Origin of the sequence: Psychrobacter sp. LV10R520-6 (assembly GCF_900182925.1) — a bacterium.
Lineage (GTDB): Bacteria > Pseudomonadota > Gammaproteobacteria > Pseudomonadales > Moraxellaceae > Psychrobacter.
Map to the genome: position 1 here is coordinate 2709391 of NZ_LT900024.1, position 57671 is coordinate 2767061.

Below are 57671 nucleotides of genomic sequence, written 5' to 3' on the forward strand. Positions count from 1 at the left end.
ACGGGCGTTGAAAGAAGCCTATGCTTCTAGAAAACGCCGCCGTGAAGGTAATCTACTTAGTCTATGGGATGGTATCCCTATCGCATGGAAAGACCTTTTTGATATAGAAGGTCGAGTCACCACCGCAGGATCTACTGTATTCAGATCTAACACGCCTGCTACTCATGATGCCGATATGGTTGCAAATGCCACTCGAGCTGGCCTTATATCGATAGGCTGTCTTAATATGACTGAATTTGCCTATTCTGGTCTAGGTCTTAATCCGCATTTTGGTACTCCTCAAAACCCACATGGCACAGGCCCTGCTCGTATTCCTGGTGGCTCGTCATCAGGTTGCGGTGTCGCTATCGCCCGCGGACTAGTACCACTTTCTGTCGGCAGTGATACTGGGGGCTCGATACGTATTCCTGCTGGATTAAATGGCATAGTCGGCTATAAAGGTTCTAGTAGAGCGTTTCCAAAAGGTGGTACGTTTCCACTCTCACCGACATTGGATACCTTTGGTCCACTTGCTGCTGACTTAAAAAGCTGCATCGGTGCGGCAGAAATTCTCAACGGGCGAGCCGTCGCAATGCCCAAACCAACACCTATCAGTCAACTCAAATTCTTTATTCCTATTAATGTTGTCTTTGAAGACGCACAAGATGCTGTGATAGAGAATTTTGAAGCCAGTGTTCGCGCTTTAGAGAGCGAAGGGGTAATGGTCACTCGGGGAGTGAGCAGCGAATTTGAAGAAATAGATACCCTTGCTGCTAACCACGGTTACTTGGTTGGCCCAGAAGCGTTGGAATTGCACTGGGATCTTGTTCATTCTGAGCACGTGACCCAGATGGATCGGTAATCCCCCCTAAAAACAAGAACACTTAGAAGTAGAGATTAACTGCTAAACTACCAGCAGGAGAAACTCATGAAAAAGTCACGCTTTACCGACAACCAAATCGTCAACATCCTCAAACAAGCAGAACAGGGTGTGCCCATTACTGAGCTCTGCCGTGAGCACAATGTAGGCCAAAGCACGTTCTATAACTGGCGATCTAAGTATGGTGGCATGGATGCCGCGCTTATCACCCGTCTCAAAGAGCTTGAAGTTGAGAATGCCCGATTAAAGAAGATGTATGCCGATGAATGTCTTAAATCAGACATATTACAGGATGCCATGTCAAAAAAGTGGTAGCGCCAGTAAGGCGCAAAGCGTTGGCTTGTTACTACATTGAAGATCGTGGCATAAGCATCCGCAGGGCGTGCTCAATCTTTAATATCAGCGTGACGGTCTACTACCCTAAGTCAGTTGCCTCTGATGAGAACCGCCAAATAGCCAATTTGTTGATAGATTTGACCAACCAGAATAAGAACTGGGGCTTTGGTTTATGCTTTTTAAGCTTACGAAACGTGCTAGGACTGCCATACAACCATAAGCGGGTGTATCGTATCTACTGTGAGCTTGAATTGAACCTTAGAATCAAACCTAAGCGCCGCATTAAGCGTGCCAAACCAATACCACTTGCTGTACCTGTAGAGCCGAATCAAAGCTGGAGTATGGATTTCATGCATGACGCCCTAACTGATGGCAGAGCCTTTAGACTGTTTAATGTGATTGATGATTACAACCGAGAAGCCTTGACGGTCGAGATTGACTTCTCGCTACCCGCTCAAAGAGTCATACGCAGTCTGAATCAGCTGATTGAATGTCGAGGTAAACCTGCTCAAGTAAGATGTGATAACGGTCCTGAGTACATTAGTAATGCACTCAAAGAATGGGCGATAGAACAAGGTATCACGATCAGTTATATTGAGCCTGGCAATCCACAGCAAAATGCCTATGTTGAACGTTACAACAGAACCATGCGCTATGACTGGTTAAACCAAGCGTTGTTTACTGATTTAGATCAAGTACGTCAGCAAGCTGAAGCTTGGTTATATCACTACAATCACGAGCGCCCTAATATGGGCAATGGCGGCTTTACGCCGATACAGAAACTAAACCACGCCGCTTAATTCTATTTATTTGGTGTCTTATGGTTGGGATGATTACCATGCAAGCAAGAATTTTCCTCTACAGCCCATATATTACAGCCAAAAAAAAGCCCCAATCGTGAGATTGGGGCTTTCTAAATTTGGTAGGCATAAGCAGACTCGAACTGCTGACCTCTACCATGTCAAGGTAGCGCTCTAACCAACTGAGCTATACGCCTATTTAGGTTGAGTATTCAATCAAGTTTCTATTACTTTGCAAGTCTTTTTTCTAGCTAAACTGCCTTATTATTGAAATACTTACGATTCAGCTTTATATTAACTATTAAATAAGGTTGTTTGTGTAGTTTTAATGGTTAATATATAATGATGGTTTAGTTTTGATTGTTAATAGAGGGGCGTCGCTTGATATTGGCAATCTAGTAATACTGTTGCAGATATGAAAAAAACGATTCTTATGATAATTGAATAGTATCTAATAAAATTAAGTTAACAGTAAAAGGATTAGGAGTATCAAATGGGCTTATTGGTTGATGGGCAGTGGCAGGATAATTGGTACGACACAGAATCTAGCGGTGGACGCTTTGAGCGTGAAGATGCAGGCTTCAGAAATTGGGTAACCGTAGATGGTAGTGCTGGTTCGTCGGGTCGGGGTGGCTTTCAAGCCGAAGCCAATCGTTATCATTTATATGTCTCTTTGGCGTGTCCATGGGCAAACCGCACGACCATTTTTCGTCAGCTAAAAGGCTTAGAAGATATTATTTCGATGTCTGTGGTTCATCCTTTTATGGGTAATAAAGGTTGGACGTTTGCAGAGGGCACAGGTGTTATCGTTGACCCTATTATCCATGCAAGTTATCTGTATGAGGTTTATATCGCGGCAAAACCAAATTATACGGGGCGGGTGACAATACCGATATTATGGGATAAAAAGACCAATACCATCGTCAGCAATGAATCCGCTGAGATTATTCGTATGTTTAACTCAGCTTTTAATGGCGTTGGGGCAGTAGCTGGTGATTTTCTACCTGCCGATGCGATAGTAGAAATTGATGAGATAAATGCGTTTATTTATGATGCTATCAATAATGGCGTCTATAAAGCTGGTTTTGCGAGCACGCAAGCCGCTTATACAGAAGCAGTAGTGGCGCTATTTGATGCCTTAGATACTTTAGAGGCACGTTTGGCAGACCAACGTTACTTAATAGGTAGCACGATAACTGAGGCGGATTGGCGTTTATTTACGACATTAGTACGTTTTGATGCGGTTTATGTCGGACACTTTAAATGTAATATTCGCCGCATCATTGACTATCCCAATCTTTGGGGTTATCTGCGTGATTTGTATCAAGTACCGGGTATTAAAGATACCGTAGATATGGATCATATTAAAGCGCATTATTACACTAGCCATGCCACTATCAACCCTACAGCTATCGTACCCGTTGGTCCTTTGATTGACTTTGATGAGCCGCATGAGCGGGCGCATTTATAGAGTGCTATTTGATAAAGTGCTGTTTGAGTTTTAGGGTAAGGCAATACAAACAAACCGTACCCGCTGCTTGATAGTAGCGGGTACGGTTTTTTTAATAAGCAAAAATATGTTGAAATTAAGCGTTATTTAGCTGTCTTGCTGCTTCTAATGCAAAATAGGTCAAAATACCATCAGCGCCAGCACGGCGGAAGCCAATGAGTGATTCTAAAATAACGGCATCAGTCAGCCAGCCGTTTTGAATCGCCGCCATATGCATGGCATACTCGCCAGAGACTTGGTATGCAAATGTGGGTACGCCAAAGGTGTTTTTGACTTCACGGATTAAGTCCAAATACGGCTGACCTGGTTTAATCATGACCATGTCAGCACCTTCATTAATGTCCATAGCGACTTCATGTAGCGCTTCAGCGCGATTACCAAAGTCCATCTGATATTGCTTTTTATGACCACCTTTTAAGTTGCCCGCACTACCGACGGCATCACGGAATGGACCATAGTAAGCGGAGGCATATTTTGCTGAATAAGCCATAATAGCCGTATTGAAAAAACCTTCTGCTTCCAAAGCATCACGCATGGCTTTGATACGACCATCCATCATATCACTAGGGGAGATGATATCAGCGCCAGCACGCGCATGGACGAGCGCTTGCTTAACTAATACTTCAACCGTTTCATCATTAATAACATAGCCTGTGTCATCCAGCAAGCCATCTTGACCGTGTGAGGTATAAGGGTCCAACGCCACATCGGTCATGACGACCATCTCTGGTACGGCGTCTTTGACCGCTTTTACTGCACGTGCAGTGAGAGCGTTTTCATCATAAGCAGACCTACCGTCAGGGGTTTTGAGTGAATTATCAATCACTGGAAAAATATCGATGGTCGTGACGCCTTCGCTCAACAAGTCTTTGGCGTGCTTAATGAGCAGGTCTATCGACAAGCGCTCAACGCCCGGCATGCTAGCGATTTGTTGGCGCTCGTTAGTGCCTTCTAATACAAAAACCGGCGCAATAAAATGCTTAGGATGTAGCTCAACTTCACGAATCATCGCGCGTATATTGTCGTTATAACGCAGGCGACGTAGACGAGTTTCGGGAAATTGGCGGTTAAAGGTATAAGTCATAATAGGTCCTTATTATATTTTCATTGGGTCATTGGGTCATTTGGTTGTTGTTTATAATATTATTATTTATTAGATAGCCGTTTAAAAGTAGCGCGAAATGTTGTGAGACTACTATAACCAAAAGCGGCGCTCAAAAGCAATCAGCCCCACCGAAGCGGCAGGGCTGATTGTGCGATATTTATCTATCATTACTTGTTTATCACTTACCTAGCAGGCGCTTAAGGTTCAATAATCTGCGTGACTGGTACTTGTTCAACAGGAGTTTCTTCAATCAAAACACCGACTGCTGCATCAGCATCGTTATCATTATCGATATCGACAATCGCAGTTGGTTCAAAGACAGCTGTCGTTGGCGAATTTGACTGCTTAATGGCAATGGCTTCTTGCACAGAAATTACCCGCGCTGAACTGGCGGCATCGATAGCGTAAGCGGCTTTTGCTTCAGCACTATTGCCAGGCGCTCTACCTAATTGTGCCACGTTGGTATATTGTGGTACTGGAATAATGGTTGGCACACCAAAATTAGCACCGCCACCAAGGGCCTGGTACAATTCAACTTGGCTAATAATTTTTTGTAGCTCTAAATCTAAAATCCCTTGCTGAGTTGAGAACAATGAGCGTTGAGCATCGAGTACGTCTAGGTAGTTGGATATACCGGCTTTAAAACGAGCGTCCGCAATTTGATAGGTTTGCTCGAAGTTATCTTGTAGACGGTACTGTGACTCAAGCTGCTCACCTAATGTTGCCCGCGTTGCAAGAACATCTGATACTTCACGAAACGCCGTTTGAATAGATCTCTCGTAACTGGCAAGCGTTTGTTCACGTTCGATTTTAGCCACATCATAGTTGGCATCCAAGAGTCCGGCATCAAAGAGGGGCACGCTGATACTTGGGCCAAATGACCAACCTACTGCGCCACTGCTAAATAAATCATTTAAACTATCACTACTCACGCCCACACTACTGGCAAGGCTAATTGAAGGGTAATAAGACGCGCGTGCCACTTCAATATTAGCACCAGCGGCTTTAAGATTATATTCCGCTTGTAATACATCAGGGCGATAGCGTAGTAGCTCGCTTGGTAGACCGGCACTAAAGATTTCTTGTGTGGTCACATTACTAACAGCAGGCGTTGGAATAAGACCGCCTGGAATGGGAGCACCTACTAAAAACTGTAGCGCATTACGTGAGGTTAAGATGCTGCTTTGCGCCCGTAGTACCGCAAGTTTAGCATTCTCAAGCGATGCACTTGACTGTAACGAGGGCAGTTTAGGATCGATACCGGCTTCAAAGCGCTTACTGGCAATGAATAGCGATCTTTCACGGCTCTCAACCGTCGCTTCTGCCAGTTTTAGCTGCGCTAAGCTATAGCTTAAATTAGCATAGCTTTGGGCAATATTACTAATTAAGCTAATTTGGGTGGCATCTTTTGCCGCAGTCGTTGCTAAGAAATTTTGCAATGCCTGCTCTTTTAGACTGGCAATTTTGCCCCAAAAGTCGAGCTCGTAGTTGGCTAAGCCCAATTGCACATTGTAACTATCGCCAGTTTGACTGCCGCCTATTGGACTGCTTTGACGCCGGCGAGAGTAGCCGGCGCTACCATCAATGGTGGGCAGATCACGAATATCAGTAATTCGATATTGAGCGCGTGCTTTTTCAATAGCCAAGCTGGCACTTTCAAAGTCTTTATTATTCTCAAGACCCAATGCAATAAGACCCTTCAGACGCTCATCACTATAAAAGTTCTGCCAGCGTTGACTGGCGAGACTGGCTTGCTGAGCATTACTGACCGTTTCCTTATCAAACGCACCATAGGTTTGTTCGATTGGAATGTTAGGTACCGCCAGCACAGGACGCATATCAGCTTTTGGGATAGTATTACAAGCTGCCATGCTCATCGCTAAGGCCGTTAGACCTAGTAGGCGACTGCTACCTTTGCGCAAGCGTGATAGAGCCGGTTGCGCAAAGGTAGCAGAGACCGCCACCGCTGCTGGGTTATTGGTAAACATTTTTTGAGTACTCATTATGTATTGCCTCCAAGGTTTGCAGGTTGATAATTATCAGAAGGCATTGGGTTGTGCGAGTCAGGCGTACCGTTGCTATCATCTTTATCGTTTGGTTTGTTGTTCTCGTATTTGTGCGGGAACGCACTACGTACCCAGATGTAAAACATCGGAATAAAGAAGATGCCTAAGAGTGTGGCGGTTATCACACCACCGACAACACTGGTACCGATAGCATTTTGACTGCCTGAACCTGGACCGTTTGCTAAGAATAATGGCACAACACCTAGTCCAAAGGCAAGCGAGGTCATAATAATAGGACGTAAGCGTTGACGCGCTGCTGTCATGACGGCCTCTGTGAGACTATAACCTGCCTCTTGGTGATCCCTCGCAAACTCGATAATCAAGATGGCGTTTTTGGCTGATAGCCCGACCACCGTGAGTAGACCGACTTGTAAGTAAATGTCATTGGAGAAGTCACGGAACCAAGTAAATAGCACCGCCCCCAATACCCCAAGTGGAATGACCAATAGTACTGAGAATGGAACTGACCAGCTCTCATACAGAGCAGCAAGACATAAGAATACCACTAAGATTGAGATAGCGTACAGCATCGGTGCTTGAGCACCTGACTTTTGCTCCTCTAATGATAGACCAGTCCATTCGTAACTGATGCCTTCTGGTAGCTGTTCAACCATGGCTTCCATGGCATCCATCGCTTCACCAGTACTAAGACCAGGGGCGGCGCTACCTTGGATATTCATTGACGCTAAACTGTTATAGCGCGTGAGACCCGGTGAACCGGTTTCCCATTTACTACTAGAGAAAGCATCAAATGAGATCATCTCGTTGCTGTCATTACGGACATACCATTTACCGATATCATCAGGATTGGTACGGCTACTAGGCTCACCTTGTACAAACACGCGTTTGACACGACCACGGTCAACGAAGTCATTGATATAACTTGACCCCCATGCGGTTGAAATCACGCTATTGATGTTTGCCATCGACAAACCATAAGCAGCAGCTTGTTCTTGGTTGATATCAATTTTAAGCTGCGGCGCATCTTCTTGTCCGTTTGGACGTACGCCGGCTACTTTATCGTTTTGAGCGGCCATACCGAGCAGCATATTGCGTGCCTCTAACAGACCTTCGTGCCCGACGTTACCGGAATCTTGGAGCATCAAGTCAAAGCCACTAGAGTTACCAAGCCCACTAATCGCTGGCGGTATAATATTAAAAACAGTCGCTTCGTTGATTTGGGTAAAGAAGTAACCCTGTGCACGATCAGAGACTGCCCGCGCTGTATTTTCTTCACCTTTACGATCTGCCCAGTCATTTAATTTTACGAAGGCAATACCGACGTTTTGTCCTTGTCCAACAAAACTAAAGCCCGCGATGGTAAACGCTGAAGCTACATTATCTGGTTCTTGACCACTATAATAAGCGCTCACTTTATCCAGTACCGCTTGCGTTTCATTCAGTGTCGAACCAGCAGGCAGTTGTACCGCGGTAAACATAATGCCCTGATCTTCTTCTGGTAAAAATGAGCCAGGAATACGCAAGAATACCACTGCCATAATACCGATAATCGCGGCATAAACAATCAGATACAGCCATTTAAAACGGAAACTTTTACCGACAAACTTTTCATAAGATTGACTGGTTTTGGTAAAAGAGCGGTTAAACCAACCAAAGAAGCCTTTTTGATTTTCGCTATTGCCTTTTTCATGGCTTTTACTACGTTTTAGCAAGGTCACACATAGAGCAGGGGTAAAGATAAGCGCAACTAGCGCCGACAGCACCATACTGGTAATCAAGGTAATGGCGAACTGACGATAGATTACCCCAGTTGAGCCGCCGAAGAATGCCATCGGGACGAATACCGCTGATAGGATAAGGGCGATACCCACAACGATTTTACTAATCTCACCCATCGATTGTATCGTAGCGTCTTTGATAGAGATATCTTGGTCTTCTTCCAATAACCGCTCGACATTTTCTACCACGACAATGGCATCATCAACCAACAGACCGATGGAGAGTACCATGGCAAACATAGTCAGTACGTTAATACTAAACCCTGCGATATACAGTACTGCAAAAGTACCCAGTAGTACCACAGGTACGGCAAGCGTTGGAATAATAGTCGCACGCCAGTTCTGTAAAAAGACGAACTTGTCTACTAAGTCAGGTGCGACTTTAACATCGTGGGTTGTACCATCTGATAAAATAAAAGTGAGTGGATTACCATGAGCATCGACTGCTAAGTGAATCTTGGTCGCGCGTCCTGCGACACTTTTACTGATGGCTTGCGCAGTCTCATTACGACCATTGCTATGCTGGTGTGCTTTGATATGAGTACCATCTATAAACACCCATTCAAGGTCTGAGTCTTTGATTAATAAAGCAAACAGTTGAATCAACTTATTACTGCGAAACCAACGCTGATATGCCTTATAGACAGTGTTGGGCTTACCAAAATAAGCTGGCAGATCACGCCAAGGACAGCCCACACGCATACGATAAAGCACACCTTCAACGGTTAGTCTAAGATTTCCTTTGTCATAGATATTAAGTTCTAGTAAGATAGGTCTTAGTCTTGTCCAGTGTTCATCTTTGAGCATTGTGCGAGGCATAGCGAACGTGATCTTTTGGTGTGAGAACTTAAAGATTACTTGTTCGCTATTTTTTTGTCATCAATTTATTCCCAATGTTCAACACGCCCTAATATAAAGCCTATAAAATTTGCTACAAACTTTACGGGCTGAAGCTTGCAGTAATTTAACAAATCTATAGTCTTTCTTAGGTGAATATGAGGAACTTGGGGTTTGTTGCAGCTGCTTACGCAGCGACTAATCAAGTTTTCGCAAGCCGTCTTGCAGGGCAATGCTTACGGTAGGTCATAAAACACTTTTATAGTTCAATCGTTCTCTTATTCGAAACCTCTTCCTTCACCAACTTCCTCGTGGGTGACACCGTCACGGATGTGGTAAATACGCTTGAAAGTGGGAATGATTTTTTCATCATGCGTGACTACGATGATGGCAGTCTCGAACTGCCGAGCCATGTCGTTGATGATGCGAATGACGGCCATAGCGCGCACACCATCAAGAGCAGCGGTTGGTTCATCCGTCAGAATCACCGGTGGCTGGTTGACTAATCCACGCGCAATGGCAACCCGTTGCTGCTCGCCACCGGAGAGTTGTGAGGGCATGGCTTGAGCTCGGTGATGCACATCAAGTGCCGTGAGTAACTCCAATGCCCTCGCTCGTGCCTTTGTATTTGAGATACCTGCGAGCATCGGTAGCAGGGCTACATTGTCAGTGACATCGAGAAATGGAATCAGGTAAGGGGATTGAAAGACAAAACCAATTTTGTCACGGCGCAAAGCGCGTAGATCACGAACTTTCCAACCATCGTCGTAGATGACTTCATCGCCTAACGTCATACGACCGGCGCTTGGAGCAATCACCGCGCCCAGACACTTTAACAGCGTGCTCTTGCCTGAACCAGAAGGGCCGATCAAGCCGACAACCTCACCTGGCGCAACCTGCATATTCACATCCTTTAAGGCGTAAACCGCCGTGTCACCTTTGCCAAAGCGCTTGCTTAGGTTTTCGATGAGTATTCCTTTTTTAGTCATTGGGTTATCCTATCGCTTCGGCCGGATCGACCTTGAGTGCCATACGAATGGCGATAATACTGGCAAGTATGCAAATTACAAGCACGGCAAAAAAACCAATCACGGAATCCATTGGCGTGAGCAGCACATACTTGGGAAACAGCGGTGCGGCGAAAGTGGCCGTGATCTTGCCAACCACGAAGCCAATCACACCTAGTGCAAGCGCCTGCTGCATGATCATCGCAGCGATAGTTCGGTTACGGGTGCCGATGAGCTTCAATACCGCGATTTCGCGGATTTTGTCCATGGTCAGCGAATAGATGATGAAAGCAACAATAGCCGCGCTAACAATGGCTAAAATTACTAGAAACATGCCGATCTGCTTAGCCGAGGTAGCGATTAGCTTGCCGACGAGGATGCCTTCCATCTGTGCCCGCGTGTAGACCGTTAAAAGCTTCCAGCGCTGGATGGATTCAGCTACTTCGTTCTGTGCATAGCCAGATTTCAGTGTGACCAGTACGGCATTGACGGACGAGTTGGTGCTCTGTGAAGCAATCACAGCATCTAGCAAACCCGGAACACCGGGACGATTAAAGGCTTGATTGGCTTCAGTGCGCCGCCGGCTTTGCCAAATGGCGTAGTTACTTTTGAGAAACTGGGCTTCTTGGGCATCCTTGAGCGGAATAAATACCATCGGGTCACCACTAGACGATACCATGCGCCGTGTTAGCCCCACAACAGTGTAATGATTGCGACGAATAGCTAGAGAATCTCCCAATTTAAAGCCGGTAGCGATGTCGGCCACCGCCTCGTAGTGACTGCGCGTGATTTGGCGGCCAGCAACGAGATAAGGAGGCCATCCAGGTGTGGCTCCCAACTCGCCAGGCGCAATGCCAACTACCATGGCACGTACATCACTCTCGCCCTTATGTACTTGTGTGGTTAGGTAGGTCACGTTCGCTGCTTCGGCGACGCCCGGCATGGCAAGGATGGTTCGATACACGTCATCGTTGATGCTAGACGACTCCGCATAGGGACCCAGTGTATCCTTTTGCACCACCCAAAGATCAGCGCCACTGTTATCGAGTAAGGCTTTGCCATCGTCCACCATGCCCCGGTAAACTCCGGCCATAACGAGGGTGACGCCGATCAGCAGACCCAGACCAATACCGGTAAAGACGAACTTTCCCCAAGCATGAAGAATATCGCGACCAGCTAAGCTGATCATGGTGACACTCCTGAAATGCGATCGACTACATGGATACGACTGCCCACCTTCAATGCCTCTTCGCTATAGGTTACGACTTGGTCACCTTTGTTGAGCCCTTCGAGCACCTGCACATAGCCATTGAGGTCGAATGCACCGAGCTTGATTGGGGAAAAATGCAGATCACCATTCACTATCTGCCAGACACCGACCTTGTCCCCCTCACGCTGGACGGCAGCGTTGGAGATAAGAGGAACGACCGGGAGCGCCGGTAAGTCAACTGTGACTTCTGCCAGTTCGCCTATTGACGGCAAAGGGTCCGGTTGATTATCGAAGGTCACCTTGGCGAGCATCTCCTCGGTTACCGCGTCGGCCTTGAGCTCCACACGCAGCACGCTACCTTTCAAGGTTTGGCCGCTGCGCGAGCGCAGGACGATACGAGTCGGTAAGCCTGCAGCTAACCCCGATGCATTGATTTGGTCGAAACGCGCATTGATCCATAAACTTTTGGGGTCTATTACCTCTACCACTGCCTGCCCTGCGACGATCGTGGTGCCGGGATCAGCATCGCGCACGGCAACCACCCCATCGACCGGCGCGACTAGGCGTAGATTACTTCTCTGCGCGATGAATCCTTCGAGGTCGGAGTGTGCTCGAGCAAGGTCTGCCTGAGCGACGGATAGGTCAGCATTAGCGATCTGTAGTTCCTGTTTTTTTGTGGCGACGCTCTCCTCACTGACCGCTTGCACAACCAATAATTGCTCATAGCGATTTAACTGTGTTTGCGCGTAGGCTTGCTGAGCTCTTGACTCTTGTAACACCGCTTCTGCTCGCTTGAGCACAGATTCTTGCGAGCGCACCTGATCATCGAGATCGACTGTCTCCATCCCACCAAGTATTTGTCCCGCTTTTACTTGATCTCCCACTTGCACATCCAAGCTCTTAACGCGACCTGCAAATGTCGGTCCAATCTTATAGGTATAACGTGACTCTACTGTGCCAATGCCGAACAGTGCTGGTCTGATTGCGCCTGACTTCACACTTTCTACTGTCACCGCGACAGGGGCGAGCGGCCCTGATCGTAGACCGACATAAATGAAGAGTGCTAGCAACGGAATGATGACGGCAAGTAGCGCCAAAGTTCGTCCTTGTATGGGCAACTTCTTCATTGAGCACCCCTTATGCCACGCATGTAAATCGCAAAAACTCGCGGTGCATCGCGTTGCATACGGCGGACATCACCTACCAACATCGATTGCATCACCAAACCTTGGATGGTACCAATAAATAGTGTTGCCGCCGCTTCACTATCAAGGGATGATGAAAGCTCGCCGCTGGTCTTACCTTTGTCGATAAGATGATGCAAGCGTTCGCCGTAACGCTGAATCAAGGTTTGCACCATACACTTGGCTGGTGTCGATTCGGCACGCTGAAGTTCTCCAAAAATCATTCTCGGTACACCGGGATGCTCGACCACGAACTCGATATGACTCATGAACATCGCTTTCATAGCCAACAAAGGCGACTCAATTCCTTCTGTAGATTTATCAATTCTAGCCAGTAGGCGCTCTGCTACCCATTCCATGACCGCTTGCCAAATTGCTTCCTTGTTCGGGAAATGCCGAAACAGCGCCCCTTGAGTCAAGTTCATGTGTTTAGCGATAGCTGCAGTAGTAATCTTGCTTGGGTTTTGTGTACCGGCGAGCTCCACGACAGATTCGATAGTTACGGCACGGCGTTTATCGGCCGGTAGATTTTTTGAATGGGAATCCATGAGCACTCCTGATAAGATAGTAATCAATTACTATCTTATCAGGAGTGCTTTATTAAAGCAAGGAATAAGTCCATATCCAACACACTCGTCAACATCAGGCGTCAGCAATGGGTTCAATATTTTTATTTCCTATTTTTTGATAAGGCTTTTGATAATCTCTTAGAGTCACGCAAAGCTGTAATGGATTCGCTAGCTAAGAATTTCAAAGCTTAGTCCGCAAAGGTTTTTTTAATATTTCAAGCAGTCAGCTGTAACAACACCTCTAGTAATTCAGTTGTAATACAAGGGCGTGTTGAACATTCATAATTTCAGCCAGATATAAGCGCAAGCGAGAGCTACTGTATTCTCATAACTCTGCTTGAGCTTATCAAATCTGGTGGCAACCGCCCTATACTGTTTTAGCTTAGCAAAGGCGTTTTCTACTAGATGCCGTGCTTTATACAAATCCCAGTCCATATGGTCGTTAGAGGACTTAGTGTTTCGTTTTCGAGGGATATTATCCCAGCTCCCTGCTTGCTTGATGTATTCTCGTAGCGTCTCAGAATCATAGCCTTTATCGGCGCATAGAATGTCTGTATCGCTTAAATCTATCTTATCAATTAAGTCTGGTGCTAACTTAACGTCATGGGTAGTGCCATCCGATAGAATAAAGGTGATGGGGTTACCATGAGCATCGACTGCTAAGTGAATTTTGGTGGCGCGACCTGCCACACTCTTACTGATGGCTTGCGCCACTTCATTACCCCCGCTACTGTGCTGATGCGCTTTAATATGAGTACCATCTATAAACACCCATTCAAGGTCTGAGTCTTTGATTAATAAAGCAAACAGAGCAATCAACTTATTGCTGCGAAACCAACGCTGATATGCCTTATAGACAGTATTGGGCTTGCCAAAGTAAGCGGGTAAGTCGCGCCAAGGACAGCCAACACGCATACGATACAACACGCCTTCAACGGTTAGTCTAAGATTTCCTTTGTCATAGATATTAAGTTCTAGTAAGATAGGTCTTAATCTTGTCCAGTGTTCATCTTTGAGCATATAGTAAAACCTTTCTAAAAATGTTATAAATTAAATCAACCAAACCATTATCATCACAAATAACCATGACTTATTCACTAGATTTTCGCAAACAAGTTCTCAAAAGCTTAGATGACGGCATGACCTATGCTCAAGCGGTTGAGTTTTACGATCTTAGCCCAACCACCATACAGAACTGGAAGAGACGTATCCACAGTAAAGCAACAAGACAAACCAAGCCTCATAAAATAATAGATGACGTTTTACTCAATGATGTTAAAGAATATCCTGATGATTACCAATATGAGCGAGCCCGTCGACTAAACTGTAGCTCAACAGGCATTCACAGCGCCTTAAAAAGGCTGAAGATTAGCAAAAAAAAAGACCTTAGAGCATCCCAAAGCCTGTCCAATCAAGCGAGCAATCTATCAGAGTAAGCTTACGTCCTACATCAAAGATGGGTTTCCCATTGTATACATGGACGAGAGTGGCTTTGAGCATGAAACCATGCGTCCTTATGGTTACGCGCCTATTGGCAGTCCTTGCATCGACAGCTACAATTGGCAAGCCAAAGCTAGAACCAATGTCATTGGTGCTTTATATGGCAAAGTGCTGTTTGCACTTGATTGCCTTAAGACTAACATCAATGGAGACATATTTTATGGCTGGTGCAAAAACATACTAATTCCAAGTCTTAAAACTAAGTGCGTGATCGTTATGGATAACGCGAGCTTTCACAAACGAGTAAAAAAACTGCTTAATAGGCACGGTCATCGATTATTATTTCTACCACCATACAGCCCTGATTTAAATCCTATTGAGAAGAAGTGGGCTCAAGTAAAGTTTCTACGGCAAGGATGGATGGAAAACGACTTATCTAAATTGTTTTATGATATTCATCCAAGGCATAACTCTTTTGTAGTGAATTGACTATAGTACGAGGCATAGCAAACGAAGTCTTTTTTGTGTGAGAACTTAAAGATTACCCGTTCGCTATTTTTTTGTCATCAATTTATTCCCAATGTTCAACACGCCCTAACTTAGAGTAGACCTATTACTTAATAAAGACTTAGTTTCACGTGAAACAATCCTTTTAGTGTCAGAACAGCTTTTTAACTTTAAGCTGGGTTTGCTTTGACGTACTGACGGATTTGTTCAGCGACCAGCTCAGCCTTATTATCTAAAATCACCACGTACTGTGGCAAATCCTCTAGCCCTTCTGTATGGGCAGGACGTGCAATGTCTATTTGTCCAATAGCTTCAATAATAGTCTCGGCAAATTTAACCGGCAGCGCTGTCTCCGCGCAAATGATAGTTTCGCCGTCTCGTTGTAACTCTTTAGCCACTTTGATGCCATCAGCGGTATGTGGATCAACCAGCTCACCTTGTTGCTCATAGAGCGCTTTTATAGTTTGCAGACGGTCACTATGGGTAGATTTACCCGCAGCAAAGCCATAACGAGAATTGACCGCTTCCATCAGATCAGACAAATCAAAACCCTGACCTGACTTCACGCCTTCAAATAATTCATGAACCCGTGCACTGTCTTTATCTAGCAGTAGATAAACAAAACGCTCAAAGTTGGACGCTTTAGAGATATCCATTGATGGGCTGGAGGTTATATGAGTTTGATCAGTCGGACGCGGCTGATAGGCCCCTTTATTGAAAAAGTCATTGAGCACATCGTTTTCATTGGTAGCGACTATTAAACGTCCAATCGGCAACCCCATTTCGCGGGCAATATGTCCAGCACAAATATTACCAAAGTTGCCTGATGGTATGCTAAAGCTAACCTGCTCATCATTGCTTGTTGTTACTGCGAAGTAAGCTTTAAAGTAATAAACAATTTGCGCTAATATGCGTCCCCAATTAATAGAGTTAACCGTTCCTAAATTGTAGGCCGCTTTAAATTCAGCATCTTGCTGCAAAACTTTGACAATATCTTGGCAATCATCGAACATACCATCAATAGCAATATTATGGATATTATCATCAGTCAAGCTATACATCTGCGCCCGTTGAAACTCACTCATTTTGCCATGCGGTGACAGCATAAAGATTTCAATATTGTCTTTACCTCGTAGCGCATATTCCGCCGCACTGCCGGTATCACCACTGGTCGCACCAATAATGGTAATACGCGCCTCTTTTTTCTTCAGCACATATTCAAAGGCATTGCCTAGAAATTGCATCGCGACATCTTTAAAGGCTAAAGTAGGACCATTAGATAAGCCTAAAATGTGAATATCATTTTCAAGCTTGCGAACAGGGGTAATCTCAGCGTTGCCAAATATCTCAGTAGTATAAGTACGTTCAATAATATCTTGTAAATCAGCAGCAGGGATATCAGTGGCAAAACGTTGCATAATTGCCATCGCAAGCTCTGGATAGCTGAGAGTGCGCCATTCATCAAGTACAGCTCTATCAATATGCGGATAATGCTCAGGCAGCATTAGGCCACCATCAGGAGCAAGCCCCATTAATAGCACATCACTAAAGTCCATTGGCTCAGTTTGACCACGGGTACTAATATATTTCATAGCGCTTTCCTACCTACAATGATTTTATTTTAACGGTATCTTTCCTAAATTAAGCTATTTTATGTAGCAGCGCATAATAAAAGCCGTCGCCACTCTCACTATCAATTGGCAAACATTGACGCCCGATTTCTTGAGCAATACCCCAACTGCATTCTTCGGTGAATTCGATAGCAGTAGCATCGGTATGATGGTTTAAAAATGCTTGCATTTGTTCCACGTTTTCTTGCTTTAATATCGAGCAGGTTACGTAAAGCAAATAACCACCGACTTTCAATTGCGGCCATAGATTGTCTAATATCTCTTCTTGTAATGACGCCGTTTGATCCACGTCTTCTTCTGTACGTAAAAGACTGATATCAGGATGGCGACGAATTACGCCAGTAGCGGTACAAGGTGAATCGAGTAATATAGCGTCAAATACGGGTTCGTTTTTATCTACTTTTTGCTTTTTAGATTCCTGGATGCCCTGCCATCTTGTCGCATCAGCACAGACGACATTAAGCTTAATTTGCTCAGAGTGTTCTAAATGTAGACGCTCTAAATTTTCATGAATGCGACCAATACGCGGGGCTTCATTATCAATAGCCGTTAGTTTAATCGCACGACTACCCGACGAATCAGTCTTATCACCGCTTTCATTTTCACTAGGTTTCACATGAAACAATGAGGACTGCTTGTCTGCATTTAACAGCTCTAACCAATGGGCAAGTTTACCACCAGGGGCGGCGCAAGCATCTAAAATATGCAGCTCGGTATTGCTGGTTTGATTAGCATCGCCATTGTTATCATTAATAGCATCAGCATTTACCTTATTTATAAGCGCTTGGTGAATCAGTGGTGCAGCAAGCTGAGCATGCATATCTTGCACACTAGCAGCACCTTCCGCAAATGAGGGTAAACCACTAACGGCTGTAGTTTGCTCTAAACGTAACGCTTGGGTTGTTATAGTAGTATCGGTTTTATCGGTCAGATTTGACAGTTGTAAACCACTAACCACTTCGACCAATTCGGCTTCAACATCTGCTTGTTCTAGCGCTTGTTGATAGGCGTCCACAGTATTAATAGTAGTATTCACTCGTAAAAACATCGGTGCGGGCTGACGCAATCCTTGAGTTAATGCTGAGTATTCCTCACTCCAATCTTGCTTGAGCTGATAGGCGAGCCAATTAGGCAAGCTGTGGTTTTTATCGCATTTCTTACGGAATTTGTTAGTATTTTTAACGACTTTACGTAAAATAGCATTAACTAAGCCAGAGGCATGGGCAAAATCAATTTCTTTAACGGCCTCTACCGTTTCATGAATCGCCGCGTGGTCAGCCACTTCCAAGTATAATAGCTGAGTTAATCCCACTTGGATGGTAGTGCGCACCTCAATCTCATCGATATTGTTATCTGCTAAAGTATCAAGTAGGCGCTCAAGAGCATACCACTGGCGTAAGGTGGTCAATAATAGCGCATGTGCAAAGCCCTTATCACCCTCGTGTAAACTGTTTAACAAAGGATCAAGTACACTCGATAATGACTGGCCATTTTGGATGGCAAGCAAGGTACGAATGACGCGTACACGCACACTACCAACCATCTTAAGATTGCTTGAAGGCTTGTTTTTATTATTTCTAGACGCGGTTGCGGGTTGTCTCATATTACTTAATTTCCTGTGCCTATTATGGCGTCTGTGTTTACTTATTATAGTCAGTTCAACATTAAAGAGAGGCGTTTGTTTATAACAAATAGCAACGTGCCACTGGTATAAACTTTTCTAGCGTGCGGTTCGCAAGCGTGCTTCGAGCCTGCAAAACGTTTGTTACAGTAGCATCCCAGTGGCCCAGTAACTTTGTATCGTTTTTAAATTAAATCGAATATAGTTCGTCTTATTAGTCTGAATTATCAGTGAATTGGTCGCCATCATTAAGCTGATTGCCATGACAGATTTGCTCGGCAGTTACTGGCTTGCTACCGGCAAATTGTAATTTGGTTATCGCTAAGGTGCTGGCTTGCTGATTTATGTTGTCTACTTGCTGTTTGTCTTTACCGCACGCAACCAAAATAGCCTTGCGTCCGACACTGATAACGGTTCCGACAGGTTTAGTGGTTTGCTGGGTCGTATTAACAGGTAGGCTGGCTAAAATCTTAACACGTTGTCCCTCTAAAAAAGTATAAGCGCCCGGCCATGGGGTTAGTCCGCGGATTTGCCTTTCAATTACAGTAGCCGATTGTGACCAGTCAATAGCGCCTTCTGTTTTGATGAGCTTTTCAGCATAATTAGCCTCATTGTCATCTTGGGTGATAGCCTGCGTTTGATAATAATTTAGGTCTTGTAGCACGGTGCTGATAGCAGTCGCGCCTAACTCTGCCAGCTTATCATGGAGACTGGCGGCACTGTCATCGGCTTCAATAGCGCAGCTAACTTTATGCAACATATCGCCAGTATCTAACCCTTTATCCATCTGCATAATGGTAATACCCGTCTGAGTATCTCCGACTAATAATGCCCTGTGAATGGGCGCCGCGCCGCGCCACCGTGGTAATAAGGAAGCGTGAATATTCAAGCAGCCGTAAGTAGGTGTGGTCAAAACCCCAATAGGCAATATCAGCCCGTAAGCGGCAACGATCATCACGTCCGATTGATAAGTTCTCAAGGTTTGTCTGGCAGCAATACCGGAACTGCTAGACTTTTTAAAGGTATCGGGTTGTTCAACAGGAATGTCATGAGCCAGTGCGACTTGTTTAACGGCAGAGGCTGATAGTTTTTGACCGCGTCCCGCCTTACGATCCGGCTGGGTATATACCGCTACAATATCTATATTGAGCGCGTCTTGTTGGCTGATTAACGCCTCAAGGCTTATAGCTGCAAACTCAGGGGTACCCGCAAAAACCACTCGCAATCGGCTGGTAGCTTGCGGGTTCTGAGTAGTGGGGGCGGTAGATAAGTCGGAAGAGGAAGCAATTATAGTCATAGCAGCGTATTATGTATTATTAATCCACCTATTATAGGTGAGTTTACGGCGTTGTGCCATGATTGTAATAGCGCTTGATAGGAGTCGATAATGATAAAGCTTATCTTTATTATAGAATAGGTATGAATGATGAGCGCTTTGTAATAAGTTCACTATATTTTGTTATACCGATATAGGATCATGCATCCATGCAACAGTTTCAGTCTCTACAACGCTTGCTGTTCTTTTATACCCTGACGCTAATAATCATGTTGTCGTTATACTATGTGGTGATGTTTCTTGACCTCAAAACGCACAGTAAGCAGCATACGCTAAGTATCTTTAATTCTTTACAGTATGAGCTTATTGAGCAGGCTGAACCCACCGATGCGGACATTGAGAAAATATTACAGAAGCCTATTTTTCAAGATATCAGTTATCAGCTGGTTTTTATGCTGCCGTCTGGTCAGACTTACGTCCATCGTTATACCCGTCCTCATGAGGCTGAATTTACTACCGTTAACTTCCCTACCCTTGCTTCGCCGTTCGTCAATAGTAATAGCGCCTATACCCTTAATAACAGTGCTTTAGCAGGCACTATCAAGCTTGAAAGTGGTCATCAAGTATACACGGTACTGCGCCATCAACCGCCTGAAATAAATTGGATCTTTTATCGTTTTTGGCTGCCATTAATGACGGCGATTATACTCTTTATCATCGCACTACTTTACATGCTCAACCGTCGTACCAATTGGGAACAGCTGTTACTCTATACCGATAACTTGAACAGCGCTGCGAAAAAGGCTTACACACCGCCACCATTTATTGAAAAAAAAACGACCGCTGATTTTTTACGCTTAGGGCATGCCCTTAGTCGTATCAGTTATCAGCTACATAATAATAATCGACGCAGTAAAACGCTCAACCATCGGCTTGAGCGCTTGGTCGATCAGGCACCGCTACCTATGCTGATGGTAATGCGTCACGGGCAGGTCAGCTTTTTTAATCAGCGTTTCGAGCAAGTATTTGCCACCTCATTCCAGCCTAATGCAAATTATCAACTGACTGACTTTGTCACTGGTAACGATGAATCGACCCAACTCCTGCTACAGGAACTATCCACCCAGCGTGTCACCCGTACGCTATTGGTCTACGGCATAGCGAACAAGCAAGCCTATCAGCTACATATCACTCCTTGGTTCGGCGAGCATGGACAAGTTCATGGCTTTACCGTGCTCCTCAATAATGTCAACGATTTTGTCAATCAGACTGAGATCTTACAACAACAAAACCAGCAGCTACAACGACAGCTTAGCGAATTTAGCCAGCTTAGATCTGTCATTGGTCACGAGCTACGCCCACCGTTAGATGCCATTATTGGCATACTTGAACAGATAGATACTAAGACTTTAACGGCTGAGCGGCATGAAGTACTGACCACGTTAACGCAGTCTAGTCACTCTATGCTAGCGATGCTCAATGACATGCTAGATATAGCAAATATAGAGGCAGGAAAAACTCATATTATTAATGAGCCTGTAGATATTTTTAAACTGGGACAACATGTTAGTCATTTAATGACAGACAATACACGTCGGCAAGGACTTGAGTTACTGTATTTTTTTGCACCCGATTGTCCACGCTATATCGATACGGATAGCACTCGTTTGCGTCAAATCTTACTTAATTTATTAGATAGCGCCATACAATTTACTACCTCAGGTTATGTCGCACTTGTCATCGAACCTGTTACCATTAAAAATCGGACACAAACACAGGAACAAAAAGAGGAAGGCGGATCAACGTTTGGCGCTCATGATATCAAAGCTCATAATGTCAAAAAAGACAACCCGCAACATTGGGTTCGCTTTAGCATACAAGATACAGGAATAGGTATAGTGCCTGCTAGGCAACAGCAGTTGCTTGATTATTTTAATAAAACCAATAACCAAACCAGCCAGCAATTCGCTGATATCGGACTGGCCTTGGCTACTTCTAATAGTTTCGCTCAGTTATTAGGCGGATTTATTGAGCTTGACAGTACCTTTGATAACAACCGCTCTAATGAAGTTAGCACCTTTATGCTCTACCTACCCTGTCGCCGTCCCAGTTATCAACCGGTATATCATTTCAATACTAACTTGACTCACATTCACCTTATCGCGGTCGTCGACCAAACACTTTTCGCCACCAATCTGCGACGTCTGTGTCACTATTTATCAATACCTGCCACTATTTATACTGCTGTAGACATAGCGAGCAGTCAACAGCTAACCAACCAGCTGGCGCAAAACATACAAACGCTGGCGCCTATATTACTTTTAGATTATGAATATTATGAGATCAGTACTATAGCGTTATCTGAGGACTCAGAAGATAGCAATAGTAGGATAACTCCTAAAGAAATGAGTCATAACGAAGCAAACCATACAGAAGCAAACCATACAGAAGTAAATCATAAAAAAACAAACTATAAAAGTACAAGCGACAAAGCAGCGACTAATACTAACGTCCGGGAAGTGTTAGACAGTCTATTGAACCGCTCATCGTTACCCAAGATACTCCTTAGCATGAAGCCTGAGCGCAGTATACCTTCTACGCTACTGGCTCAGTTTGACGGTTTTTTAAGCAAACCCTTAGATAGCGCCTTATTGCTATCCGAGCTGCTGCGCCTAACACAACCAATAACACAGAAAAAAAACAATAAAGGTGCTGAATCAGCAACAGCGCTAAACAATCCTATAGAAGAAGTATTAGCACCGCTGATTTTAGTAGTAGAAGATAGCCCAACCAATCAAAAAATTACCTGCAAATTATTAAGTAAATTGGGCTATCGCAGTATGGTGGCAGAAGATGGTCAGCAAGCTTTAGATCAGCTACAAGTTCAGCGCCAAGAAATTGCACTAATCTTAATGGACTGCCGAATGCCCGTTATGGATGGCCTGCAGGCCACCCAAGCTATTCGCGCACAAGGGGATGACATTCCTATCGTGGCGCTCACTGCGAACAATACTGAACAGGATCGTGAAGATTGTTTTGCGGTAGGAATGGATGAGTTTTTATCCAAACCTATTGATAAAAATAAACTACAAGCCGTTTTACAACACCTAATTAAAGCTTAATAGACAGCTTAAAGCCTATCTATAGTCAGTAATAAATAAGATAGGTACACACTTAATTCCGCATAACTGATAAAAAATTTTCTAGCTTGCTGTATGACTGCGTCACTTCAGAGGCTTCGAAAATTTCCCCCAGCCATACTGTGTCTGTTTTAAAGTAACTCAACCATACTAACAATCTACCCGTATTAATAAGGGCTATTATGCCAGCGGTCTTATTCACTACTCTATAAAACTTTTTATTTTATAAAGTTACTTCATAAAGCCGTTATCTGCTAAAAAATCCTCAGTAATAGGGCTTTGCAGGCTGGGCGCATTCATGGTTCCGGTTTGCGATTTATTTAATAGACGCTCTAAGTAGCGTGCCACAATATCTACCTCAATATTGACCTTGCTACCTAACAGCCAATGCTTGGCAATATTGGTAACCTGCGCCGTATGCGGAATGATATTCAAACAGACGATATTGTCCCGTACCAGATTGGTCGTCAGACTGATGCCATCAAGCGTGATAGATCCCTTAGTCGCCGTATAATGCGCCAACTCTTGCGGTAATTCGATTTCGATATAAATAGAGCGCGCATCTTTTTCAAGCTTACTCACGACGCCGACCCCATCAACGTGTCCAGCGACAATGTGCCCACCAAAGCGGGTGGTCGGTAGCATGGCTTTTTCTAAATTGACCACATGACCTGATTTTAAGTCCTCTAGTGCAGTACGGGCAATAGTTTCACGTGAAACATCAACAGCATAATAATTACTACCCAAATCCACTACGGTCAAACAAATACCATTTGAAGCAATAGAATCGCCTAATGACACATCGCTGAAGTCCAAATCATCAGATTCAATTACCAAGCGAATATCACCACCAACTGGCTGCATGGCTTTAACTTTACCCACACTTTCGATAATTCCTGTAAACATATGACCCTCTTTTTCTTGTTTAGTGATAACTATCAACATTTTATAACTGATTATTTGTGTTAACTGCTTATTAGCATAGCACTACATTCGTATATCAATAACAAAATCTATCAATCATGACTATTGGCTATCCTAGCAATCTACTGTTGCTAAATTATTTAACTGAGTGAAGTACTATACTCAATTGGATTTTATGGCACTTTTCGTATAATAAGTAGAATATTTAAGATAAGCTGTGGATAACTAAGCATTATCTGCACTCTTTCACCTTAGGAACCCTTGTTTCAATAAAGTTATCCACAAGCTATCCACTTATTAGTACATAAAGAACTAGATATAGGGATATCTCGTTAAAGTAATGATTAATAAAGGATTATCCCGAAAGCACTTCAATTATTAGCCATTTATAAGTTTCATGTGAAACGTAGTTATGAAAAGTTATACACAGTTTCATGTGAAACCTCATTTGAAGCCCCCTAAAATGACCTAGTTATCCACATTTATTACAGAAACTGAAAACACTTTGGATAACTAAACACTTATACACAGATGATTTTTATATTTTAAAAGTCTTTAGAGTGGCAGCAAAGTAAGTTTTAGGTCAGTACCCACTTGCTCATGGCTATGATAGTCAAAGCGCAACTGCTGCGCTAAAGATAGCGGATTAAAATCAACCATTGCTCGTGCTTGCGCACCCAATAGACAAGGCGCTTGATAAACAATAAGCTCATCTACCAGCTGTTGGCTTAAAAAGCTCCCCGCAACAGCAGCACCCGCTTCTATCAATACATCATAACAATGATGCTCGCTTACCAAAGATTTTAGCAGCGCCATCAAATTATCCTCACGCCAATAAAGCGTATCGGCACGCCGGCACAGTTGATAATCGGATTGTAAATCATGGGCTAAGCGTGCGCGTCTATCGAGTACCACCACTATAGGGCCAGGCACTTGCTCAGGGGATACAGTTAACTGCGTAGAACGCACATTTAGCTGTGGATTGTCTGCTATAACCGTTGCGCTGCCAGTAATAATAGCGCCACTTTGCGCACGCAGCTTTTGTACATCTTCGCGCGCAGCCGCTGAGGTAATCCACTTTGACTCCCCTGTCGCCATCGCAGTACGACCATCAAGGCTGGTGGCAATCTTGAGCCGTACATAAGGCATTTGCGTGCGCATAGCCTTCAAAAACCCTTGATTTAATGCTTCCGCTTGAGCGTTTAAGGTTCCCACTGTAACCGCAATGCCAGCCTGCTCTAATAAACGAACCCCGCGACCAGCCACTTGTGGATTAGGATCAAGACCTGCAATCACCACGCGCGTGATACCTACATCAATGAGTGCACGAGCGCAAGGCGGCGTTCGCCCCGTATGACTACAGGGCTCCAAGGTTACATAGGCCGTCGCACCCGCTGCTTGCGTTCCTGCATCTTTGAGTGCGAACACTTCGGCATGCGGCTGCCCCGCTTGCGGATGAAACCCTTGTCCCACTATCTCTCCTGCTTTTACTAGCACACAGCCTACTGCTGGATTAGGCCGCGTAGTATATAAACCGTGCTTCGCTTGCTCAATAGCGAGCATCATAAAATAGCGGTCTTGAGCATCTTGGGCGTGATTTAATGTTGGCATAAAGGGAGTACACTTAATAAAAAAGTAGATAATGATGGCTATAGTTAACCCAATTTAGAAACGGCGCAACGTTACTGGGCTACTGGAATGAATTTTTTGCAGGCTCGAAGCACGCTTGCGAACAGTACGCCAGAAAAATTTATACCAGTGGCACGTTGCTACAAGTAACTCTCTTTTATATTGAATCGACTCTATATATCGTTAATCGTCACTTTTCTCTGATGGACGAATATTAGCAATTTCTTGATGAAAGGCATCGATATCTTGAAAGTCACGATAGACACTGGCAAAGCGGACATAGGCGACATCATCAAGGGTTTTTAGCTCACTCATGATGATTTCACCCAGCACTTTGCTGCTAATCTCGCGCTCGCCCATTTGCCTTACCCTCTTCTCAATACGGCTAATCATCGCCTCTTGCTCATCAATAGTGATCGGGCGTTTTTGTAGCGGTAGTAGGATAGAGCGGCGCAGTTTTTCATTATCGTAAGGCTCGATTTTGCCACTTGATTTGATAATCCGTGGCATGACCACTTCTACCATCTCAAAGGTGGTAAATCGCTCTTGGCAGCCGCTGCAAAGTCGTCGCCGGCGTACTTGTGCACCTTCAGCGGCCAGACGTGAGTCAATAACTTTTGTCTCTGACGCATTACAATAAGGGCAATGCATACCATTTTCCTTGTGTTCACACTGAGAGCTGTGGTGATAACAGTAGAGGGAATTCTTTAGATGCTTTCTTTTGAATACTTATTTTCAATAGTTTCTTTAAAATGATTTCTTTTAAATACTTTTTTTTAAATACTTTGTTAGCAGGTTTAGCCCATTATTTACCAATACAAAAACTACCAAAAATCTTGCCTAATAAGTCATCTGCGCTAAATTCACCGGTAATCTCACCTAAGCTAATTTGCGCTTGGCGTAAGCTTTCAGCCACTAACTCCCCTGCGCTAAACACTGTTAATTGCTCATGTGCCTCTGCTAGATAATCAGCGGTTCGCCTTAATGCATCTAAGTGGCGTGTACGTGCAATCAAGCTATTCTCAGGGGGGTGAAATCCTACCTTAGCACATAAAGCCTCAATTAAATTTTCGATACCAGCACCTGTTTCACATGAAACAGGCACTTGCTCATATCTCTGATTTTTCATCTGAGTTTGAGAGGTAGCAGTGATATTGTTGGCTATATTACTATTCAAGTTGTCGCTCAATAAGTCGCTTTTATTGGCAATAATCAATAAACGCTTAGCCTCTGGCAACTCGCCAAATAGCTGTTCTGCTAGCTGTAGGGGTGTGCCATTGTCCTCGATATCACGAGTAACATCATAGACCATTATTAATATATCGGCCTGTTTAATAGCAGTGTGGGCACGCTCGATACCGATACGCTCTACGGTGTCTTCCGTATCACGCAAGCCTGCAGTATCCGTTAAATGTAGCGTTAAACCATTCAATACTACCGTTTCTTGCAATGTATCTCGGGTAGTACCTGCCACTTCGGTGACGATAGCTCGCTCTTGACCTGCTAGACGGTTGAGCAAACTAGATTTACCCGCATTAGGTCTCCCTGCTAATACCACGTGAATGCCGTCGCGTAATAGCTGACCTTGTTTGGCAGTTGCTAATACTTGATCAATTTGTGCTTGGGTCTGCTCAAGCTTATTCTGAATCACCCCATCTGATAAAAAGTCCACGTCCTCTTCATCGGGGAAGTCAATCGCCGCCTCAACATGCAAACGCAGATGGATTAGCTGCTCTAGTAACTGATTAATCTTTTGCGAAAACTCACCGCTTAATGAGCGTATGGCGCTACTGGCAGCGGCGGCGCTGGTCGCATCAATAGCATCAGCAATAGCTTCTGCTTGTACCAAGTCTAATTTATCATTATCAAAAGCGCGATAAGAGAACTCTCCAGCACCAGCTTGCCGCGCGCCTAACTCAAAGACTCGCGCTAGCAACTGACTCTGTAATATCGTACCGCCATGACCCTGCAACTCAATCACATCCTCACCAGTGAATGAATGCGGCGCTTTAAAATACAGTACCAAACCTTCATCAATGACCGTACCATCCGCCTGATAAAAACGGCAGAAGCTGGCCAATCGAGGCGTGAAAGCCGACTTACCCGTTAGCTGACAAGCAATAGCATATGCCTTTGCCCCTGACAGACGAATAATACCTACCCCACCACGGCCCAGCGGCGTTGCAATAGCGGCAATCGTGGCTGGTCCAGAGGAACTAGATAGTTCAGATATATCAGCTGGCGGTGACGACGTTGCGATAGAATCCACACTTACTCTCAATAGCTAAAACTCCATTATAGACGGCTCAGACTGGCCTGACAAAGCAAACTTTATATAACGGTATTTGGCATTTTTATACTTAAGTTTGATAACTATAAAACGGTAAAATATTGCGTAAAAAAACCACCGCTTAAGCGATGGTTTTTTTGATCATTAACCTAATTAGCTATTAATCAATTAGACAATCAATTAGTCAAGAACCTTAACAGTACGCAGCTTCTGTTCCTCTTGAACTTTTTTATTGACGATATATTGATGGGTCATACTAAACAAGTTATTCACCGTCCAGTACAATACCAGACCTGCAGGGAAGAACAGCATGAAAGCGGTAAAGATAATCGGTAAAAACTTCATTACTTTTGCTTGCATGGGATCAGTTGGCTGCGGGTTTAGCTGCTGCTGAACAAACATAGAAGCGCCCATTAGCAGTGGCAAAATAAACCAAGGATCCATCGCTGACAAATCCTGAATCCATAATATCCATGGGGCATGGCGTAATTCGACACTTTCAACCAGTACCCAATACAAGGCTAAAAAGATAGGCATTTGCATTAGAATAGGCAAACAACCCGCCATTGGATTGACCTTTTCTTCCTTGTAGATACCCATCATTTCTTGCGACATCTTCATCTTATCGCTGCCGTGCTCTTCTTTAAGCGCTGCTAAACGCGGTGCAATAGCACGCATCTTCGCCATCGAATAGTAGCTCTTATTAGAGAACCACATCAAGGCAAATTTAACTAAAACTGTCAAACCAATGATTGACCAGCCCCAGTTGCCAATGATGTTATGAATACCATCAAGTATCGCAAATAGTATTTTTGAGATTGGCCATAATAGACCATAATCGACTGTCTGATTCAGACCAACAGCGACGTCTTTGAGCTCAGCCTGTACTTTTGGCCCTGCGTATAGCGTCGCATTCAACGTTGCTTGCTTATTCATTGCAACATTAATAGGCTGACTATTAAAACCAATAAAGTATTCATCGCCGGTTTCACGGCTAAAGAATTGACCGGTAAAGTTATCAGGTGCCCATGCGGATACAAAGTAATGCTGCACGATACCGACCCAACCTTTATCACTGGTTGCGGTCAACTCACCATCACTAAAGTCATCAAACTTCAGCTTATTATAAGGATCATCAGGTGTCCCCCAAGCGCCACCTAAATAGGTCGCCATACTCAGCGCGCCTTTGCCGGACATGCCCGGGTCTTCACTGTCATCACGCTTTAATTGCGCAAATAACTGTCCTTGCCATGGCTGCGTAGACGCGTTCTGAATTTGATAGCTGACATCAATAGGGTACTTATCATGGGTAAAGGTAAAGGTCTTAGTAATCGTAACGCCATTTTTTTTATAAGTCAGCGGTACTGATAACGTTTGCTGACCCTCTTTCATGACGTAGTTATTAGCAGTATGACTGTAATTGGCGCGACCTTCCGCAGTATCAATACCGTCTTTACCAATCAAACCAGACTGAGCCACATAGACACGATTGCTATCATTCTCTAGCAATACAAAAGGCTCATCACCATCGAGCTTCGCGTCATACTGCTTAAGGGCAGCATAGACAACATCGCCGCCTTCTGGATTGATTTTAATATCATAGCGATTGGTCGTTACCGTGATGAGACCGGCATCTTTAGCCGATGCAGTCGGAGCGGTTACTGCCAAGCCAGCATCAGTAGGTAGCGTTTGTACCGGAATGTCACCTGCTGCACCAGTAGTAGATGGAATATCAGCACCTACCGAGGTTGCAGTTTGTGGCACTGCGTCCACAGCGGGCGCATCAGCATAATCATCTCGCCATGCCAAAATCAGCAGATAAGCGGTGATTAACATCGCAACGATGATCATCACCCGAAATATCTTTTGCATAAACATATCCTAGAGTGAAAAATTTGAGCGTATGCCATGACCAAAACCCAGTAGTAGCCTTTATGGGGCGCCACCACACTAGAAGTCATTGACATAAAATGCTCATCATTTTACTAAAAAACCACCTTAAATGATACCAATAGTATAGATAAGCTGGTAAGCAGTCTAAAGCACTAAAACAGCGTTGAAGTTATTGTTATCTCATAAGATAATTTAAGCGAGCACCATAGCTACTATCATCACGATAGACAAAGTTATGCCTAGGTGTTGCAACAGTGGGTGTGTTCGCATGAGAGCAAGGCAAAGTAAAGGGTAAATAATGATAAGCATAAGTTGCAAGAGGTAACGGTACAAAGTCTATGCCATGCCCACCCCATGGCTGACAGCGACCAATACGTTTTAACAGTAACCAACTGCCCACCCAAACCCCATGCCATGCTAATGCCTGTTTGCCGTAATTTGAGCATGTTGGATAATATCGACAGCGAGCAGGCGTTATAGGGCTTATTACTTTTTGATAAATAAGTATAAAACAATAAAATAATTTATAAAAAAAATTATTTATAAATTTAATTAAAAAATACATTTTAATTTTTTTCTATTTTTTTAAAAATATTGTTTATCTGGTTATTTAATTCTTTCTTATCAAGATCTTTTATAGATCTTTTAATAATAAAGACAATATCTTTATTTTCTAGCTTATAAGCTTGCCCACGAAATTGCTCCCGTATTTTTCGCTTAATTAAATTACGAGTAACGGCAGTAGGTACTTTACGTTTGGTAATAGCCATACCTATACGTGGTTGATCGTGCGTATTAGAGCGTACAAAGGCCATCAAATGACTTTGATGTAGCTTACGCTCAGGTGCATCAAACACCTCACGAAAGGCCGCTGGGGTGAGCAGACGCTGCTCTTTAGTAAAACAAGCAGCAGGTATAACTGAGACGGTATTGGGCATAGTACAACCTAAAATAAGAGCTAATGGCAGTTATAAAATAAAGAGATAGAATGAGCGATACAAAATGCAGCGACAAAAAAAGCGCCAATGCGGGCGCTTTTAATATATGGCTATGTGTAAGTTGTGGTCAATAGCTAGCGTGATTCATAAATACGTGATCTATAAATAATAGACACACAACAGGTATCATGAGCCATGGTCATCGTATATTACCGATTAATTAGATTATACGGTAAGACGATGACGGCCTTTAGCGCGGCGACGTGCTAAGACTTGACGGCCTTTCTTAGTAGCCATACGAGCACGGAAACCGTGAGTACGCTTACGTTTGATCACGCTTGGTTGGAATGTACGTTTCATAACTCACCTATCAAAATAATGGACTAAATTCGTAATAGCGAAGGATTATATCATTTTAGAAAATTTTCGTCAATCTACTAATCCTCTTTACTAAATATTTTTTACTAATGTCTGTGGAGAATCAAAACCACTGAGCTAAGTTTCAGGTTATTATTATGAATTATACTTCACTGTAAAAAATGGAATTAGAGTGTTTTTTTATTGTAGTTTACAAAGTTATCCACAGAAAAATCCGTGTTCTATAATAATTAAAGATTAATATATATAAGTATTGTTGTTATTGGGAGGCATAATATCTGTGGTTAAGTCACTTTTATCCTTTGTTATCAAAAGACTACACTAGGGGTAACCCTGTGGACAACCTGTGGGTGAAATATGGATAACTTTGTATTATGACTTATCCACAAAACTATCCACAGCCTTATCCACAAAAAATAAGATGTTATCCACAGGCGTTTATGTTAGATTGGCATCCAGCGCAAATAACCGTTTTGTGCCTTTAATTTTGGGCGGCTCGTAGACTCTATGCTGGTTATTATAGGGATGACATGAGTGCTCAAATAGTTGAATTACTTTGGTTATGAGGTTAGTATTTTCCATGATAGACACTGCTACACTTTGGGATAAATGCTTAGATGACTTACGCTATCATGTCAAAGATAACGTATTCACTATGTGGTTGAGACCCCTGTCGGCACATCAAGAAGCACAAACACTAGTCATTCGCGCCCCTAATGATTATTTTGTCTCTTACATCAAAAAAAATCATTTGCATGACATTCAGGAATTGGTAGCTAAGCACAGCCAAGGTAGCATTGAAGAGGTCATCGTCCGAGTTGATAATGCCAATCATAGTGATAACACCAGTTATGAGACCGAAGATAATGAGTCTCAAACACCAGGCTCTTTATTCAGTGAGGATGGCCTCTCCCCTCCCCTAGGGTCTCAAGCATCAAAAGCTAATAACAAGAATGTAGATAGCCATTCAAATAATAACTTAAACAATCATGCAGACAGCGACGGCAATATGCAGCACGCTGCGCTTGTTGAGGCCGCCGATGCCAAGTCGTTAAGCTATCTGAACCCTGATTTTACCTTCGAAACTTTTGTTACTGGTAAATCTAATAACCTTGCCTATAAGGCCTGTTATGAGTTAAGTAAGCGTCAGTCAAAAAATCGTCACAATCCTCTATTTATATACGGACCTTCTGGTTTGGGAAAAACGCATTTAATGCATTCGGTAGCGCATCGCTATTTAAAAAATAATAGGAGTTTTTATTATTTCACTTCTGAAAAATTTATTAATCAATTAGTATATTCATTAAGAAACAATAAAATAGAAGATTTTAAAAAGAAAATAAAAAAAGTAGATTTATTAATTGTTGATGATATTCATGTATTGGCCGGTAAAACTAAAAGTAGCAATGAATTCTTAACATTATTTGCTGATTTTACCAGTGGTGATAAGCAACTTATTTTAGCTTCTGACCGTCATCCTTCACAAATGACTGAGTTTGATGAACGCTTTCGCTCGCGTTTTTCTTGGGGTTTAACGGTAGCCGTTGATCCACCTGAGATTGATACACGTGTGCAGATATTACAGAAAAAAGCAGCTTGGTATGGGATGACGTTACCCAAAGACTGCGCGCTATTTATTGCTCAAAATGTGGTCTCTAATGTCAGACGTTTGGAGGGCGCGTTAAATCAGGTATTTGCTAACGCTAACTTAACGGGTGCGCCGATCACGCTTGAAATGGTGCAATATGCGTTAAAAGATATTGTAGCCATGCGTGTACAAGCCGTTAATATGGATAATATCCGTAAAGTGGTCGCTGAATATTACGATGTAAGCGTTAAAGATTTAATGGGTCGCAAACGTACACGCAGTATTGCCCGCCCGCGCCAGATCGCTATGGCATTATCGCGCGAGCTCACTGGTGATAGTTATCCAGATATCGGACAGTCATTTGGGGGTCGCGATCATACAACGGTGATGCATGGCTGTGACAAGGTGGCGCAACTGCGAGCGGCAGACCCTGCTTTTGATAAGGATTACAAGTCGTTAGCGATGATGCTACAAGCATAATAGAGGTCAGTATTACTAGTGTGTTTTAGCCCGTAAATATGGTTTATAATGGTTCAAAACAAAACGTGGTTGCTTATAAACATCGTCTTGTTAGTAATTATATTAACTGTCACTTTATATGCTTATATCTATATAACTAAGAGTCGCTAATTTAGCTTAAAGACATTGAAATAAAACTCAGTAAAATAATAGTCATTCAAATAAGAGTAACTCAGCATGCAATTATCGATTAATCGAGAGTCGTTACTAAAAGCCATTAATTTAATCGCCAAGGCTGCCGATAAACGCCATAACATGGTTATCTTAGGCAATATCAAGCTGCAGCTGTCTGAATCTGAGCTGATATTAACCGCTTCTGACTTAGAAGTAGAGCTGACGTCAACTCTTAAATTAACTGCGGGCGCTTGTATTGAGCCCGGTACGACTACCTTACCGGCGATGAAACTAAAAGATATTTGCAAGTCATTACCTGGTCAAGCACAGGTCAATCTTGCGACCCAAGAAAACGAGCGCTGTCTACTCACTAGTGGCAAAAGCCGCTTTACGTTGGGGACGCTACCAAGCGAGGACTACCCAAGTTTGGGCAATCCTGAAAATATTACGCCACTTACTATCAGCCGTAGCCGTCTAACTGACTTAATACATAAGACTCAGTTTGCGATGGCAATTCAAGATGTGCGTTATTATTTAACCGGTATGCTGTTTGATGTCTCGCAGCAGCAGCTAACGACTGTTGCTACCGACGGTCATAGATTGGCCTTAGCTCGTAGTGTCATTGATGTTAGCGCGGATCTAAATATGCAGGCTATCTTACCGCGCAAAGCGGTGATTGAGCTTGAGCGTTTAACCACTGAGTTGGGCAAAATGCTCAGCGATCAAGACAACGCGGTGACGTTAAGCTTCGGTCGTGAGTTTTTGCAAGTGAGCTTACCGTTTGGCGATGTGGATAGCACAGGACAAGTCAGCCAAGATTTAATGGTGACGTTCACTGCGCGTCTTATTGATGGTAAATTTCCTGACTATCGTCGTGTTATGCCTAGCAGTACCGATAAATTAGCGTTATTTAATCAAGAAAAAATGACTGATGTACTGCGCCGTGTGGCTATTTTAAGTAATGAGAAGTCTCGCGGTGTGGTATTTAATTTCGCCAGCGACGGTATGGTGGAAGTACGCGCTAACAATGCTGAACAAGATGAAGCGGTTGAGATGATACAAGCCAAGTATGAAGGTGAGCCGATGGAGCTGTCGTTTAATGCCGCTTATCTACAAGACGTGCTTGGCGTTATCCAAGGTGATCTACAGATGCATATGAGCCAATCCAATGCCTCAGTACTGGTCAATCAGCTTAATGATGACTTACATCAGTATGTGATTATGCCAATGCGCATATAGTGATTAGTATTTATTACCAAATCTACTTAACTGAGCTATCTAAATGAGTTACTAAGCCAGTTCCATTTAATTACCGCAACTTATTCATACGATGATAGGCAATATAAACGGGCGGTTATAAGTATTATGATTGAACGTCTACAAGTCTCGCATCTGCGTAACCTTAGTCAAGTTAACCTACAGACGGCCGCCTGTAATGTCATTATTGGCGCCAACGGTAGTGGTAAAACCTCGCTGCTGGAAGCAATATTCTTACTGTCGCGCGGTAAAAGCTTCCGTCATAGTCAGCCCAAACGCTACGTCCAACATCATCAGCCAGCAGCAATAGTACATGCTGAGCTTACCGATGGTAGTACCTTAGCCATTCAAAAACAAACTGATGCGACGACCGTTCTACGTCTGAATCAAACCACTGTTTATAATCAGAGCATCTTAACGGAGCAGCTGCCAACGCTATTGATAGACCCATCAACGATGGATATGCTAGAGCAGGGCAGTGCCAGTCGTCGGCAGTTACTAGACTGGTTAGTGTTTCACATGAAACAAGGCTTCCATCCGCAATGGGTGGCTTATCAACGCTTATTAAAGCAGCGTAATAGTCTGCTTAAACAAACCAAGCATCTATCTCAGAGCCAGCATGCAGAGCTAAAAGCATGGGATAAGGGGCTAGCCAGTCATGCCGCGCTCATTCACCATTACCGCGTGCGTATTTTTGAGGCATGGCAGCCTTATTTTGAAGAAAGTATTCAGCAACTGTTACCGTCTTATGCCCAGCAGCTGAGCTTAAGCTATAATGCCGGTTATGATGCTAGTATTCCTCTTGATGAACAGCTAGCAGAGCGCTTAACACAAGATTTGCAATTGGGTTATACCCGTATCGGCAGCCACCGTGCTGATATTCATGTCCATTGGCGTTCTGAAAATAATAGCCAATCCGTGACTGATACCGCGATGGAAAAAGAGTCTCCCTCTGATAAAGTCGTTAAGCTACCCACAATAAAAGAACAAGCAGCAAATATACTGTCTCGCGGTGAAAAAAAACTGTTGATAACCGCGTTGCGTTTGTCGCAATTACCTTTGCTACTTAGTAGCTCAGAGCTACTCAATAGTACAGAGGGAGCAGGTGCTGCACAAATTTCTAATCATGCCAATGCCACCCCTGTGGTCTTGCTCGATGACATCACCGCAGAGTTAGATGATAGGGCTATAGATATTCTATTATCAACTTTAGCGCAACTGCCTTGTCAGGTCATAATGACCAGTTTGACTGCTGATGTTTTACCGCTTATTGATAAATACTGGTCAACATCAAACGTGTTTCACGTGAAACATGGCGTACTTTCACCTTATTAATAATTGCTTATCTATTTTTATCCTTATTCTAGTGTCTTTATTCTAATTTCTTAATCCTATTACCTTTATTAACCCTATAGTCAGTTCACAATAGAAAAGAGTCGTGTATAGCAACGTGCTACTGGTATAAATTTTTCTTGCGTGCGGTTCGCAAGCGGGACAGAGGCTGCAAAACGTTTGTTACAGTAGCATCCCAGTAGCACTGTATCGTTTTAAATTGAATCGACTATATCTAATATTTTTTCTATATCGGCTATATTTGCCGTTATCCATACTTACATTTGCAGTTATTTTCTGTAGATTCTCACAATCATGACTTACTGCATCGGTAGGGATAAAACAGCCAGTAAACAGTGACTTAGAGGCAAAAAAATGCTAAAATAGGGCTTTATTTTTGTCCTATTTTCAGCAAATTATCTGATAGCTTTACATCGTTTGTTATTGATGGCTATAAAGCGCTAAGTGATTGATAATTCGTGGTTTTATTTGATAACCATCCCTTCAATAATGTTTAGAACAAAACGAAGCCTGTGGTTGGTTTAATAATTTAACGGTTTTCATCTTTTATACGCTGCCACTAGGTTTTAATTGAACTGTTTTAATTAAATGTTTCTAACTGAATCTTTTTGATTAAAACGTTTAACGCGAATAAGTTAAGTCTCAGATAATGTCATGATAGGTCACCGTAGTGGTGAGCTGATGATAAATAGCTGATTATAGCTAGATTAAGGAATGCACATGAGTGAGTCATTACCTACTGATAATGAACAGATGACGTCAGATATTGCTGTTCAGACCATCGCCCCTGATGTTGTTACTGAAAGCAACCAGTCCGATTATAGCTCCAAAGATATCCGCGTATTGCGTGGGCTAGAAGCGGTGCGCGTGCGTCCTGGGATGTATATTGGTGATACCGATGATGGTACTGGTCTACATCATATGGTTTTTGAGGTGGTAGATAACTCTATCGATGAGGCGCTCGCCGGTCACTGTGACAGAATTGATATCATTATTCATGAAGATGAGTCAGTGAGTGTTAGTGATAATGGTCGCGGCGTGCCTGTAGATATCCATCCAGAAGAAGGCGTATCAGCCGCGCAGGTCATCATGACCGTACTGCATGCCGGTGGTAAGTTTGATGACAACAGTTATAAAGTTTCAGGCGGCCTGCATGGTGTGGGGGTCTCTGTAGTCAATGCCTTGTCTAAAAAGCTTGAGATGAACATCTGGCGTGAAGGGTCTCACTATCAGCAAACTTACAGTGATGGCGTACCAGATGCCGATATTCAGCAAATGGAAGCCACCGACAAGACAGGTACCCAAATCCGCTTTTATCCCAGCACTGATGTATTCACGGGTACTGTTTTTGAGTATGATATTTTGGCCAAGCGTTTACGCGAGTTGTCGTTTTTAAACTCAGGTGTACGTATTATCTTGACTGATGAGCGTATTGATAAGCGTCATGAGTTTGAGCATAAAGGTGGCCTGTCTGAATTTGTCAGCTATATCAATGCTGGCAAAGATGGCGTCAATGATGTGTTCCATTTTATCAGTAACCAAGATGACGGTATCAGTGTCGAAGTGGCGTTACAGTGGACGGATACTTACAACGAAAAAGTCCTTTGTTTTACCAATAATATTCCACAGCGCGATGGTGGAGCCCATTTATCCGGCTTCCGCTCAGCATTGACGCGTTGTCTAAATACTTATATGGACCGCGAAAATTTATTTAAAAAAGAAAAAGTCGTCGCCACAGGTGATGATGCGAGAGAAGGCCTAACGGCGATTGTATCGGTTAAAGTGCCTGATCCAAAATTCTCTAGCCAAACCAAAGATAAATTAGTGTCAAGTGAAGTGAAACCAGCTGTTGAATCAGCAATGCATGATAAATTTAACGATTATCTGCAAGAGAACCCAAGTGCGGGTAAAGCTATCGCGTTTAAAATTATCGATGCTGCTCGTGCACGTGATGCTGCTCGTAAAGCGCGTGAGATGACCCGCCGTAAAACCACCTTAGATATTGCAGGTCTGCCAGGTAAACTTGCCGATTGCCAAGAAAAAAATCCGGCATTATCGGAGCTTTATATTGTGGAAGGGGACTCTGCTGGTGGTTCAGCCAAGCAAGGTCGTAGCCGTAAAACCCAGGCAATTTTGCCGTTGAAAGGTAAAATTCTCAACGTTGAGCGTGCTCGCTTTGATAAGATGCTATCTTCAGCCGAAGTTGGTAACCTTATTACTGCGCTTGGTTGCGGTATCGGTCCTGATGAATACAACCCTGATAAAGTACGCTATCATAAAATCATCATCATGACCGATGCGGACGTTGATGGGTCGCATATTAGAACCTTGCTATTGACCTTCTTTTTCCGTCAAACGCCTGAGTTGATTGAGCGTGGCTATATTTATATCGCTCAGCCGCCGCTATATAAAGTCAAAAAAGGCCGTCAAGAGTTGTATCTAAAAGACGATGAAGCATTGAAAGCCTATTTGTTATCGTCAACTATTGATAATACTAAGCTACATATCAATGATGAGGCGCCTGCGATTACGGGTCAAGCACTTGAGACTCTGCTGAACGACTATAACCAAACCCAGCTGATCAAAGCGCGTTTGCAAATTCGTTATCCTGCGGTGCTGTTAGATGCGTTAACTCATACGCCGAAGCTGAGCACTGACATGACTTACGATTTGTCTGCGATGCAAGCATGGAAAGACACGCTACAGTCTCAGCTTGATCACTTCGGTAGTGAGTTATATCCTGAGATTGAACTGGTTAATATCCATGCACCTACACCTAAGGTAATGGATGCCGTAACCGCAGATTTGCTCGGTATGAAGCCGCAACCAGAGCTTTTAGTAGAAGCCGAAGCTGATACTGATGCTGATGCTGAAACAGGATCTGAAAATGAGACGGCAGCGGCAGAAAATAGCGAAATGCTATCGACTAAAGCACAGTGGTTACCACGCATAACCGTTTATGTGCATCAGTTGGCGCATCATTATCTGCTTGACGCTAGCTTTATCAACTCGGGTGAATATTCGCGTCTATTGCGCTTATCAAGTGAGTGGAATACCTTATTAGAAGAGGGTGCCTTTATCCGCCGCGAAGCTACGTCAGGAACTAGTAAAGACATTCCAGTACGTGACTTTGACTATCTATGGCAACAAATGATGTTAGAAGCGCGTCGTGGTCTCTCGGTTCAACGCTATAAAGGGCTAGGCGAGATGAATGCCGATCAGCTTTGGGATACCACTATGGATCCTGAAAATCGCCGCATGTTACGCGTCACAATCGAAGATGCTATCGCCGCCGACCATATGTTTACCTGTCTAATGGGTGATCATGTCGAGCCGCGTCGTATCTTTATCGAAGAAAATGCACTGACAGTGTCTAACTTGGATATTTAATATTTGAAATTCATCTACTAATTCTATAAAGTCATCTTGTTAGCAGGGTGACTTTTTTGTTTCACATGAAACATTATAATAATAAAATATCAGTAGGAAGGATATCATGTTAAATTCAGAACAAAAGCAGCTTTTAGCGCAATTATCAAACACAACGCTAGTTAACTTTGTAGCTGATATATATGGTATGGACAAGATATTAGATAAAAAAATTGAGCGTCTGCTGCTTCAGTCAGATAAACCTAAGCTTATAAAAAAATTGACCACAACGCTAAAAGGTCTCAAAAGACGGCGTAAATTTATTGATTATTGGGAGTCCAGTGAATTTGCCACTGAGCTTCATCATTTAGCCAGCGATGTCATGAGCCTTTATCCTGAACAGCCAAGTAAATGTTTAGAATTAATAGAGTTGTTTATCGAATCGACCAATAGCAGTCTGGAGCGTTGTGATGATTCTAATGGTGAGGTCGGTGGTATATACAATGACTTAGCACAATCTTGGTTAACGGTTGCTAGTACTTGCTATAAGCAAGAAAAAAGCAGTTTGCCTATTGATGAGCAAGATATACTAAGCCAAGCATGGCAAGAAAAAGTAAAAGCCATGATTAGTGATAATGACTACGGCACTAAAGATGACATATTGTTGGGGGTTAATCAGCTTTTATCAGAGTCTGAGATACGTGGTTTAATTATTGATTATCAGCAGTATTACGACGACTTGCTTGTTAAAAATGCGCTCAAGGATAAGGCGAGTAATCAGAAGAAGCTTGTTTACGATGTTGATTACACGATTAATTATGAAAAAATGAAGACTGAGATTGCCCTTAAATATCTAGCACAAGCGCTGGGCGATGTCGGATTGTTTGAAAAAATTTACCGTAGTATTTATCCTGAGAAACCACTACACCCTCATCAATTAGAAGGATTGCTTACGTTTTTGATAAATCACGAAGCTTATGATGTGGCTGAATGCTATTTGCATGAGGAGTGGCAGAGTAAGAATTTGCAAGAGCAAGTAAAACGGTTGGACTGGTTGAGTAAAATCTATAACAGACAAGATAATATTAAGGCGCTAATAGAAGTACTAGGCGAAGCCTTTGAGTTACAATCGTCTCCCATGCGCTTAAAGTCGATCATGGCCATTGCTAGTCCCGCTGAGCAAGCTAAATGGCGAAAAAAGGCTTATGAATTGGCAGGGCAGCAAGAAAGCATTGTGATGGCGACCTCACTATTACTAGAGATTGGAGAGACCGAACTGGCAAATGAAATAGCCGTTACGCGTCATAGCGAGTTCGCAGATTTACATTATACAACCCTGACTCAGTTGCTTAAAGAATTACCAGAGGCCACTTATTTGATCCAAGTAATTATTTATCGTAGCTTGCTCAACGATATCTTGGCTAGTGGCCGTAGCAAAGCCTATGGTCACGGGGCTCGCTATTATAAGAGATTACAGCAAATTGACGAAACGCTAGTAGCTAAACAAATTGATTATCAAAGCCTGCTTGCGCATAGTATTTATGCTGAAGGCCTACAAGATAGCCATGGCAAAAAGCGTAGTTTTTGGGAACGAGTAAATGAGTGAAGTGCTATTAATAAAGGCCAAGCAATTAAAAGATACTTCTACTCTAAATAAAAAAACACCGCTTTGAATATCAAAGCGGTGTTTTTGTTTCACGTGAAACTTTCGTTATTAATAACTACATTTACTATTCTTCGTCAGTATCAAAACGCCACGCCAATATACGGGTATTTTTTTGTCCCTGACTCATCTCAATGATGCGCATTTGTGCGACATCAAGCTGCTTTAATAATAGCTGTAACGGTTTAATGTTTTCAGATTTTGATACCAAAGTGGTAAACCAACCGACATGCTCTGCGAAGTTTTGACTCTCTTTAGCAAACTTAGTCAAAAAGGCAATCTCGCCACCCTCACTCCATAATTCTTTATGCTGACCACCAAAGTTTAGATTCTGTACGGCATCGCCAGATTTGGACGAGCTTTGATTTACTTTGTCATTCTTAGCACGGTGCTTCTGTAGATTGTTCTGCTTACGGCTATTGGATTCCATGGCTTCTTCAAGAGAAGCGTGAAATGGCGGGTTGCAGACCACCACATCAAAATAATCTTGGCGACCGATAATATTAGCAAAAATGCGCTTAGGCTCAGGTTGTAGTTTTACTTTGACCGCGCCTTTTAGCTTGGGGTTGGTTTCACAAATGAGCGCAGCCGTATTAACCGAAATGGGATCAATATCGGTGGCGGTAAAGCGCCAGCCATAACTTTGGCTACCAACAATAGGGTAAATGGCACTGGCACCAGTACCAATATCTAGGGCATGGATTTGCTTGCCTGTTGGTGGGGTATTGTCTTCATTAATATGCGTAGTTTGCGCGAGCAGATCCGCAATATAGTGAATATAATCCGCACGTCCCGGAATTGGCGGACACAAATAACCTGCTGGAATGTCCCAAAACTTGACACCATAATAATGAGCTAGCAGTGCCTGATTGAGCACGCGCACGGCTTGATGGTCAGAGAAATTAATGGTTGGCTCGCCATTAGGGTTGGTAATGGTATGCTCCGCAAGTTCAGGCAATGCGCGAGTTAATACGGCAAAATCGTAGCGACCTTGATGGGGATTGCGCGGATGCAGCTTGCCTAATTTTTGAATTGAAGCTGGGGATCTGTTTCTGTGATTACTGGTGATGGGTCTACTGGTCATAGTGTCGGGCTTACGATGTGTGGATATAATCCGCCATTTTAGCAGATTTTGTGGCTAACTAATGTCTTATCGGCTACGTAAAATTAGGTTTAATCCCAATACTATCATCGCTGTGCCCAATACGCGGTCTATCCAATGCTCAAAGCGCTGAAAGCGGCGATGAATCGCAGGGATGGATAGTAACATCACTACCGTGCTAAACCAGGCCATCTGCAAGACCATCATCCATACGCCATAGATTGCCAGCTGCCAAAGTGGTATACCTGGTGATAATACGAGAGTAAATATCGCCACAAAATATACCGGCGCTTTCGGATTAAACACATTACAAAAAAAGCCACGGCGCAGAATGGCGACTGTAGAGTCTGTATTGCTAGACGGTTCTTTAGTGGACTGCTCTTTAGTAGAAGGTTTTTTTGTAGAGATACTTTTATTAGAAAGTGGCTGATCTTGCTCGGTAGGCGCGGCTTGTGAAACGCTAACGACTGAATCTGTTGAGTTTGCTGAGTTTGCTGAGTTTGATAGTTTTTTAGGTTTGGCTTGAATGCCCTGCCAACCTAAATAAATAAGGTAACTACCACCCAACCATTTGATAGCGGTCAATAATGGCTGCGAATGGGCGATTACCGTCGCCAGTCCTAATACCGAATAGATAATGTGAACGGCTAAACCCAAGGTAATACCGAAGCTACAGACTAAACCAGTGCGTCGACCTTTTGCTAAAGTCTGCTGCGAGACCAATACAAAATCAGGACCAGGTGAGGCGGCAGCGAGTAAATGGACGCTGGTGATAAGCAAAAAACCGTGCCAAAATTCCATAAGATACTCTGAGTAACCCTATAATTAATTTAGAATTTAAAGCAATTTATGTACTTATGTCAAATAAAAATTCTAGTCTACTACTAGTATCTCACTTGCTTTGCCGTACATGGATAGCTATATTAAAAGCATACTATTAAAATTACACCCATTCTATTAATAGCGTGTAGCGGGTAAAATTTTTTTGCGTGCTGTGCGCTTCGCCAGACAGAGGCTACAAAAATTCCTCCCAGCCACACTGTATCTGTTAAATCAAAAAAGGACAACACTATGACCACTACCAACGACCGTATTACTTATGAGACTCAAGAGTATATCTGTCTCATCGGACTGAATCGTGCTGATAAACGCAATGCTTTTGACAGCCATATGATTGCGCAGTTGTCTGACGCGCTTACCCGTTACGATAATGACGATAATCTACGCTGTGCATTAATATTTGCGCATGGTGAGCATTTCACCGCAGGTCTTGACCTAATGGAGCTACAGGATAAATGGGACAAGGGCGCGTTTGAATTTGATGACAGCCAAATCGATCCGTGGGGTATCGGTGGTAAATTACGATCTAAACCTGTCGTCGTTGCAATACAAGGCACCTGTTTTACCGCTGGGATTGAGCTGATGCTTAATAGCGATGTGGTCGTCGCTAGCGATAATTGCAACTTTGCCCAAATGGAAGTACAGCGCGGTATCATGCCGTTTGGCGGGGCGACCGTCCGCTTCGTACAAGCTGCTGGTTGGCAAAAAGCCATGCCGTATCTATTAACCGGCAAGCCATTCGATGCGCAAACTGCTGAAAATCTTAATCTAGTCAGTGAAGTGGTCACCAACGGTACAGAATATGAGCGTGCACTCACTCTCGCGCAAGAGATTTGCCAGTCGGCACCGCTTGGCGTCCAAGCGCTGTTATCTTCGGCACAAGATGCAAGTCGTAATGGAGCTGCGGCAGCGTTGGCTAATATTCATAGCTTTCTGCCACCGCTATTTCATTCAGAAGACGCCAAAGAAGGTGCTATGGCGATGGTTGAGAGGCGTGAGGCTGAGTTTAAGGGGCGTTAGTTTTTTTTTAAATATAACTTATAGGACATTTATAAATGTACATATCAAAAATAAAGATAGAAAATTTTAGGAATTTTAAAAGTAATGAAATTGAGTTCAATGATGGTATTAATGTCATTATAGGTCATAACAATGCTGGTAAATCTAACCTCATCAGGGCGTTAGGATTAGTCTTAAACCAAAATTCTAAAAAGCGTTTAACAGTTAACGATTTTAATATGAATGCTTCTCTAGATGAGCTAAGACAGCACTCTCCAAAAGTGTCTATTACAGTAATAATTTCTAAGGGTAAAACCTCTAACAACGATGACCTAGTTACGGTCAGCGAATGGTTAACTTCACTTACTGAAGATTATGAGGCTAAGCTTACCTATGAATTCTTTTTACCTGAGAAATATGAGCAAAAGTATTTAGAAGAAATTAATCAGTTAGTCCAATCAAATGAACAATTAAGTCCGAAAGATTTGATAGGTAAAGCTTTCAAAACTATTGATAATGAATTTCTACGGCTTTATACCCATAAAATATGGGGAGGTGAAGTCACTAACCAAAACCAAGCAGATAGTGAATTACTACAGAGATTTGACTTCCAGTTTCTTGATGCTATTAGAGACGTCGAAAGGGATCTTGTTTCTGGTCGTAATGTAATGCTAAAAGAAGTTCTGCATTTCTTTCTAGATTACGAGATTAAAAGTTCAACCGATAAAACCTTAGATAAAAATAAAGAGATAAAAAGCAAGTCGAAACAATTTTCTGAGGACTCTTCAACATTGATTGGAGTCTTAGATAAAAGAATAGAAAGTGGTAAAAAAGCAATATTATCTTATGCTAGTCAAACGGGTGCTTCTTTAAAAGCCACACCTAATTTTGAGGGTGAAACATCAGATATAGAAATGTTGAGCTTTTTAAGACTTATTGTAGAGGAAGCAGGATTTAAAATTCCTGTTTCTCATAATGGATTGGGTTATAACAATCTTATTTATATTTCAATACTTCTTGCAAAAATGCAAGCTAATGCAGATGAGGAATATTTTGGAGGAAACTCCAAAATTTTTCCAATGCTTGTTATAGAAGAGCCAGAAGCTCATTTGCACCCTTCTATGCAAGATAAATTTCTAAAGTTTCTGAAAACTAATATTAGCAATGATACTGTTAGACAAATATTTATTACTTCACACTCAACTCATGTAACATCAGCAACAGAGTTAGAAGAGATAATATGCTTACATCATGATATTGATGAAAGCACTAGAGTTGGATATTTAGGCAAAATCTTCGATGATTCCTCTGAAGACAAAAAATCTAAGAAATACATACAACGTTTTCTAGATGCCACCAAGTCCAATATGCTATTTGCTGAAAAAATTATATTAGTAGAAGGAATAGCAGAGCAACTGCTTATTAGTATTTTGGCAAAGTATTTAAATTTGTCTCTAGAAGATAATCATATTATTGTGGTTAATATAGGTGGTAGATATTTTGATCATTTTTTAAAAATGTTTGATGTTCATTTAAATAGCTCAGCAGTATTAAAAAAAGTGGTGTGTCTCACCGATAGAGATCCAGAAAGAAAAATTGGTAATGGGAAATTTCATAAATGTTATCCATTTGAATATGGAATACCTAGTGATAATGTTGAATATAAAAATCATTCGCAAGAGCCAATAGATAAATATATAGCCTATGAACACATAAAATTTTTTAGCCAAGAAGATGGTAAAGGAAAGACATTTGAATATGATTTGGCTCTATACAATCCAAAATGTAAATTATTACTGACTGAAAGCATGTCTAATAAGTCTGAAATCGAAGAAATGATGGGGTTAGATGATACTTATACAATAGATGATTACTTAGATAAATTAAGTGGTAATAGGGAACTTAGTACAGAAAATCAAAGAATTAAGGAAGCGATTGAAGCACTAGGTGATACTTGGAGTGAAGAAGATAAGATAAAAGCCGTTATAGCTTCAAGATATTTAAACTCTATTGGTAAAGGTGAGAATGCACTAGAGCTAGCCTATGCGCTTGAGGAAAATCTAACTGATAACATCGAAAATTTCGTTGTACCTGAGTATATTAAGGAGGCTTTAGAATGGATATGCGACGAATAGAGCCTATAGAAATTACATCAGCTAATAAGCTCGATAATATTGAACATCATTTTAGAGTATCAGCTGGACCAGGAGCTGGTAAAACACACTGGCTCATCAGCCATATTAAAGAAGTTCTACATAACTCTGAACGGTTAGAGAAAAGTAGAAAAGTAGCCTGTATTACTTATACTAATACAGCAGTAGAGATAATTTGCGATAGGCTAGGTTCATCGTCTAATCAAGTAGAGGTTTCAACAATTCATAGCTTTTTATATAGACATGTTATAAAGCCATATCTGCATTTCATTGCAGATGAATATGGTTTTGATATGTCTAGATTAGATGGGCATGATGAAATCAAGATATCTAAGAAAAAGATAAGGGAGTGGATAACAAATCACTCCAGTAAACATCTTTTAAAGTCACGTTATAGTGTTAGTTCTCTTACTGATAGACCTGAAAATCTTAATAAAATAGCTAGATGGCTCAATACTTTAACGTGTGAATTTAATGATGAGAATAGTTTGGTTTTCAGAGCTGATAGATCTGAAAGTTATATTTATGAAGAAAAAGAAAGGATTTATTTGAATACTAAAGCTATTGATGTGTTGGAGACAAACCTTAATTCTTTTAAAGAGTTATACTGGAATAACGGTTATTTACATCACGATGATGTATTGTTCTTTAGCTTTCAAATTATAAAAAACTATCCTTTTGTCCTAGATGTTTTAAGAGCTAAGTTTCCCTACTTTTTTGTAGATGAATTTCAAGATAGTAACCCTATTCAGGTTGAGTTGCTTCGTCAGATTGGAGAGCGAGATACTATCGTAGGCATTATTGGTGACAAGGCGCAGTCTATATTTCAGTTCCAAGGTGCCAACCCAAAACAGTTTGACGATTTTCAGCTAGAAGGTATACGAGATTATAAAATAGATAATAATAGACGTAGTACGAAAGAGATTATTAACTTACTAAATCATATAAGACCTGAATTTAAACAACAAGGTCAAAACGATTTTAATGGAAACAAGCCTATCCTTTACATTGGAAATAGATTAGATGTTTTACATAAAATAAAAAACGAACAATCGGGAGAGGATGTCATAACACTTTCTTGGAGAAATATAACAGCTAATGCTTTGAAGAAAGATATAGAAGGAAAAAATTTAGATGATAAGGTTTTTGATGAATTAAGAGATTTTGATAATGTTAAACGTTATAGGCTAGTCATAGCATGTGTAAAAGCAGTAGAACTATGTCGTGAAAATAAAATTAAAGAAGCTTTGAATGAGCTTAAAAGGTATTTTGGGAGAAGTAATCAAAGTAAACGAGATGCACTCGACTTACTTTTTTTCCTAAATAGTAGATATAGCGAATATTGTGATGAACCATTAATAATTTTTTATAATATACTGCGAATAGATTCTGGTATTGATAAATTACCAAAGATATCTAGTGGAAAACCTAAAAAATTTTATGAAAATAATTATTATAAAGCCCTTTCGCTTTGTGTAAATATTACTGAGGATGCAAGCAATAATATAACAATACATAAATCGAAAGGTGCTGAATTTGAGAATGTTTTACTTGTCCTCGATAACGAAAAAGAACTTAATTTTATAACTGTTCCTAATCTAAATGGACTAGAAGAACATAGGCTTAGGTATGTTGCTATTAGTAGGGCTATAAAAAATTTATTTATCACAGTGCCAGAGTTGAGTAAGGAAAAGGCTGAACTAATTGACTCTTTAGGGTTAATAGATACTGTTAGAATCTAGTGAACATAAACGTAAGTATTCATTTTAAGCGTTAAAATAAAACAGCTTTAAAGCCTAAATGAAACCCTTGGTTTTTAATAATAAGTCGCCTTGAAGCGCGGCTTAGCCCTGGCATGAAAGCTATCAAAAAATTGTACTGCAATTTTATGTTCGTAAGAGAAAATACCTTAAAGGGAGTTTTTTAACGGCTATTCTGCTGACGATAATGGCGATGCAGACTGTGGGGGGAGGTGTTGTTGATGTAAAGTAACGCATCTAGACACTTTAGTCTGCACGGCATTGATTATGCAGATAATAGCGTATATCAAAATCTTGTTACTTCCTTACCACAATCATCATTCACTGTTTACTCTCCAAATTCCACCCTAACCAAAACCCCAACTCAAGCAATCACCAAAATAGTCATAAATAATCGTCACTCTAACCGCCATCACCTCGCCTAAACTTGTTAAAATAGCACACCAATTTTATCTATTGATGGACACCCATTTATGACAACCGCCACCACGCCCAATACTGCCACCCCAACTATTAAAGAAGACCGCATCTTAATTCTTGATTTTGGCTCGCAGTACAGTCAGCTTATCGCCCGCCGTGTACGTGATTCAGGCGTATTTTGCGAGATGTTCCCCTACGATATCGACACTCATCACATCGCCGAATTTGGTGCGAAAGGTATTATCTTATCGGGTGGTCCTGAGAGTGTGCATGCTGAGAACAGCCCGCGTATTAACGAGGCAGTATTTGACTTGGGCGTACCAGTATTAGGCATTTGCTACGGTATGCAAGCGATGGCAGAGCGCTTCGATGGACAAGTTCACGCCAGTGACGTGCATGAGTTTGGCGCATCGACTATCAATATCGATGGCAAATCCACACTTATAGATGGTATTGAAGACGCAGCGGGTAAGCTCAATGTTTGGATGAGTCATGGCGATAAAGTGATTGATGCGCCACAAGGCTTCGATATCGTCGCCAGTACGCCGAGCTGCCCGATTGCGATTATGGCTGATGATACGCGTCATTATTATGGTCTACAGTTCCATCCTGAAGTCACTCATACCGCGCAAGGTCAGGCGTTACTAGGACGTTTTGTCCATGATATTTCTGGCTGTGCGGGCAGCTGGACGTCTGATAATATTATCGATATGCGTATTGAACAATTGCAAAAGAAAATTGGTGATAAGCAAGTATTGCTAGGCTTATCAGGCGGTGTGGACAGTTCAGTCGTGGCGGCATTATTGCATAAAGCTATTGGTGATCAGCTGACTTGTGTGTTTGTTGATACTGGCCTGTTGCGCCTGCACGAAGGCGATCAAGTCATGCAGATATTCGCAGAAAATATGGGTGTTAAAGTCATTCGCGTTGATGCCGAAGAATTATTCTTAACCGCGCTGGCTGGCGAGTCTGATCCTGAAGCCAAACGTAAAATCATCGGTAAGACTTTTATTGATGTTTTCGCTGAGAGCGCCCGTCAAGTGAGCGAGCAAGGCGATGGTAAAGTCGTTGAATTCTTAGCGCAAGGGACGATTTATCCTGACGTGATTGAATCGGCCAAGTCGCATCAAGGTAAAGCGCACGTGATTAAGAGCCATCATAATGTTGGCGGTTTGCCAGATGATTTGGCATTTCAATTGGTTGAGCCGTTACGTGATTTGTTTAAAGATGAAGTCCGTAAATTGGGTCTTACCCTTGGGTTACCCGCAAAGATGATTAACCGTCATCCGTTCCCAGGACCCGGTTTGGGCGTGCGTATCTTAGGCGAAGTTACCAAAGAGTTTGCTGATATCTTACGTGCAGCTGATGCTATCTTTATGGAAGAGTTAGAAAAATCTGGCTGGTATGAGAAGACCGCGCAAGCGTTTGCGGTATTCCAACCGATCAAATCTGTCGGCGTGGTTGGCGATGGTCGCCGTTATGCGTGGGTGATTGCGCTACGTGCTGTTGAGACTGTGGACTTTATGACTGCGCGCTTTGCGCATCTACCGTATGATTTGATTGAGACCGTGTCTAATCGCATTATGAACGAGATTGCCGAGGTGTCACGGGTCACTTATGATGTGTCGAGCAAGCCGCCTGCTACTATTGAGTGGGAATAAAATCCTGCTTAATTCTTAACTTCAAATAGAAAAAGCACTCAACTTGGTTGGGTGCTTTTTTGAAATCACAGTTATGAAAAATTTGTTGATATCCAATATTGCTGACTATTGTGCTATCTTCAAATCTAGCTTTAGGTGTCAAGACCTTACTCAATAAAAAGGATTTCTAAGTGGGTGAAAATTCTAAAAAAGAAGGGAAACAGCTTTCAGTTATGGAAATGCTTAATAAGTCTCAGACACAATTAGACTCACTCTCTATTGCTAGTAGAGCAACAGAGAGTATGCTGAGGATGGCAAAATATGAACAAATGAATTCAGCTGCTAGTATTGCAAGCAAGGCTTTTCAACAATCAAGTTTAATGCCTAGCTATTTTGAAAATCAAAGCGCGATAGCAAGATTTGCACAGTCACGAGCTGAAGAAGCAGTTATCTTCAAAGATCCATCTGTAGATATTATGAAGATGATAAATCCATATAATAGTTTAATTTCAAACATCACTCAAAACCTAGCTAAAACCATGACGGAATTAGCAGATCCTATTACAGAGCTAATGAAACCTTTAGTAAGTATATCGCAATCAATGATTGTTGCAGCTGATCTTTATAAAGAATCTGAATTTGCAAAGAATATTTATGCTATCTCAAAATCACAAGAGCTGAATAATTTGACGCTTAAAATGTCAAACGCTATCAAGCAAATTAACGACATTAGTGAATTGGAATCTTTTAAAGCATTATCTAGATTAGACAACTTTCCTTCTGAAAGTATTATGCCGATTGATTTTAATAGTATTCCAGATGTACAAGAGGATTTTAGTACAACTGTGCTAGAACTAGATTCAAAGATAAGTGAGGAACTATCTACTGTAGATGATTTTAATGAGTTGTCTGAAGAACGACGTACTATTTTGCTTGATTTATATCGAACTTACTATTATCCAATAATATTAAATTGTCTAGTTATACTTATGTGGTTGCAAGTTTTTTTAGATGAAAAGTTAGACCTAACGAATAATACCTTTATCTTTGTTGAAAAATCAAAAGAGACGTTATCTTATATAAGTAATGTCTATCGACCGAACCCATCAGGAGTAATGGATGGTCTAATCGGAACTGCAATATTCACACTATTAATGAAGGTTTTTGGGCAGTGATAAGTTAGCATATCTTACAGTTAATAAACTATTAATAAACTATTAAAAAAACATAAAAAAACCCATGAGATCATGGGCTTTTCCTTTTGACTTTAAGGCTCTAAGCGCTCAACAATACCTTTCTTGCCTGACTGCATTTTCCCATCAACTGCTTTCACGATATCAGCCAAATCAAAAGTCGTTTCAGTAGGCAGTTTTAATTGACCACCAACCGCTCTATCAATCAGTTCTTCGACTAGGCGATGCTTATTTTCTACGCTCATCTCTTGACTGAGCTTACTGCCCCAGAACCCTTTTAGAACGGCTTGCTAAAGGCTTAAAGGTTAACCCCGCAAATTAACCACATAACGTCCCACCACTTTACTTGATATAAAGCGCTCTAAGTATTCAGGTGTTTGCTCTAAAGTAATTTCTTCGCAATACTCTTCAAGATCAGGAAGTTTCATATCAGTGGCGACACGTGTCCAAATCTCTTGCTTGTCAGCTAGTGGAATAAATACTGAATCGATGCCTAATAAAGAGATACCTCTAGTAATAAAGGGCAGCACAGTCATTGCAAATTCAACTGATGATGCCAAGCCACAAGCAGATACCGCACCACCGGCTTTGGTTTGTTTGAGTAAGTTTGCTAGATAGTCACCGCCTAAAGTATCAATGGCATTTGCCCATAATTCGCGGCCAACAGGTCTTTTGCCTACCTCATTAATAGTGTCGCGATGACGTACCTCGCTGGCTCCCAAGGTTTTTAGATGTTCGCTTTGTTCAGGTTTACCTGAGAAGGCAATAACTTCATAGCCCAACTGCTTCAAAATCGCGATACTGATGCTGCCTACGCCGCCGGTTGCCCCTGTTACCGCTACTGGCCCGTCGCTTGGTTTAGCACCCATTTTTTCTAATTTTTGAATACATAAAGCCGCGGTCAAACCGCCAGTGCCGTAGATCATTGCTTCTTTTAAGGTCAAAGAAGTTGGGCACGCCAATGCCCAATCTGCTGGGATAGATATCATTTGACCCAGACCACCCGGCGTATCCATGCCTAAATCATAGCCGAATACCAGCACCTCTTGTCCAACAGTAAAAGTACCTGACTTGTCGCTAATCACTATGCCGGCTGCATCAATCCCTGGGGTGTGCGGGTAATGCTTAGTAATCATTTTATTACCAGTGGCCGACATCGCGTCTTTATAGTTCAACGATGAATAATGAACCTCAATTAAAAGCTCATTTTGGGGAAGGTCGTCTACCTTGCGTTCGCGAATACTTTTGTTAAAGGTGCCGTCAGTATTTTCTTCAACTACTAAGGCTTTGAAAGTTGTGTTGTTAGACATAAGGCTATTCCTAATTGGATTTCTTTGCATAGGTCTTTATTTACAAGTATAGAGGAGCGTCCAGAACAATATTTTAAGGCTTCAACAATACTTTACCTTTTTTACCTGACTGTACGTCTCCGGAGACTGCTTTTGTAATATCAGTCAATTCATAAGTCGCCTCAGTAGGCAGTTTTAACTTACCGCTAGTCGCACGTGCAATAAGCTCGTCAATCAAACGTTGTTTGTTTTCGACACTCATTTCTTGACTGAGCTTACTGCCCCAGAATCCTTTTAGAACGGCTTGTTTAAAGATCATATCAGTAGGGTTGAGCATCATCGGCTTGCCTGACATCGCACCAAAAACGGCAAAGGTGCCACCATGACCGAGTAACGATAATAAATCGCCACTGGCTTCTCCGCCAACAGAGTCAACGGCAGCGCTGATTTTGTCATCACCAATAATCGACTTTACTTGATCCTTCCAGTCATCGTCTGAAGTATTGATATTGTTTTTAATATCTAATGCTTCTAATTCGTCTAGCGCATCTGCACTACGTACCACATTGATAGTTTTTACACCGCGCGCAGCTGCTAGCATAGCGAGTGACTTACCAACCGCACCATTCGCCGCATTATGGATGACCCATTGACCGCTTTGCATCTCTAGGAACTCAATCAACATCAACGCGCTGAGCGGCATAGCGATTAATTGAGCTGCCATTTGATCGTCTAAGCTGTCTGGCATGGGAAATACCATATCAGCTGAGGCAGTGAAGAACTCTGCCCAAGTCGCTTGGACACTGGCTGCTGCAACGCGTTGACCGACCTTTAAGTCTTTGACTTCATCGCCCACCGCATCGATGATACCCACGGCTTCGCTGCCACCGATAGCGGGCAGTTCAGGCTTAAAGCCGTATTGTCCGCGAATGGTTAACAAGTCGTGGTTATGGATAGAGGCTAAAATGGTTTTGACCCGGACTTCATTGGCTTTGGGTTCTGGGGTAGGGCGGTCACCGAGACTGAGGACTTCAGTAGGTTTACCAAAATGGTCATAGGTCGCGCTACGCATGATAAATTCCTTTATTTTTTTTGATTGAATGTGAATAATTGGTTATGTCTAATAGCAGCTAATCATTCCAAGCCAGTCATTAGACATCAGTAGTCAACAATAACAAGTCTGTCCTACCACTCTCAATATTACTTTAGTTAAGGAATGTTGTTGCTTGTCCATGTCTTGTCGATAATGATGAATATGATATATACAGTCTTAAACATTTAATTCGACGTTTTATTACCTTGGGTGTCATCAATTTGAGTCTCATTAACTTGATTACTCTTACCCTCAATCATCTCAAACTCTCCATTCACCATATCGGTCAGGAGCGGATCGCCTTTATCATTGACGCGAAATAAACCATATTCTGCATTCTCAAAGGCCTCAGCATGTCCTTCTTGAAAGAAGAAAGCGTTAGTAGCAAGCAGCACGTTGCCATTACGGATACGGTAGTGAATGGGCATTTCATTGTTAGCTAAAGTGTCGCGTTTGTTATTGTTGGCTAAGCGCACAAACTGTCCAACATTATGCTTATCAACTTTTACAATCACATAGCCTTCGCTGGGTTCATAAATATCGGGATTTGGCTCAGAATCATCAAATTCGGAATCCGAAGCATTGGATTTTTGCGGTAAAGCATCTAATACGTCACGCTCTAATGCATAGCTGAGCGCCATATAATCCCCTTGCATGAAGCCGCGCGGATCGACAGGGGCAAGTTCTAATAACACCGTATTGCCAGTGGCTAGGTGGGTTTCGTATTTCACGACATTAATGCTCATAACAATCAAAATACATAGCGAACCAAGCACAGCAATGGCGATAGTAACGGCTCGCTTTTGCCACCATGATACTGGCGGTTTCGGTGCTTTGCTTAAGCTATCGTTTTTATCAGATGACACATTCGAGACTGACACCTTCGATACCGGGTTATTAGACTCAGTCATGATAAACGCTCCTCGCTATCGGTTTGGCTGGCTCTATTATTGATGAGTGTTGCGGAAGAGGATAAATCGTGAGCAAAGTAGCGACTGACCAGCAGCCAACGCATCAGCAACATAACGATGCCAATAATTAGCATGGAACCAGATTTCACCAGTAATGAAGTATCGAGTTGATAGTAATACCAAAAAATATAGCTGATTAATGAAAGCACACCAAGCCCTAATAGCACTCGCTGGCTATTGGCCATCGCGATAACGATGATAAGGCTAGTTGCTAATAAGCCGGACACATAAATCGATATTATTCCAAGCACGGCGATAGCGCCGACGATAACGATGCTGGATTGTGAAAGTAGTTCGATACGGTAGCGCTTAAGAATCAGATAAGCAGCGTATAGACTGGCAAGTATGAGCAGCCCTTGCGCCACTAGGTAATTATAGCTAAAGATCTCATCACTATTAGTGAAGTTGTTGCTGTAGTCAGCAGCGATAATATAGACAGAAAAAATAAGCAGCATGATTGCACTGGCGTAACTCACTGCCTTACTGATATCAAAAGCACCTGAACGGCATTTACCTGCTTTCCATTTAACAGGGACTGATTGCAATAGCTCATAGCGTTGTAGATTCGCCACAATAGTGACCAATGCCAGCAGCCCCAAACTAAGCTCGGGCACTTGATAAAAACTCAGTAAATAAACCATACCGCCTAATGCTGCCATGCTACTTAATAAACGATAAACGAAATTTGGCATAATTAGGGTCATAAATATTTGAATCAGCACAAATAGCCAGATGCTTAGCGGTTGCTCTATATCGCTACTAAACAGCGCAAACACGACATACAGCTGTCCTGCGGCGCTAATAGCAAAGGCCAAGCTGTTCCAAAAATTACTGCGGCGCGTGTGCTTATTTTTAAATAATGCTGAACCTGCGACACTTAGTAAGATGCCAATGATAAACATCCCAATAGCGCTGTCAAAGATATCAGTTTCAAACAATATTAACGTTAAAAATCCAATGAAGAATAAGCTCGCCAAGACGCCACTAAAACCAAAAAATAAGTGTATAAACCAAGGTGTGTCATTAGTATTATTGTGATCAGTACCATCGCTATTAACCGCAGCTGCCATCTTATTAGCATCAAGCAAGCCCCGCTGTTGTAATTGCTCAAGCGTGTGATTCCGGTCACTGTTATTCATAGTCAGCCCCTGATTGTATTGGCAAATGGACTGCAGTTCTTGTGTGGTCTAAACGTGCTACTTTTCGCAACCAGACCACCGCCGCCGAACTCATTGCAATCAATAATAATGCTAACAGTAAAAACCCACCTGCCTCCCAATCATATAATAACCATTTGCCTGCCCAAAACATAATGACTGTAATCACCGAGACGCATAGGTAAGTGAGCATCAATAAATTAATCCTACGTTGATAAAAGCGCCAAACCATAAAGCCGCACCAGCCTACCCAGACCAATAAAGCGATTAAAGAGGTGGCGATATCAGCGTCATTGATGACATAAATAATAGCTAGGCGGGTTATAAAATAGGTGCTTAGTAGACCGACAACATAGGTGCTCCAGTGCAAGCCAGGTTTGCTTTGAGTGTCTGCTTTAGAAGCGTTTATATTAAACGTGCGTTTACGCTCAAAAAATAACAACCATAAGTTAAGCGCCATAAAATTTATTGCTGTAAGCATTGCCACGCGGGAAATATCTTGATAACTGTAATCAGTGATAAAAAAGACGGAGACATCGATATAAAGTATCAGGCAGGCATGGATTAACCCTAGCCAGAGTAGCCAGAGCGCTGGAAATCGTGCAATAGCTACCCAAGGAATAACTAAGACTGCCCAGCCAAAGAACAGCTGCCAAGTATCGGCACCTGTTTGATAAACTTGCCCAAATAGTGCAAGTAAACTGCCAGTAATGATACTAGCAACGAGCAGTAATAACTGCCGAATGAGCTTAAATCGTCTTCGAAAAGAGAGCGCAACATAGAGTGCTATGGTAATAACTAACGCCCCTTCGACTAAAGCAAACTTACCCATCTTGCCCATGTTTAGCCAATTATAGGCAATAAAGAACACTAGCGATAATGCCAGTGCCACCACGCCAATAATAAGTAAGGCTTTATCAAAGAACGTCAGCCATGAGCGCTTAGTGGGAAATACTTCTAGATGAGTCGCTGCCGCGTTTACACGATCTAAGGGGAGAGTACCTTGCTGGAGCAAATGCTCAATAGTACGCCGTTGTTGACTCATAGCGCCCTCTAGATAAAAAGATTTTGTAGCTTATCTTATCTGTTTTTATGAGGGAGAGGGCTATTAAAGTTTATAAGATTCTGATTGATATCGAATTGGTATTGAGGGTAATGACCGTATGTTAAAAATCCTCAGTCAAATTAAGTATCAGGAATTAGTATCAAGAATTAGCACTAAGAGCTAAACATCAGCAATCAGCATCAATAAGTCGGTCTCACCGATATCAATATCTATTTCAGTAAAACTCAATCTTACTTAGCAGATGCTCTTGTATTAAATACGCGCAGATATAAGCGCTCGGCCAGGCTACTATAAAGGCATACTTCCATGAATCAAACAACGTTATAAAGAACCCCTCAACAAACCCTACATTAATTAGCAACAATGCCGTCGAGATAATAGATGACATCATTAGCGCCATTAGGCCAGTAAAAATAAGTCGGTAGTACTTTCTACGGGTGCGTATTCTAATAATAGGTGTTTTTGCCATGGGTTTGCTGAGTCCTACATAATAATGACGACATTTATTGGCAACCATCATATAGAGTGATAAGCAATTGGTAAAACGGTTATTATCAATCGTAAGGTTCGCAATATTATAATCAATAAATAAGGAGGCAGTATGTCAGTTTATCAGCAGCAAAACCTTCAACAGCAAACACTTCAGCAAAAAACACTTCAGCAAAAAATACTTCACCAAAGAACTTTAGGCATTATCGGTGGTATGAGCTGGGAGAGTACTCAAAGCTATTATCGACTGATTAATCAAGGTGTCAAAGAAAAGCTAGGCGGTCACCATTCAGCAGACTTACTGATTCATAGCGTGGACTTTGCACTGATTAATGAGTTACAAGAGCAAGGCGAGTGGGATGAATTGGGCGTGATAATGGCCAGCAGTGGCACACGGTTACAAGCCGCTGGTGTACAAGGGTTATTGATTGCCACCAACACTATGCATAAAGTAGTCGATAAAGTACAGGCAGCGACGGGCTTACCCATTATTCATATCGCAGAGGTGACGGCGCAAGCAATCAATAAGCAAGGGTTAAAAACCATCGCGTTACTCGGTACGCAGTTCACCATGACTGAGGACTTTTATAAGCAGCGCCTTATTAATGCTGGCTTGCAAGTATTAGTACCTGATACGATCATGCAGAAAGAAATACATCGAATTATCAATGAGGAGCTGTGTCTAGGAAAATTCCAGGATAGCTCACGACAATACTATGTTGACGTCATTAAGCAATTGGCCGCACA

General features: G+C 42.4%; 45 protein-coding genes and 1 tRNA gene (2 of these 46 only partly in view). 17 read left to right on the plus strand and 29 right to left on the minus strand.

Features of this window, described 5'->3' with window-relative positions; genetic code table 11:
• Both U1P77_RS11345 and U1P77_RS11350 read left to right on the plus strand, forming a co-directional pair.
• Positions 1–841, plus strand: partial view of an amidase family protein gene (locus tag U1P77_RS11345; RefSeq protein ID WP_321155089.1) — the 3' portion only. It extends 164 nt beyond the left edge of the window; the window shows 841 of its 1005 coding nt (coding positions 165–1005); the start codon falls outside the window, past its left edge; it ends in the stop codon at positions 839–841.
• 66 nt (positions 842–907) lie between these two features.
• A protein-coding gene (locus U1P77_RS11350; protein ID WP_321155090.1) for an IS3 family transposase occupies positions 908–1995 on the plus strand; the annotation gives its coding sequence in 2 pieces (ribosomal slippage) (positions 908–1160 and positions 1160–1995; 1089 coding nt in all).
• A 120-nt stretch (positions 1996–2115) separates the two neighbouring features.
• Here U1P77_RS11350 and U1P77_RS11355 read toward each other — a convergent pair.
• Positions 2116–2192, minus strand: a tRNA-Val gene (locus tag U1P77_RS11355).
• A 296-nt stretch (positions 2193–2488) separates the two neighbouring features.
• On the opposite strand from U1P77_RS11355, the gene U1P77_RS11360 reads away from it, so the two are divergent.
• Positions 2489–3466, plus strand: a complete 978-nt coding sequence (locus tag U1P77_RS11360) for a glutathione S-transferase family protein (protein WP_321155091.1) — start codon at positions 2489–2491, stop codon at positions 3464–3466.
• 115 nt (positions 3467–3581) lie between these two features.
• Here the strand turns inward: U1P77_RS11360 and hemB are convergent, their stop codons facing one another.
• The 8 genes from hemB to U1P77_RS11400 all read right to left on the minus strand — a co-directional run bounded on the left by hemB (position 3582) and on the right by U1P77_RS11400 (position 14242).
• Positions 3582–4589 (minus strand): porphobilinogen synthase, encoded by a 1008-nt coding sequence (gene hemB / locus U1P77_RS11365; RefSeq protein WP_321155092.1) that lies wholly within the window; start codon positions 4587–4589, stop codon positions 3582–3584.
• Positions 4590–4807: 218 nt separating this feature from the next.
• Complete coding sequence (locus tag U1P77_RS11370; RefSeq protein WP_321155093.1) at positions 4808–6613, minus strand: efflux transporter outer membrane subunit; 1806 nt, start codon at positions 6611–6613, stop codon at positions 4808–4810.
• Entirely contained in the window at positions 6613–9234 is a 2622-nt protein-coding gene (locus U1P77_RS11375) for an IS5 family transposase (protein WP_321155094.1), read from the minus strand. The genes U1P77_RS11370 and U1P77_RS11375 overlap by 1 nt, the downstream gene beginning before the upstream one ends.
• 296 nt (positions 9235–9530) lie before the next feature.
• Positions 9531–10241 (minus strand): ABC transporter ATP-binding protein, encoded by a 711-nt coding sequence (locus U1P77_RS11380; protein WP_321155095.1) that lies wholly within the window; start codon positions 10239–10241, stop codon positions 9531–9533.
• 4 nt (positions 10242–10245) lie between these two features.
• Positions 10246–11448: an ABC transporter permease gene (locus U1P77_RS11385; RefSeq protein WP_321155096.1), complete on the minus strand. Its 1203-nt coding sequence runs from the start codon at positions 11446–11448 to the stop codon at positions 10246–10248.
• Positions 11445–12596 (minus strand): efflux RND transporter periplasmic adaptor subunit, encoded by a 1152-nt coding sequence (locus U1P77_RS11390; RefSeq protein WP_321155097.1) that lies wholly within the window; start codon positions 12594–12596, stop codon positions 11445–11447. The genes U1P77_RS11385 and U1P77_RS11390 overlap by 4 nt, the downstream gene beginning before the upstream one ends.
• On the minus strand, positions 12593–13201 hold the full coding sequence (locus tag U1P77_RS11395; protein ID WP_321155098.1) for a TetR/AcrR family transcriptional regulator: 609 nt from the start codon (positions 13199–13201) through the stop codon (positions 12593–12595). Before U1P77_RS11395 ends, U1P77_RS11390 begins: the two co-directional genes overlap by 4 nt.
• Positions 13202–13501: 300 nt before the next feature.
• A complete protein-coding gene (locus U1P77_RS11400; protein ID WP_321155099.1) occupies positions 13502–14242 on the minus strand; it encodes an IS5 family transposase in 741 nt (246 codons plus the stop codon).
• Positions 14243–14307: 65 nt separating this feature from the next.
• On the opposite strand from U1P77_RS11400, the gene U1P77_RS11405 reads away from it, so the two are divergent.
• Positions 14308–14658, plus strand: a complete 351-nt coding sequence (locus U1P77_RS11405) for an IS630 transposase-related protein (RefSeq protein WP_321155100.1) — start codon at positions 14308–14310, stop codon at positions 14656–14658.
• Positions 14645–15151, plus strand: coding sequence for an IS630 family transposase (locus U1P77_RS11410; RefSeq protein ID WP_321156684.1), 507 nt, complete (start codon positions 14645–14647; stop codon positions 15149–15151). The genes U1P77_RS11405 and U1P77_RS11410 overlap by 14 nt, the downstream gene beginning before the upstream one ends.
• Before the next feature lie 188 nt (positions 15152–15339).
• Here the strand turns inward: U1P77_RS11410 and thrC are convergent, their stop codons facing one another.
• The 3 genes from thrC to fmt form a co-directional block, all read right to left on the minus strand.
• The gene (gene thrC / locus U1P77_RS11415; RefSeq protein WP_321155101.1) at positions 15340–16761 is read right to left on the minus strand and encodes a threonine synthase; all 1422 of its coding nucleotides are present in this window, start codon (positions 16759–16761) and stop codon (positions 15340–15342) included.
• 49 nt (positions 16762–16810) lie between these two features.
• On the minus strand, positions 16811–18403 hold the full coding sequence (locus U1P77_RS11420) for a transcription antitermination factor NusB (RefSeq protein WP_321155102.1): 1593 nt from the start codon (positions 18401–18403) through the stop codon (positions 16811–16813).
• 232 nt (positions 18404–18635) lie between these two features.
• Positions 18636–19718, minus strand: coding sequence for a methionyl-tRNA formyltransferase (gene fmt, locus U1P77_RS11425; protein WP_321155103.1), 1083 nt, complete (start codon positions 19716–19718; stop codon positions 18636–18638).
• Positions 19719–19906: 188 nt separating this feature from the next.
• Between fmt and U1P77_RS11430 the strand changes: the two genes are divergently transcribed.
• Positions 19907–22819 carry a response regulator gene (locus U1P77_RS11430; protein ID WP_321155104.1) on the plus strand — a complete coding sequence of 971 codons (2913 nt, stop codon included), beginning with the start codon at positions 19907–19909 and terminating at the stop codon, positions 22817–22819.
• Positions 22820–23068: 249 nt separating this feature from the next.
• Here U1P77_RS11430 and U1P77_RS11435 read toward each other — a convergent pair whose 3' ends face one another.
• The 8 genes from U1P77_RS11435 to rpmH all read right to left on the minus strand — a co-directional run bounded on the left by U1P77_RS11435 (position 23069) and on the right by rpmH (position 30871).
• Positions 23069–23743 carry a riboflavin synthase gene (locus U1P77_RS11435; protein WP_321155105.1) on the minus strand — a complete coding sequence of 225 codons (675 nt, stop codon included), beginning with the start codon at positions 23741–23743 and terminating at the stop codon, positions 23069–23071.
• Positions 23744–24316: 573 nt separating this feature from the next.
• Positions 24317–25372 (minus strand): bifunctional diaminohydroxyphosphoribosylaminopyrimidine deaminase/5-amino-6-(5-phosphoribosylamino)uracil reductase RibD, encoded by a 1056-nt coding sequence (gene ribD / locus U1P77_RS11440; protein WP_321155106.1) that lies wholly within the window; start codon positions 25370–25372, stop codon positions 24317–24319.
• Positions 25373–25573: 201 nt separating this feature from the next.
• On the minus strand, positions 25574–26041 hold the full coding sequence (gene nrdR / locus U1P77_RS11445; RefSeq protein ID WP_321155107.1) for a transcriptional regulator NrdR: 468 nt from the start codon (positions 26039–26041) through the stop codon (positions 25574–25576).
• A gap of 154 nt (positions 26042–26195) precedes the next feature.
• The gene (gene mnmE, locus U1P77_RS11450; protein ID WP_321156685.1) at positions 26196–27650 is read right to left on the minus strand and encodes a tRNA uridine-5-carboxymethylaminomethyl(34) synthesis GTPase MnmE; all 1455 of its coding nucleotides are present in this window, start codon (positions 27648–27650) and stop codon (positions 26196–26198) included.
• A 210-nt stretch (positions 27651–27860) separates the two neighbouring features.
• The gene (gene yidC / locus U1P77_RS11455) at positions 27861–29552 is read right to left on the minus strand and encodes a membrane protein insertase YidC (RefSeq protein WP_321155108.1); all 1692 of its coding nucleotides are present in this window, start codon (positions 29550–29552) and stop codon (positions 27861–27863) included.
• 196 nt (positions 29553–29748) lie between these two features.
• Positions 29749–30138: a membrane protein insertion efficiency factor YidD gene (gene yidD, locus U1P77_RS11460; protein WP_321155109.1), complete on the minus strand. Its 390-nt coding sequence runs from the start codon at positions 30136–30138 to the stop codon at positions 29749–29751.
• Position 30139: 1 nt separating this feature from the next.
• Positions 30140–30511 (minus strand): ribonuclease P protein component, encoded by a 372-nt coding sequence (gene rnpA, locus U1P77_RS11465; RefSeq protein WP_321155110.1) that lies wholly within the window; start codon positions 30509–30511, stop codon positions 30140–30142.
• Positions 30512–30736: 225 nt separating this feature from the next.
• Positions 30737–30871, minus strand: a complete 135-nt coding sequence (gene rpmH / locus U1P77_RS11470; protein WP_007394757.1) for a 50S ribosomal protein L34 — start codon at positions 30869–30871, stop codon at positions 30737–30739.
• 598 nt (positions 30872–31469) lie between these two features.
• Between rpmH and dnaA the strand changes: the two genes are divergently transcribed.
• From dnaA to U1P77_RS11495, 5 genes are all read left to right on the plus strand, one after another.
• Entirely contained in the window at positions 31470–32957 is a 1488-nt protein-coding gene (gene dnaA, locus U1P77_RS11475; protein ID WP_321155111.1) for a chromosomal replication initiator protein DnaA, read from the plus strand.
• 216 nt (positions 32958–33173) lie between these two features.
• On the plus strand, positions 33174–34349 hold the full coding sequence (gene dnaN / locus U1P77_RS11480; protein WP_201558291.1) for a DNA polymerase III subunit beta: 1176 nt from the start codon (positions 33174–33176) through the stop codon (positions 34347–34349).
• A gap of 126 nt (positions 34350–34475) precedes the next feature.
• Entirely contained in the window at positions 34476–35702 is a 1227-nt protein-coding gene (gene recF / locus U1P77_RS11485) for a DNA replication/repair protein RecF (RefSeq protein WP_321155112.1), read from the plus strand.
• A 783-nt stretch (positions 35703–36485) separates the two neighbouring features.
• Positions 36486–39110: a DNA topoisomerase (ATP-hydrolyzing) subunit B gene (gyrB, locus tag U1P77_RS11490; RefSeq protein ID WP_414479090.1), complete on the plus strand. Its 2625-nt coding sequence runs from the start codon at positions 36486–36488 to the stop codon at positions 39108–39110.
• Positions 39111–39216: 106 nt separating this feature from the next.
• A complete protein-coding gene (locus tag U1P77_RS11495) occupies positions 39217–40695 on the plus strand; it encodes a DUF6880 family protein (protein WP_321155114.1) in 1479 nt (492 codons plus the stop codon).
• 124 nt (positions 40696–40819) lie between these two features.
• Here U1P77_RS11495 and rlmF read toward each other — a convergent pair whose 3' ends face one another.
• On the minus strand, positions 40820–41836 hold the full coding sequence (gene rlmF / locus U1P77_RS11500; protein ID WP_321155115.1) for a 23S rRNA (adenine(1618)-N(6))-methyltransferase RlmF: 1017 nt from the start codon (positions 41834–41836) through the stop codon (positions 40820–40822).
• A 66-nt stretch (positions 41837–41902) separates the two neighbouring features.
• The gene (locus tag U1P77_RS11505) at positions 41903–42655 is read right to left on the minus strand and encodes a LysE family translocator (RefSeq protein WP_321155116.1); all 753 of its coding nucleotides are present in this window, start codon (positions 42653–42655) and stop codon (positions 41903–41905) included.
• A 270-nt stretch (positions 42656–42925) separates the two neighbouring features.
• Between U1P77_RS11505 and U1P77_RS11510 the strand changes: the two genes are divergently transcribed.
• From U1P77_RS11510 to U1P77_RS11530, 5 genes are all read left to right on the plus strand, one after another.
• A complete protein-coding gene (locus tag U1P77_RS11510; RefSeq protein ID WP_321155117.1) occupies positions 42926–43714 on the plus strand; it encodes a crotonase/enoyl-CoA hydratase family protein in 789 nt (262 codons plus the stop codon).
• Between the two features lie 35 nt (positions 43715–43749).
• On the plus strand, positions 43750–45828 hold the full coding sequence (locus tag U1P77_RS11515) for an ATP-dependent nuclease (RefSeq protein ID WP_321155118.1): 2079 nt from the start codon (positions 43750–43752) through the stop codon (positions 45826–45828).
• Entirely contained in the window at positions 45810–47588 is a 1779-nt protein-coding gene (locus tag U1P77_RS11520) for a UvrD-helicase domain-containing protein (RefSeq protein ID WP_321155119.1), read from the plus strand. Before U1P77_RS11515 ends, U1P77_RS11520 begins: the two co-directional genes overlap by 19 nt.
• 491 nt (positions 47589–48079) lie before the next feature.
• On the plus strand, positions 48080–49687 hold the full coding sequence (gene guaA, locus U1P77_RS11525) for a glutamine-hydrolyzing GMP synthase (RefSeq protein WP_321155120.1): 1608 nt from the start codon (positions 48080–48082) through the stop codon (positions 49685–49687).
• 170 nt (positions 49688–49857) lie between these two features.
• Complete coding sequence (locus U1P77_RS11530; RefSeq protein ID WP_321155121.1) at positions 49858–50841, plus strand: hypothetical protein; 984 nt, start codon at positions 49858–49860, stop codon at positions 50839–50841.
• Positions 50842–50933: 92 nt separating this feature from the next.
• Here U1P77_RS11530 and U1P77_RS11535 read toward each other — a convergent pair whose 3' ends face one another.
• The 7 genes from U1P77_RS11535 to U1P77_RS11565 all read right to left on the minus strand — a co-directional run bounded on the left by U1P77_RS11535 (position 50934) and on the right by U1P77_RS11565 (position 56955).
• Complete coding sequence (locus tag U1P77_RS11535; protein WP_321155122.1) at positions 50934–51104, minus strand: hypothetical protein; 171 nt, start codon at positions 51102–51104, stop codon at positions 50934–50936.
• Between the two features lie 60 nt (positions 51105–51164).
• Positions 51165–52169 (minus strand): YhdH/YhfP family quinone oxidoreductase, encoded by a 1005-nt coding sequence (locus U1P77_RS11540; RefSeq protein ID WP_321155123.1) that lies wholly within the window; start codon positions 52167–52169, stop codon positions 51165–51167.
• Between the two features lie 73 nt (positions 52170–52242).
• Positions 52243–53220 (minus strand): zinc-binding dehydrogenase, encoded by a 978-nt coding sequence (locus U1P77_RS11545; RefSeq protein WP_321155124.1) that lies wholly within the window; start codon positions 53218–53220, stop codon positions 52243–52245.
• Between the two features lie 206 nt (positions 53221–53426).
• Positions 53427–54152: a GDYXXLXY domain-containing protein gene (locus U1P77_RS11550; protein ID WP_321155125.1), complete on the minus strand. Its 726-nt coding sequence runs from the start codon at positions 54150–54152 to the stop codon at positions 53427–53429.
• Positions 54149–55351, minus strand: coding sequence for a DUF4401 domain-containing protein (locus U1P77_RS11555; RefSeq protein ID WP_321155126.1), 1203 nt, complete (start codon positions 55349–55351; stop codon positions 54149–54151). Before U1P77_RS11555 ends, U1P77_RS11550 begins: the two co-directional genes overlap by 4 nt.
• The gene (locus U1P77_RS11560; protein WP_321155127.1) at positions 55344–56414 is read right to left on the minus strand and encodes a DUF2157 domain-containing protein; all 1071 of its coding nucleotides are present in this window, start codon (positions 56412–56414) and stop codon (positions 55344–55346) included. The genes U1P77_RS11555 and U1P77_RS11560 overlap by 8 nt, the downstream gene beginning before the upstream one ends.
• Before the next feature lie 235 nt (positions 56415–56649).
• On the minus strand, positions 56650–56955 hold the full coding sequence (locus U1P77_RS11565) for a DUF2798 domain-containing protein (protein ID WP_321155128.1): 306 nt from the start codon (positions 56953–56955) through the stop codon (positions 56650–56652).
• Positions 56956–57036: 81 nt separating this feature from the next.
• Here U1P77_RS11565 and U1P77_RS11570 point away from each other — a divergent pair, with 81 nt between their 5' ends.
• Positions 57037–57671, plus strand: the 5' portion of a protein-coding gene (locus U1P77_RS11570) for an aspartate/glutamate racemase family protein (protein WP_321155129.1). Its footprint extends 136 nt past the window's final position; 635 of the gene's 771 nt are visible here — the first part of the coding sequence; its start codon is at positions 57037–57039; its stop codon lies beyond the right edge, outside the window.

Excerpts from the sequence above, each read along its gene's own strand:
- U1P77_RS11360 (WP_321155091.1), top strand. The coding sequence starts at position 2,489 with ATGGGCTTATTGGTTGATGGGCAGTGGCAGGATAATTGGTACGACACA.
- hemB (WP_321155092.1), bottom strand. The coding sequence starts at position 4,589 with ATGACTTATACCTTTAACCGCCAATTTCCCGAAACTCGTCTACGTCGC.
- U1P77_RS11370 (WP_321155093.1), bottom strand. The coding sequence starts at position 6,613 with ATGAGTACTCAAAAAATGTTTACCAATAACCCAGCAGCGGTGGCGGTC.
- U1P77_RS11375 (WP_321155094.1), bottom strand. The coding sequence starts at position 9,234 with ATGCCTCGCACAATGCTCAAAGATGAACACTGGACAAGACTAAGACCT.
- U1P77_RS11380 (WP_321155095.1), bottom strand. The coding sequence starts at position 10,241 with ATGACTAAAAAAGGAATACTCATCGAAAACCTAAGCAAGCGCTTTGGC.
- U1P77_RS11385 (WP_321155096.1), bottom strand. The coding sequence starts at position 11,448 with ATGATCAGCTTAGCTGGTCGCGATATTCTTCATGCTTGGGGAAAGTTC.
- U1P77_RS11390 (WP_321155097.1), bottom strand. The coding sequence starts at position 12,596 with ATGAAGAAGTTGCCCATACAAGGACGAACTTTGGCGCTACTTGCCGTC.
- U1P77_RS11395 (WP_321155098.1), bottom strand. The coding sequence starts at position 13,201 with ATGGATTCCCATTCAAAAAATCTACCGGCCGATAAACGCCGTGCCGTA.
- U1P77_RS11400 (WP_321155099.1), bottom strand. The coding sequence starts at position 14,242 with ATGCTCAAAGATGAACACTGGACAAGATTAAGACCTATCTTACTAGAA.
- U1P77_RS11405 (WP_321155100.1), top strand. The coding sequence starts at position 14,308 with ATGACTTATTCACTAGATTTTCGCAAACAAGTTCTCAAAAGCTTAGAT.
- thrC (WP_321155101.1), bottom strand. The coding sequence starts at position 16,761 with ATGAAATATATTAGTACCCGTGGTCAAACTGAGCCAATGGACTTTAGT.
- U1P77_RS11420 (WP_321155102.1), bottom strand. The coding sequence starts at position 18,403 with ATGAGACAACCCGCAACCGCGTCTAGAAATAATAAAAACAAGCCTTCA.
- fmt (WP_321155103.1), bottom strand. The coding sequence starts at position 19,718 with ATGACTATAATTGCTTCCTCTTCCGACTTATCTACCGCCCCCACTACT.
- U1P77_RS11430 (WP_321155104.1), top strand. The coding sequence starts at position 19,907 with ATGCAACAGTTTCAGTCTCTACAACGCTTGCTGTTCTTTTATACCCTG.
- U1P77_RS11435 (WP_321155105.1), bottom strand. The coding sequence starts at position 23,743 with ATGTTTACAGGAATTATCGAAAGTGTGGGTAAAGTTAAAGCCATGCAG.
- ribD (WP_321155106.1), bottom strand. The coding sequence starts at position 25,372 with ATGCCAACATTAAATCACGCCCAAGATGCTCAAGACCGCTATTTTATG.
- nrdR (WP_321155107.1), bottom strand. The coding sequence starts at position 26,041 with ATGCATTGCCCTTATTGTAATGCGTCAGAGACAAAAGTTATTGACTCA.
- yidC (WP_321155108.1), bottom strand. The coding sequence starts at position 29,552 with ATGCAAAAGATATTTCGGGTGATGATCATCGTTGCGATGTTAATCACC.
- yidD (WP_321155109.1), bottom strand. The coding sequence starts at position 30,138 with ATGTATTTTTTAATTAAATTTATAAATAATTTTTTTTATAAATTATTT.
- rnpA (WP_321155110.1), bottom strand. The coding sequence starts at position 30,511 with ATGCCCAATACCGTCTCAGTTATACCTGCTGCTTGTTTTACTAAAGAG.
- rpmH (WP_007394757.1), bottom strand. The coding sequence starts at position 30,871 with ATGAAACGTACATTCCAACCAAGCGTGATCAAACGTAAGCGTACTCAC.
- dnaA (WP_321155111.1), top strand. The coding sequence starts at position 31,470 with ATGATAGACACTGCTACACTTTGGGATAAATGCTTAGATGACTTACGC.
- dnaN (WP_201558291.1), top strand. The coding sequence starts at position 33,174 with ATGCAATTATCGATTAATCGAGAGTCGTTACTAAAAGCCATTAATTTA.
- recF (WP_321155112.1), top strand. The coding sequence starts at position 34,476 with ATGATTGAACGTCTACAAGTCTCGCATCTGCGTAACCTTAGTCAAGTT.
- U1P77_RS11495 (WP_321155114.1), top strand. The coding sequence starts at position 39,217 with ATGTTAAATTCAGAACAAAAGCAGCTTTTAGCGCAATTATCAAACACA.
- rlmF (WP_321155115.1), bottom strand. The coding sequence starts at position 41,836 with ATGACCAGTAGACCCATCACCAGTAATCACAGAAACAGATCCCCAGCT.
- U1P77_RS11505 (WP_321155116.1), bottom strand. The coding sequence starts at position 42,655 with ATGGAATTTTGGCACGGTTTTTTGCTTATCACCAGCGTCCATTTACTC.
- U1P77_RS11510 (WP_321155117.1), top strand. The coding sequence starts at position 42,926 with ATGACCACTACCAACGACCGTATTACTTATGAGACTCAAGAGTATATC.
- U1P77_RS11515 (WP_321155118.1), top strand. The coding sequence starts at position 43,750 with ATGTACATATCAAAAATAAAGATAGAAAATTTTAGGAATTTTAAAAGT.
- U1P77_RS11520 (WP_321155119.1), top strand. The coding sequence starts at position 45,810 with ATGGATATGCGACGAATAGAGCCTATAGAAATTACATCAGCTAATAAG.
- guaA (WP_321155120.1), top strand. The coding sequence starts at position 48,080 with ATGACAACCGCCACCACGCCCAATACTGCCACCCCAACTATTAAAGAA.
- U1P77_RS11535 (WP_321155122.1), bottom strand. The coding sequence starts at position 51,104 with ATGAGCGTAGAAAATAAGCATCGCCTAGTCGAAGAACTGATTGATAGA.
- U1P77_RS11540 (WP_321155123.1), bottom strand. The coding sequence starts at position 52,169 with ATGTCTAACAACACAACTTTCAAAGCCTTAGTAGTTGAAGAAAATACT.
- U1P77_RS11545 (WP_321155124.1), bottom strand. The coding sequence starts at position 53,220 with ATGCGTAGCGCGACCTATGACCATTTTGGTAAACCTACTGAAGTCCTC.
- U1P77_RS11550 (WP_321155125.1), bottom strand. The coding sequence starts at position 54,152 with ATGACTGAGTCTAATAACCCGGTATCGAAGGTGTCAGTCTCGAATGTG.
- U1P77_RS11555 (WP_321155126.1), bottom strand. The coding sequence starts at position 55,351 with ATGAATAACAGTGACCGGAATCACACGCTTGAGCAATTACAACAGCGG.
- U1P77_RS11560 (WP_321155127.1), bottom strand. The coding sequence starts at position 56,414 with ATGAGTCAACAACGGCGTACTATTGAGCATTTGCTCCAGCAAGGTACT.
- U1P77_RS11565 (WP_321155128.1), bottom strand. The coding sequence starts at position 56,955 with ATGATGGTTGCCAATAAATGTCGTCATTATTATGTAGGACTCAGCAAA.